This window comes from Photobacterium sagamiensis (genome assembly GCF_050337085.1).
Taxonomy (GTDB): Bacteria; Pseudomonadota; Gammaproteobacteria; order Enterobacterales; family Vibrionaceae; genus Photobacterium; species Photobacterium sagamiensis.
This window is the reverse complement of sequence record NZ_JAKJSP010000025.1, coordinates 1-57,671: the sequence shown is the minus strand read 5'-3', so window position 1 is coordinate 57,671 and position 57,671 is coordinate 1. Positions and strand designations below refer to the sequence as shown.

The window sequence follows — 57,671 nt, the reverse complement described above, 5'->3', positions numbered from 1 at the left end:
ACTACACCCTGTTGAAGCGCAGTATAGAGTTCGCCGTAAGCAAGAGGCGTTGCGTTGCCACCTAGCGCATTCACCATACTAATGGCTGATGGGCTTGGTTGGACACGGATTTTCAGACCCTTCAAATCTTCAGGCGTATTAATTGGTTTAGAGGTATAGAAGCTGCGGGCACCTGCATTGTAATAGGTCAAACCGACGAAGCCACTGTCGCGCGATGAAGCCAAGATTTCTTCACCAACTTCTCCCTCTTGTACATTGAAGTAATGCTGTTGATCACGGAAAAGATATGGCAGGTTAAACGCAGAATACGCTGACGCGAAGGCTTCAAGTTCAGCAGCATTGGTTTTTACCATGTCTAATGCACCATTTTGCATTAATTCCATGGATTCACGTTGCGAACCTAGCTGTGCATCTGGGTAAATACGAATACGTACTTCACCATTAGTTAATTCTTTAACTTCTTTGGCCATAGACGTCATCGCTTTATGAACGGCGTGATCGCGGTTGTGGTTATGGCTCAGCTTGAGGGTGGTTGCAGCAAAAGCAGATGCTGAGCTACCAATTGTCAAAGCCGCACCAATAACAGCAGTAAGCAAACGTTTACGAGTCATCATTTTATTGTCTCCATTCAATTTGATTATCTTGACTATCCAGTTTTGTAGGGTATTTCCGAATTCGAAGTAATTATTGACGCCCTTTCATCTTTGGTCAAGAAGAAAGTCCAATTGGTTGACCCGAATCACAGAAATACCCATAAGATTGGTCAACCAATCTGGATGTGATCTGGATCGCATGACATGAATGCCTCCTCTAACTATAATCGGCTAATAGCTATGCTCCGCTGCAATTAATGACGGCATTTAACCACTCACCAATTGGTTAACCAGCATGATGCAGTGATTCTCCTAATGTAAGGAAACGAACAATGAATAAAGTGGTTGGATATGTGAATAGAGGGTTGGCATTTTTTACTGTCTCACTCTCTACCTTCCTTGTCTTTTGCGTTATTTGGCAAGTGATTTCACGTTACGTAATTGGTAAACCAAGTACGGTGACAGATGAACTGGCGCGTTATTTATTTATGTGGGTTGCCCTGATCGGTGCAGCCTATACAACAGGCCAAAAACGTCATTTGGCCATTGACTTACTGACAATGAAGCTAAGCGGCAAAAAGAAATTTGTTAATGAGATCATCATTCAGCTAGCTATCGCCGCCTTTTCATTGATTGTTCTGGTCTATGGTGGAACCAGTCTTGCCCTGAAAACGCTAGCCACAGGACAAGTCACCCCCGCTCTCGGGCTTGAAATGGGTTATGTCTATTTCTGCTTACCATTGAGTGGGGCCCTTATGATTTTCTACTCTGTTGTATTCAGCCTTGAAAAAGTAAAACTGCTTTTCCCTGGTAGATTTCTAACAACCGAAAAACAGTCACTGATCAATAAATAAAGGAATTTCATCATGGAATGGCAATTAATTCTTACACTCTTTGGCAGTTTTGCTGTCCTGCTCTGCCTGGGGATCCCGGTATCATTCGCTATCGGCCTTTCCTCGCTGGCAACAATTATGATGACGCTGCCGCTGGAACCGGCGATTGCCGTTGTCGCCCAACGTATGGCCGCTGGCTTAGATAACTTTGCTCTGTTAGCCATCCCGTTTTTTATTCTTGCGGGTAATATTATGAACCAGGGCGGGATTGCAATCCGCCTGATTAACTTAGCCAAAGTACTCGGTGGTCGATTACCTGGCTCGCTGGCACACGTGAACGTGATGGCGAATATGATGTTCGGTTCCATCTCTGGTTCAGCGGTTGCTTCTGCTGCTGCCGTTGGCGGTACCATGGCGCCACTGCAAAAGAAAGACGGTTATGATGAACATTTCTCAGCGGCAGTCAATATTACATCTTGCCCTACTGGTCTGCTGATCCCGCCAAGTAATACCCTGATCGTTTTTTCTTTAGTTTCTGGCGGTACCTCGATCGCCGCTCTTTTCCTGGCCGGTTACATTCCCGGTATTATCATGGGATTGAGCCTGATGGTTGTCGCGGGCATCATAGCCAAGCGCCGTGGCTACCCTATCGCAGCAAGACCAACGTTCGCCGAAGTTTGGGACACAACAGTTAAAGCAATTCCTTCTTTGATGCTCGTCTTCATTATTATGGGAGGTATCATTGGAGGTATTTTCACTGCAACCGAAGCCTCTGCGATTGCCGTTGTCTACACATTTTTACTGGCAGTGGTTTTTTACCGTGAAGTGACAATCAGACAACTACCAAAGATCATTTTGGAATCGGCGGTTACCACATCCATTGTATTACTGCTGGTTGGCGCATCGATGGGGATGTCATGGGCGATGGCCAATGCTGATATCCCTTACATGATTGCTGATGCATTAATGGCCCTGTCAGATGACCCAATAATCATCTTGTTAGTCATTAACTTGATTCTATTAATTGTGGGCATCTTTATGGATATGACGCCTGCGGTTCTCATTTTCACCCCGATCTTTTTGCCCGTCGCATTAGACATGGGGATTGATCCTGTCCACTTTGGCATCATGATGACCTTCAACCTGGCTATCGGTATCTGTACACCGCCTGTAGGCAGTGCTCTGTTTATCGGCTGTTCAGTGGCAAACGTATCAATCGATAAGATTATCAAGCCTCTGCTTCCATTCTACGCCGCGCTTGTTCTTGCACTGCTCGCCGTTACCTTCATTCCAGAATTGAGCTTGATACTCCCTAAACTGGTATTGGGTTACGGTTACTAATCACGCCCCCCCCTTTGCCATAGAGTTTAAATCAAACTATCCCGCCAGCATTATGCTAGCGGGATAAACGGAGAACCCGATGAATAAAAATATTGCAAATTCACAAATTAGTACTGGTGTAATACGTCCTGAATTTGATCGCACCACATTGAAAACTCGTATCGTTCATCTTGGTTTTGGTGCATTTCACCGTGCCCACCAGGCACTGTTTACCAGTGAAATGTTGGAAAAAACCGATAGCGATTGGGGTATTTGCGAAATCAATCTGTTTGGTGGTGAAGATCTGATCACTCAACTTCGCGAGCAAGATCATTTATACACTGTAGCCGAAAAAGGCGCTGACGCCACAACGGTTAAAATGATTAGTTCAGTCACCGAATCTCTACATCCGGCTTTCGATGGCCAGCAAGCCATCTTAGAAAAAATGGCACAAGAGCAAGTCGCCATTGTTTCAATGACAATCACTGAAAAGGGCTACTGTGCAGACCCGAGTACCGGTCGCCTCGATAAAAATAACAGCCTGATCAAAGCCGATTTGGCCAATCCAACAGCGCCTAACTCAGCGATTGGCTATATCGTTGAGGCATTACGTTTGCGTCGTGATCGCGGCCTGCAACCATTTACGGTGATGTCTTGCGACAACGTGCAAGAAAATGGCCATGTTGCCCGCGCTGCCGTACTTGATTTCGCACACATTGTTGATACAGAGCTCGCCGGCTGGATTGAAGGCAATGTGACGTTCCCTTGTACCATGGTTGATCGCATTGTACCGGCTGCAACCCCTGAAACATTGGCAGAAATCACTACCTTGGTCGGCGTTGAAGATCCATGCGGTATTGCTTGTGAACCATTCCGTCAGTGGGTCATTGAAGATAATTTTGTAAATGGTCGCCCAGAATGGGATGTTGCTGGTGCTGAGTTTGTTGCCGATGTTGTGCCTTTTGAAGAGATGAAACTGCGCATGCTAAACGGTAGTCACTCTTTCCTCGCTTACCTTGGCTATCTTGGCGGCTATGCCCATATCTCAGACACCATGACCAATGAAAGCTACCGCAAAGCCGCTTTTGACATGATGATGAAAGCACAAGCCCCAACGCTTAACATGCCTGAAGGTACCGACTTAGAAGGCTATGCCAAACTGCTTATCGAGCGGTTCACCAACCCAAGCCTGAAACACCAGACCTGGCAAATTGCAATGGACGGCAGCCAGAAGATCCCTCAGCGTATGGGCGGTTCGCTTCGCTTCCACCTAGAGAATGGGACTGACTACAAATGGCTGGCAATGGGGATCGCAGGCTGGATGACCTACATCAGCGGTGTTGATGAAAAAGCAAAGCCTATTGACGTGCGTGATCCAATGGCCGAGCAATTTAAAACCATTTACCAACAACACGGCATCAATACATCGGTCGTTAAAGCGCTGCTCGGTATTGAAGCCATCTTCGGTACAGACCTGATCAGCAACGAAAGCCTTGTTAGTGAAATCACAAATGCCTACCAGCTGATCATCACCAAAGGTGCTCGTGCTGCGGTTGCCTCTTTGTAATCATTTTCTTCTTCCCCTCAATGAGACGCGATCTCGTTGAGGGGAGTTTATTGGAGCCTTTTATGAAAGCTTTCCTATGCGAAAATTTTCTTCTATCTAACGAAGTCGCGCGTCGCTTATTCCACGATTACGCTAAAGACATGCCAATTTACGACTATCACTGCCACCTGAATGCTCAGGAAGTCGCGGAAAATCGTCGCTTCGATAACCTTGGTCAAATGTGGCTAGAAGGCGATCACTATAAATGGCGTGGAATGCGTGCCGCCGGTATTCCGGAATCACTGATCACTGGCAAAGACACAACGGACTTCGACAAGTACATGGCATGGGCCAAAACGGTTCCTCAAACTTTAGGTAATCCCCTGTATCACTGGACTCACCTAGAGTTACGCCGTCCATTTGGTATTACCGGCAAACTCTTCAGCCCTGAAACCGCCGAAGATATCTGGCACGAATGTAATGAAATGCTAGCCAGCCCGGAATTCTCCGCTCGTGGCATCATGACAAAAATGAATGTCGTGATGGCAGGAACAACCGATGACCCCATCCACTCGCTCGAGCATCATAAAGCCATCGCTGAAGACGACAGCTTTGATGTTGAAGTTGCACCAAGCTGGCGTCCTGACCGTGCATTCAAAGTCGAGCTAGAGGGCTTCGGTGAATACATGCAGCTTCTAGGTGAAGTAGCAGATATTGAAATTAATCGTTTCGCTGATCTACTAACCGCTTTAGATCGTCGTCTTGACCATTTTGCTGCCCACGGCTGTCGTGCTGCTGACCATGGTATTGAAATCGTTCGCTATGGCAATGTGCCTTCAGAAGCGTCACTGGATTCAATGTTAGTGCGTCGTTTAAACAACGAAACGCTAACAGACCAAGAAGTTGATCAGTTCAGCACCGCTGTTCAAGTATGGTTAGGTACCCAATATGCCAAACGCGGCTGGGTAATGCAGTTACATATTGGTGCGCAGCGCAACAACAGCACCCGTATGTTTAAGTTACTTGGCCCTGATTGTGGCTTTGACTCGATTGGCGATCGTCCGTTTGCCTTTGAATTAGCATCGCTCTTAAATGCGATGGACATTACCAACGAGTTACCAAAAACCATTCTGTATTGTCTAAACCCACGTGACAACGAGATGATGGCAACCATGATCGGTAATTTCCAGGGCGGTGGTATCGCAGGAAAAGTACAGTTTGGTTCTGGTTGGTGGTTCAACGACCAGAAAGATGGCATGCAACGTCAAATGGAGCAGTTGTCTCAACTGGGTCTTTTAAGCCAGTTTGTTGGCATGTTAACCGATTCTCGTAGCTTCCTGTCTTACACCCGCCACGAATACTTCCGACGTATTCTGTGCAATATGATTGGCCTGTGGGTCGAAAATGGTGAGGTGCCTAACGACATGGCAATGCTTGGAAAACTCGTGCAGGATATCTGTTACAGCAACGCAAAAGCCTACTTCAAGTTGCCAGGAGAATTGGCATGAAACGCATCGCAATTATTGGCGAATGCATGATTGAGCTAAATGGTGCCCCTTTCGGTACCATGAAGCAAACCTATGGTGGCGATTCGCTAAATACCGCCGTTTATCTGGCCCGCGTCGCTGGTCAATCGGTTGCCATTAACTATGTTACCGCGCTGGGTACTGACGCAATCAGTGAAGGTATGCTAAGCCGTTGGCAACAAGAAGGTGTAAACACCGACCTTGTACTCCAGGATCCTGCTCGCCAGCCCGGTTTGTATTTAATTCAGCTCGATGAACACGGCGAACGTACTTTCCTGTATTGGCGTAATCAGTCTGCGGCTCGTTACATGCTGCAGCACCCAGATTTTTCAGCCGTTGACAGCTATTTACATACCGTTGATATGGTGTATTTAAGTGGTATCAGCGTCGCTATTTTGCCGTCGGCCGATCGTCAGCGTCTAGTGGTATTACTGCAGCAGTTAGCGGCAAAAGGGGTCAAAATCGCCTTTGATTCTAATTACCGCCCTGCACTTTGGCACGATGCCGATGAAGCACGCCAGTGCTACCAGCAGATTCTGGCACTGACGGATCTTGCGCTGGTTACCGATGATGACGAACAAGCATTATGGGGTGACAAATCAACGACAGAATCTGTAAAGCGCTTGCAACAAAGCGGCGTAAAACAGATGGTACTGAAAATGGGCGCGCAGGGTTGTTTGTATCATGACTTCATTTCCGCTCAGTCAGAATTAATTGCAACAACGGCTGTTGCCCATGTTATCGACACCACCTCAGCAGGCGATGCCTTTAACGCAGGTTTCCTTGCCGGTTATCTTACCGAACAATCACCACGTGACGCCGCGTTACAGGGGCACCGACTTGCAGGTACGGTGATCCAGCACAAAGGCGCGATTATCCCTGCTTCGGCTACACAATCAATGAATTTTAATATTCAGCCTACCACTGAAAAGGACGCAATACGATGAGCACCACTATCGAACAACTAGCAGCAGTAAAAGTGATCCCAGTGATCGCCATTGATCGAGCTGAAGATATTATTCCATTGGGCAAGGCCTTGGCAGAAAACGGACTGCCAGCAGCAGAGATTACGTTTCGTTCTGATGCAGCGGCAGAAGCTATTCGACTCCTTCGTGAAGCTCAGCCAGACATGCTGATTGGTGCAGGTACGGTTCTAAACCGTGAGCAAGCTATTGCGGCTAAAGAAGCTGGCGCAACGTTTGTGGTTTCTCCGGGCTTTAACCCCAATACAGTGAAGGCATGCCAAGAAATTGGTATCGATATCGTACCAGGAGTCAACAATCCTACTGCGGTTGAAGCGGCTCTTGAAATGGGATTAACCACGTTGAAATTCTTTCCAGCTGAGGCATCTGGCGGGATCAATATGCTGAAATCACTGCTTGCACCTTACACCCAAGTACAATTCATGCCGACAGGCGGTGTTAACACCAAGAATGTTAATGATTATCTGGCGCTTGATCGCGTATTCGCTTGCGGTGGCACCTGGATGGTCGACAAAAAAATGATCAATGAAGGTCGTTGGGACGAAATTGGTCGCTTAGCACGTGAGGCGGCTGACCTGGTTAAATAAGCACACGCTTAATCCAGTAAAAAAATAGTAAGGCTTCCAGAGGGAAGCCTTACTATTAATACCAAGCTAAATAATTCAAGGACGGTAAATGAAAATCGCATTCCTTCATACCCTCGCGGCAAATATTGACCTGTTTACACCTTATATAAGGCAATACTTACCTGATTCTGATGTAAGGATCACTGTAGAAGTAGACCATCATCTACATGAAGAATTGCTAAAAGAGGCAATGACCACCGGTATTACTCCTGAACTACGCAAGAATGTCACTCAAGCTATTGAAACAATTGCGAAACAAGGCGTTGATATTATCGTATGCACCTGCTCCACCATTGGTGCTCTGGCAGAAGAAACTCAGTTAAATGGTTGCTGTATCTTGCGTGTTGACCGTCCGATGGCTGAAGCAACCGTTCAGCATCAGCGCGTTTTAGTACTGGCTGCTGTGGCCAGTACACTAGAGCCAACACTGGAATTATTGGAACAAGTCAAAGGTTCACACTCCCCTCAGGTCTGCTCAGCTCTCATCCCTGATGTCTGGGCTTTTTATTTTGCCAAGGACTACGAAAACTATGCCCGTACCATTGCTCGCTATATTGGCACAATCAAAGCGAAGTATGATGTGATTATGCTTGCTCAGGCGTCCATGGCACCAGCTGTAACTTATTGCCGTTCTTCCTCGACACCAATATTAACGAGCCCTGAACTTTGCCTTCAATATCTTCAAAGTCAGGTAATAATCAATGTATGAAATACCTGAAGTCAATCTTGCACAAGGAATAGGCCTCATCGCTTACTTTGTCGGTGCCAGCGCATTCTTTCATCAGGATGGGAATAAATTCCGACTGCATTTAACCTTTTTCCAGGTCATTATTTGTATTCATTTTATATTGATGGGCGCGATTACCGCAGCCTTTGGTTGTGCTATTAGCGCCGTAAGAAGCTATACGTCAACCAGAACTGATTCTAGCAAAGTCATGTGGGGGTTTATCTGCTTATTATGGATCATGGGGGTACCTAACCTACAGCACAGCTACGAACTGCTAACATTATTTGGCGCTTCCGTTGCCACATGGGGATTATTTAAAGCTCAGGGCGTCAATATGCGCTTGCTAATTTTGTTTAATTCACTTTGCTGGTTGATCAATAACCTACTACTCGGTTCTATCGGCGGTAGCTTGATGGAGGCCACTTTTATCGTAGTCAATATTATTACCATCAGTAAGTTAATTAGAAAAGATGTGGCTATACCGCAAGGTGATTAATCAAAAAACAGTGTTCCCAACAAAAAAAGAGTTCACACCAATAATTAGATATGAACTCTACATGCGAATACTTTGCACAAATAACAACGTTTATCTCAAGCTAGGTATTATAATATTCATTTGGCTATCAGCTTATTTTTGTATGCTTTCATTTCTGGAATAAAGGTTAACTTGTCAGCTGACATTTTATTACCATCAGGCATTTTAATATGAGTTACAGCCCATATCACACAACCCTCTGCCAAATTAAACAGTACTCTCGTTTGAGTAAACAACTGACCATCATCAAAGGCAGTGCTCACTGCCATTGCTTGTCCAGACCAGCTCTCATTCACAATATGCTGCTCAAACGGTAATTCAAGTGTTAACATTTCCGGTTCAACATCTTTAATCACTTTCATGAAAATGCGCGTTCCTGAGCCGTGTTTCTCTGTCCACAATTTATGAGGGATATTATTGTCATTCCAACTTAGAAGAGAAATTTCTTGGTTCATATCATTACCTAATTAATTAGTGACTTGTCTATTTTTATTACAGCTTTTCTAACTGGTCCTGGTTGTTTTACCGCAATTAATGGTCGATGTGGTTGGCCGGGATAGAAAACAACAAAGTCATTTTCAGTCAGTGTGATATATTTTTCGTCGACAACAGATTCGCTAAACGCTACATCCTTTACAACCAAAAGATCATCTTCAATTTCACTAAAAGGATGCAGGCTATAGCCAAACATTTCTTCACCTTGAAGAACGATTTGTACATCAAGATATTGTTGATGTATTTCCGACCGTCTTTTGTCTAAACATTCTGTCTTATCGTCAACTACAAAAAAAATACATTATCCCCGTCTAAACGATAAGTACCATTATGAACATTACTTTCCAGCATATTTTTCACATGCGAAATAATTTCTATCAGCTTAGGCGACAAGCTTGAAATTAATGATAATTGGTTTAGATTCCCTGTAAACAAGATTGCTCCTAATATATTAACATTCAAAAACAATAGGTAAGATTAAATTATTACAACCTACTCTTTGATTAATATAATCATGAAAACATATATCTTATTATAGCCACATATCAAAATTGGTTGACCAAATTACAACCAAAAGTCGATCTGGATCAAACAATATTTTCACTTTAGACGGCTGATAGAGGAAGGGCCTTTCTTATCTCTAAAAACTATAATCAAGGTCTTTGTCTAACCAAAGGCTGCCCATAAATATTTTAACAGGGTTGCGTTTTATGGATGTCTCTGGTTGGCTTGAATGGAAGGTAGATCGCATTAGTTATTTATAGCCGTGAACGAACAAAAAGGGGCAGTTTCCTGCCCCTAATAATTTAAATTAGCGGTTTACAACTTTGTGTAAATTTCAGTGTAAACTAGGCCTCCACGAGTCTGCGATACTTTAATCTTGGTAACGACGCTAAGGTTATTAACTGTTTGATCAGTGTTATCCAGCAGTTCAACACTTACTTTGTCGGTTACAATACTCAAAGAGTCGATTTGGGTAATCGCTTGGTTAAGGGCATCAATATCCGTAATGCCAACATCCAAGTTAAAGGTGCGTGCTTTATAGTCTAGCCCCAGCAAATCACCTTTGATCAGACCACCGTAAACATTGATTTCAGAGAAACCAACCAATGGCACCTGGTTGACCCACTTAGTATCAGTTAACTTCAGTTCAAGCCGTTTGAGTGCTTGCGGACCGTTATTCAGTTTAATGACTTGGTTTGTCCAGACGATAGGATCGGTGTACGGAACTTTATCCGTTCCTAAGATGTCACCATTGATTTGGAAGGTATAAGAGGCATTTCCTGATGCTTGTTCAATACCTGGGTTGCGTATCGGTTCAACATGATCAACATAGAAGATAGCACCTAAGTCGACGCTGATGGTTGCATTAACGGAAGCAGGGTTGAATCCAGCCATACCCACAGGCGTTGTCGCTAAGCTTCCATCAAACATATCAGCATCTGTCGCACCAGGAGATGTAAACTGATAGAGGAGGGATGAATAGGCATCTCGGTAGGTTGAGAGGCTACTTGTCTCCTTAACGGTATAGGTACGGCTATCCCCGTTGCCCGCAATGATCACAAAGGTGTCTCCATCGACAAGTACGCTAGATGAGGAACTATTCCCCCATTGAGCGCCAAGATCAAGAGTGACCAATTTTTTCAATTCTTCGAAAGTCATGTTCTCGGGTAGGTGAGACACGGTGCCTGTGAACAGGTTGTTGGTTTTATCTTCAGTGCTGATAATCGCAACTTGATCACTGTAAATACTTGTGCCTGCATATTCTTTCACAAAGCGGTCGAAAGAGTCCGTAAACTTCTGATTATTTTTCACACCTGAAACTTCGATGTAGTTACGCTGTTCAGCCTTGAAGTTGCTATCGATATCTGTACTGACCCATTCAAAAACACCAGGAAGTGATTTATCGTTATCACTCCGTTTTTTGGTGCTAACTTGTTGCCCATTTACAAACAGGGTAACTTCATCCAGGGTCGAGTAGACCTTAACACCTCTCGAAGATCCCTCGCTGATGTTTTTGTCTACTAGCTGGATCATTGGGGCTTCAGCCCAGTTTGCCTGATAGAAATAGAACTGGTCTTTTTTGGTTACGTGATCGAATTTCACTAATCCTTTGTCATTGCGACCAATGGTGTCTCCCTCATCACGTGTTGCCACCGAGAAGTCAAACATATTCCAGACATAGGTGCCCCAGACCCAAGGGCGCTCGTTATAAGCTTTTAAATATCCTTCATGGTACTTATTGCCCCACTGTGAAGAGTGATCGGCCATTTGAGGGATTTCAGAAGCGTATTCAGGTAAAGTACTGACGCCTGCACCATATTCACTCATGCAGAATGGCAAATCAGGGTAGGCAGTTTTGATATCGTCAATAAAGGTGCCGACATCGTCAATTTTACCCACGTACCAGCCAAAATATCGGTTATGGCAAGGCATTTCGACCGTATCCCAATCTTTGTCTCCAATCTGGTCGACCAGTACGGTCGCCTGGGTGGTTTTACGATATGGAACTGTTTTGCCAAATCGTTGGCCAAACTCATCTTTGATCACATCAGAGAGAGCTTGCAGCCATTCGGTGTTTTCAGCGCTGTTGGGCATGGCAAGACCAATCTCGTTTGAGTTTCCTACCAGAGCCATTGAAGGGAAGTTAAAGTTCTGCCTGATCAGAGCCCGCATCTGCTCCTTCGCACTTTCAAGGTACTGAGCACCACTAGCACCATGCTCAGTTTCGGTCAGGTAGCTGTTTACAATCGGTAACTCTAGGTAGTTCATCAAGCCGATCTGGTTTGAGTATTCGCCAGTATCAAGTGCATGAGGGTAGTGAGAGAAACGGATTGAGGTTGCACCCATTTCGCGGACTAAGTCTAAATCGCCGTTGCGCATATCTTTGTTTGTTGACCAGCCTACAATATCCCGATCCTGGTGCATAGCGACACCATTTAACCGGTATTCATTGCCGTTTAGCATGAAGCCTTTATCCGCATCGAAGCTAAAGTAGCGTAGTCCCAATGGTTGCTCAACCTGATCCACGAGTTTATTACCATCAAACACCTGGACGAAAATGCGATAGAGGTAGGGGTCTTTTACCCCATCCCACAAGTGGATATTATCCAGGGTAAACTCGTTCTCCACTTCAGTGACATCGTTGGCAATTACTGTTGCGGATGTTAGTTGGCTATAGACAGTTTTTCCTGACGCATCTTGAATTATTGTGCGAATATTACCGTTGAAATCATCTTTAGATTTGTTACGTATTCTGATGTTTGAATAAAGTTCTGATGCATTTTCCGTGGTGTTCGTTTGCATAAAGTAAACACCCGATGAGCCGTAATCTTCCGCATCAAAACCAATTTCACCGACTTGTACCAGTTTAACATCTCGGTATATGCCACCGTAGTAGGTGTAGTCCTGTCCTGTTTCCATCGGCAGGAATGCTGTTTGATGAACCTTTGGATCATAAGGACGGTTGTCGACTTGAATTGCAATGGTATTTTCGCCATCAATGACATGATCAGTAATGTCTATACGAAAGCGCATAAAGCCGCCAGTGTGCTCTCCAGCTTTTTGACCGTTGACGTAGACGGTCGTGATCATAGCTGAACCGTCGAACTCAAGGTATTGGCGCTTACCTTGTTCTTTTTTGATAGACAGATTTTTCCGGTACGTATTCATTCCCTTGAAATGTGGTGAGTTCGGATCTGCATTAACCACGTTTCCGGCATCAACTGAATGAGGGAGGTCTACAGATTCCCACTCTGCTCCAGAGTCATCAAAGTCAGGTAATGTAGCAACAATGTCGCTATAGTTCATTTGATACGTCCAGCCTTCATTTATGTTAACAGAGGACCGTGGCGTAGAAACAAATTTAGGTAAGGATTCCTTGATATCAGGGGTCTTAGAGGTATGGGAGGAGTCATTACAGCCAGTAAGCGCTAAGGCTAATGTGATTGCGGATAGAGTGAAAATTTTTCTCATTGCTTATTCCCTTTCTGCTTTTTGAAACGTTATTGGTGCAAGTAGTATTTACCGAGCCTTTTTTTCTAATTATTATTGGTTTGCAATTGCCGCCATTGGTTGACCAATAGTGCAATGAAAGAGATTGCTGATCAATCAGTGGATTATATGACTGTGAGCTATATCTTGTTTTGATTTTTATTATTCTGGGAATGTATCTACACACCACAGAATACAGAAATTAATTATCAAGTCGGTACGTATAAATACAATGAATAGTTAGCTGGCTTTTAATTAATCATGCAGATAAATGTATCTTGGAACAATAAAAGCCAGAAAGATTATATCTTTCCGGCTTAAAATTATTCAGTTTAACTGATTATTTTAGTGTGTATATTTCTCGATAATTAAGCCCTTGAATTATACGATTTGCTATCACCTTATAACCAGGCACAATAATATTAGAATCATCAGTCACTAGTTTGTCAGCTATATCTACCACCTCTAATGTAATAGTCTGTTGTGATAAAACATTTATCTCCTTAATCAAATCTCCGACCGTAACTGATGTTGAAGAGGACATATCTATTTCACGAGCGACGTAATCAATATCGAGTGTATTGCTATAGATTACACCGCCGTAAACTTTGATTTGTGCAAGCATAGGGAAGTACATCCCTTGAGTAAGCATTTTCTTGGAATCAGTAAATTGCAATCGAACATTTTTCGCTTCACGAGCAATCGTCCAGGTCTCTGAAGACTGATCCCAATCATTTACAGTCTGAACGACTTGATGATCGACAGCAACAACGTTGGTTCCAATCTCGAAACTTTGTTCACCTGGAAAACGTTGCTGAGCAACTCCCTGGCTGACAGTTATTGAATCAACATAATAAATGTTCTGTAAATCAACTTCGACAAGCCCATTACCAGCCAAGTTAAATAACACTAACATCGTTGAATCGAGATTATCAACTAGGTTACTTTGCTTATCCATAGGACCCAAATGTCCTTTTGAACCATTGTCCGTAACCGGTCTGGCATATGAAATGGTTGGATCGATTTTTTGGGTATAACGCCGCTCTTCACCCGATTCAGAGGTAACGACGATGATATCAGCAGCTTCAATCACCAATTCATCATCGGCTCCTTTACCTTCGAGTGAAATCAAAGCACCGGCTGGAATTTGCATTATCGTTTTGAACTGCCCTAATGTCGCATTGTAAGGCATATGGGCCAAATAACCCGTTCCATCATTTTCATCAACGACTACTGATATTAATGATGAGCTCAATGTGTTTGAGGTACTTGCAATACGCTCAAACGTAAAACTATCTTTCAGTGTTTTTTCACCGGATTGCCCAACAACTTCAACAGCATGCTGGCCGTGCTCTAATTGTAGATCTTTCCATTCGAAAGCAACACGGTAATCATTATCAGCCTGACTTACTGTGCTGATTTCCTTGCCATCAATAAAGAGCGTTAAACTCTCAAGGTTTGAATAAGCTTTAATGTATGAGCGGGTAGAGGATTCTTGCTCTTTAGATGCAATGTGAACCATCGGCTCATCTGACCATGCTGCCTGGTATAGATAATAGGCATCTTTTTTTATTTCACGGTCGAGTGTCACTAGCCCTTTATCGTTGCGTCCTTTAGTATCACCTTCGTCTCGTGAAGTTGCTGTAAAATCAAACATATTCCACACATGTGTTGCCCATATATAGGGACGGGCTTCAATTTGTTTTAAGTAACTTTCATGAAAGAATTGACTGAACTGCTCGGTATGATCTGTTGCTACCGGATTATCGGTATGGAAATCGGGGCTAACACCTGCACCATATTCACTGGCGCCAATGACTCGACCTGGATGCTCAGCTTTAAAGCTATCCATAAATTCACCAAAATCAGTTGTTAGACCAGAATACCAACCGTCATATCGATTATATGCATTTAAATCTACCGCTTCGTGTAATGGCGAATCGATCGGATCGAACTTTATTGCGGCTTGCGCTGTTTTACGGTATACATCACCATCAATCTCGTGTGCATAATCCGATAATTTTTTAATTAAATTGGCAGTGTCAACAGGGTCAACCGTATTCTTAACTGTTATCTCATTTGTTATACCCCAAACACCGATAGAGGGATGGTTATACATTTGCTTGATCATAGCTGTAAGTTGTTCTTTGGCACTGTCATAGTAGCTTTGATCTAGTGAAAGAGCATTGATCATTGGTATTTCTGACCAGTTAACAAAACCGAGCTGATCTGAATATGCCTGAGAGTCTAATGCGTGAGGATAATGAGAAAAGCGTATTGTCGTTGCGCCTGTATCATAAATCATGTCTAGATTTTTTTTACGCTGTTCTTTCGTTGTCGCCCAGCCTACGTCTTGCCAGTCTTGGTGCATAGCAACACCACGTAACGGGTATTCTTCACCGTTTAAGATAAAGCCTTTATCAGGATCAAAAGCAAAGCTTCGAATACCAAGTGGTTGCTGAACCTCATCAATCACCTCACCATTTTCAACCAGTTGAACAAAAACCTTGTATAAATATGGATTCTCTCTACCTTGCCATAAAGTCGGATTATCAATGGCAAAACTATCATTGATGATTTTTTTACTCTCGGCTTCTAACGCTACATCAAGCGAACGACGAATAACGATATCATCATTATCATCTTTTATTACTAGTATTGCCTGACCATTAAATTCCGATAGTGATTTGTTAGCAAGATAAATATCTAAATCAAGTTCTGCTCGTTCTTCAGATACTTTTTTCTGGCTAAGATAAACACCAGGTCCTGCGAAATCTTCTGCATCAATTGAAACATCGCTTAACGTTAATAAATTTACATCACGATAGATACCACCCCACCAAGTAAAATCAGCACCCGCATCGAGCGGTAAGAATGTATCACGATCAAAATTATTTGTTGCCGTATCCATTGAACTGAGGCGGTTGTCTACCTGAACTGCAACCTGGTTATTTCCTTGAGTAATATAATCAGTAACATCGAAGCGAAAACGAGAAAACCCGCCGTTATGCTGACCAACATACTCTTCATTGATATATATTTTTGTAATAAGCGCACTACCTTCAAACTCTAGGTAGTAACGCTTGTCTTGTTCAATTTTTTTAATCGACAAGTCTTTTCGATAAGTAGATATCCCTGAGTAATAATCACCTCCGTTCTGACCATCTTCCACATCCCAAACATGAGGAATGGATATTTGTGCCCACTGACTATCATTGAAATCGGCCTTGATAGCATCATTTGATGCATAATCCATCTGAAAAGACCAATCTTTATTTATTGTTCGAACATCACGTGGAGCAGATGTAAAGTTAGGTAATTCTTTCTCGCTCGGACTATCCGATGATGAATTACACCCAGCTAGAACAAGTGTCACAGCTAAAGGTATTAAGGGAAAGAGCTTGCTATTCATGGTTTTCCTTCTTTTTTAGTTTCCAGAAATAAATTAGATAAATCTAATTGGTCAGCCAATGTAGATCAATAAGCCCCACCGCTCAACCAATTGTTCTTATTGGTTTAAACTCCGTCACAAAACTTGTCTCAAGAGTCTTTCCGTGCGTTGTTGACAAATCAGTGAATCCTTTTGCAATTCAGTAATCAGATCTTCTATCACAGATGTTTTAGCTGTGAGCAATGCGCAAGTCGAAGAATAAAATCACAAACTGGATGCAGTACAACAAGACATTGGAGCAACGCGGTTCAATTACATTTTGGGTTGATAGTCGACAGGCATATTTCGCGGTCGTCATCGACTTGTTCTCACGAAAGCCAATTGGCTGGGTGGCGCCATTTACTCCTGACTCAAGTTTGACGGGAAAGACTCTTGTACAGTACATTTCAAAACCCGTGATTCAGCTTTCAAGGGGGTTCGGGGATACACTAAGTAATCATAAAAAGTCTAAATATCCCCGGATGACATCATGTTGCAGTAACGAGAGCGATAGACTTTCTGTTATAATGACGTCAGGTCAACACAGTACGCCGACGGATGATGTCGGAGTCTATCGGTGTTGTGAGTGTGTATTTTAAGGTAACAACATGAATTTAAAGCAAGAACTTCAGCAGCTAAATAACAAATTAGATAAGTTCCGTCGTAAACTGGCTGGAGCGGAAGAGCGTGGTGATAAAGCTATCGCGGGACAAGCTAAGCTGGAGATAGCAAAAACGACTAAGCTGATCGCAAGTATGAAAAGTCAGCAAACCAGTCAGATGAACGACAAAGGCGTTGATGTAAAATCACTGCCCTTTAAGCGTGAACTGACCAAAGCCGAGCAGGCTGATATGGGTAAGTTGAAAAAATCAGTCAAAGGATTGGTTGTTGTACACCCGATGACAGCACTTGGTCGTCAAATGGGTATCAAGAAAGTGACAGGTTTTGCTCCTGCGGCTTTTTAATGACTCTAAGCTAAATAACACTTAATAGTTATTTAGCTTTTTTTGATAGCGGCTGAAAATAAAAGTGAACAGCGTCATCTTTTACTTACGCCGCTATTTCTAAACGTCTATGTTAGATAAAACGAATTTTAACCGCTTGTAGCTTGTTTGATGAGTCATCCATGATGAACTCAACAAGGCTGCCTGATACTGGCTGGTTATTGCTGCTAATGCTAGATACATCAAAGCTAATGTCACCGCCTAAATCGCTGGTAATCAAACCCTTTTTCTCTTTAGGGTTAAAACAACGGATAATACCGGTTTCTGAAGTCATAGTTATTTCCTTATGCCCAAACCATGCATCGAGTGCGTTAGGTTTGTGGCTATCAAATTGAGTAAATAGTTTATTTCCGGCCACAACAGTGAGTATCACTTTTTTTGTGGCAAGTATCTTTTTAGCTCATTGACCTTTATCTCTTCACAACTATGAGTGATCACCTAAACTCAATAGCTCGTCACTGCTTAATATCGTTTTTCTTTTATAACGACAGCAATGGAAAGAAATCTCTTCCATGATTTTTTGAGGTTCTTCTTTACAGCAGGCTTTGGCGAGAAGCAGGAAGTGCGAAGGGTTCTTACAAAAATCACATAATCAGGTCTGAGTTGCAGACATGTGGACATTAAACTCTATGCGCCTTCCTGTAAATACTTTTTTTTGCAGAAATACCTGCCTCCCATCACACAAATAATGAATCACACCTCTATCTGATTGATTATTAACAATATTAATAGAATTGACACTCTTGAAATTAAAGTCACTCTCGGTTTGAAGTGCTCTTTTACCCCCTACCAACGACGCAATAAAAGGGATTTAATGACCGCCTTTTTACCACTCGATAACATCGCATGAAATGCAATAACAAACCGTGAAATTACATTACATCTAGCAAAGTTTGATTTAGATCAAAGTCTGCATTTTCAAGCTGGGGTTTTATAAAGATGTCCGAGGGCATCTGATAAGCCGATACAAGATATCAGCAATACATAAACCGTCGAAACAAGGCGAATTAAGTTAGAGGTGGATGTATGGAATTATTACCTAACTGCTACACAGATCTTTGCGTAAACGGAAAGTGGTTTCACTATGATCACGGTGATACGTCAGTGTTTATGCTAAATGGCGGTAGCCCGATAACATTTGAGCTGGGTGCGCAACCAACCACTGAAGCTGAACTTGAAAATTATCTGAGCACGATTGTCTCTTCGTTATAACATAATAAGGTTACCTGTTGTGAGACTACGCTCATCCGTCTTTTCACCAACGACTGTGACCTTTACCTTCTCACTTGGCAAAGGCGTTCTGCATAATCAATCAGGACGCCTGATGCACTTCAAGACCGCAACATCTAGCTGACAGATCCCGGACTTGTTTGTGATGATTTATCTGTTGTACTGGGGCCTGTTTATCTTTCAACATAATTGTTTTAATTGCTAAGCACTAAATCAGTGCAGCCTCCTAATATCTTGCACCAAAATATATCAATTCTTTGCAGCCCATGGCGATTTAATAGAAACGCCATCTTCTACCGCACAAAAATCGTGCAACATGCAACATTACAAATTCTTATAAAACAACAGACTAAAGTCACATAGACCGCTTTGCACCATCACTGCCCCCACATTGGTTCACAATGGCATAGAAACTGCTTTAACCTTGCCAGACAGGAATAATACCAAGTTAAAATGGCGAATGATTTAACGTGATTGGTATAACGCAACAAGGATGTGGAGACGTTTGTGGAAAACATTAACAGTGCAGTAGAAACATTAATTCAGAGTTCAAACACCCTCTTTATTCTATTGGGTGCCATTATGGTACTGGCGATGCATGCCGGTTTTGCTTTTCTTGAGGTCGGTACCGTCCGGCAAAAAAACCAGGTCAATGCGCTGGTTAAGATCATTGCTGACTTTGGATTTTCGGCCATTGCCTACTTTTTCTTTGGTTACTGGGTCGCCTATGACACCACCTTTTTCGCCAGTGCCGAGCAGCTAAGTGCCAACAATGGCTATGAACTGGTTAAGTTTTTCTTTTTAATGACCTTTGCCGCAGCCATCCCCGCCATCGTATCGGGCGGTATTGCCGAACGTGCCCGCTTCTACCCTATGCTGGTTGCCTCTTTCTTTATTGTTGGCCTTGTCTATCCGTTCTTTGAGGGCGTGATATGGAATAACAACTATGGCTTTCAAGACTGGTTAACCGCCACTTTTGGCGCTCCGTTCCATGACTTCGCGGGATCAGTTGTTGTCCATGCTGTGGGGGGCTGGATCGCATTGGTCGCCGTGATCATGCTGGGATTACGTAATGGTCGTTATCGCGGTGGCCGTCTGGTTGCTTTTGCCCCGTCCAATATTCCGTTTCTGGCGCTGGGGGCATGGATCCTGACCATTGGCTGGTTTGGCTTCAACGTTATGTCGGCGCAAACGATGGATGGGATCAGCGGTCTTGTAGCGGTCAACTCCTTAATGGCCATGGTCGGCGGTATTATCACGTCACTGTTTGTCGGTAAAAACGACCCCGGCTTTATTCACAACGGTCCTTTAGCTGGCCTGGTTGCTGTCTGTGCGGGTTCCGATTTGATGCACCCAATTGGTGCGCTTATCACCGGTGCCATTGCGGGTGCGCTATTTGTCTGGCTCTTTACTTATATTCAAAACAAATTACATCTGGATGATGTACTGGGTGTCTGGCCACTACATGGTGTCTGCGGTGCCTGGGGCGGAATTGCAGCCGGTATTTTTGGTAGTTCAGCTTTTGGCGGATTAGGTGGTGTGAGTTTAGCCAGTCAGGTAGTCGGAACCATCGCAGGTATCATTGTTGCGCTGGTTGGAGCCTTCATTGTCTATGGCGTGATTAAGAAAACCGTCGGCCTGCGATTAACTGCCGAAGAAGAATATAACGGGGCTGATTTGTCTATCCACCAAATTGGCTCGACCAGCGAAGATTAATATTCGCTGACAAGCCGGATTTTTAATCAGTCTGTCTAGTTCTAAAATAAAGCCGCGCTTAACAGCGCGGCTTTTTATATAGAATGTTGGTTGCGTTACACCATGATTAACTCAACGAAGCTTCAGTCGCCGACTTGGCCATATCAACTAATTCTTCCGTATGATTAGCATAGCTTTCTGTGCTCACAACAGGTTGACTGACCGTTCCAGCCAAAATCGCTGCAGCAGACTCGCTACCAAAATCTTCTTTTAACCATTTATTGAAGCCATAGAGCATAATAAAGATCACAACCATCAGAGGCAGCGAAGTCACTATGGCGAGTGTCTGTACCGTATTTAGCGGCGCATCGATGAACATCATTGCCAGTGGTACGGCAGCCAGAATCAAACACCAGAATAAACGTAGTGCTGTTGGCGGGTTGGCATTTTCATCAAGCTGGTTAGACGCTGTCGCGGCTAGGGTAAATGATGCTGAGTCAAGCGTTGTTGCCAGGAACAAGGTTGACATAACAGCAAATATTGCGACAAACAGCCAGCTTAAAGGCAACGTATCAAGTATGGAAATAACGGTGGCAGAGCCGCCATTTTCGGTAATGGAACGGGTAACATCAATGACTTCGGTAAGGTGGACATTCATGCTGAAACTGCCCAGAACACCAAAGAAAATAAAGCAACCGGCACTGCCACCAATAACCATACTGCCGATGACCTCTTTTAGTTTACGGCCTTTTGAAACCTTGGTGACAAACAGCGCCATAAACGGTACATAGGTCATCCAGTATGCCCAGTAAAAGACTGTCCACGAGGTTGGGAATGAACCACCTTCAACCGGATCTGTCCATAAGCTCATGCGGATAAAGTTCTGCAGCATTAAGCCGTAACCATTGGTCATTTGGTTAATGATGAATGATGTCGGGCCAACGATCAGGATAAGCAAGACGAAGATTATCGCTAACTTAGTGTTCATATCACTGAGTTTAGCCATTCCTTTTTCAATCCCGACATAAGAGCTGACTGAGAATATCGCGGTAATAAACAACATGAGTCCGACATTCATGGCAAAACTGCTTTCTACACCGAATAAATAGGCAAGCCCTTCGGTAACCATAGGAACACTCAATCCCAAGGTGATACCCATCGCGCCAACGCAGCTAAAGATGAAGATCGTGTCAATCATTTTGCCCACGACAGGGTTGTAATAGCGCCCCAGGATGCTTTCACAGACGGCACTTAATTTAAGCTGCGGATTCTTCTTAACATGGAATGAGTAAGCAACAGGCAGAGAAGCAATACAGTAAAGTGACCAGGCTGAAATACCCCAGTGGAACATGTTATAACTTGTTGCCCACTCAGCAGCCATTGGTGAATAGGGTTCAACATCAAATGGCGGCGTCATATAATAATAGCCCCACTCAACAAATGCCCAATACACCGTCGCCGAACCTAAACCAGCACATACCATCATGGCCAAATAGGTAAATGTGGAATACTCTGGTGCTACGTTGCCTAATTTAATTTCACCGTATTTTCCCAGCGCTATCTTGGCAAGAAATATGACACTAAAAAATCCGAATAATAAGAAAACCTCACCAAACTGATTGGTTAATGTGCTAAAAAGTTGACTGGCAATGGCATTCCCTTGTTCCGGATAAATCGACAAGCCAACAACCACAAAAAGTATGACTGATATGCTTATTGCCATTAAGGGTTTATCTATCTTTTTTTCACTATTCATAATTGAAAATTCCTTCTTCTATATCTTTATAATTGATATTTATTGATCACGTCTTGATTGAGCTCGATACCCAGCCCCGGAGCGTCCGGAACGGGAACGTAGCCTTCTGAAAATAACAAGCGGTTGCTTACCAAATCAGTAAACAGGGGGCTGCTGCTTTGTGAGTACTCCATTAACGTACCGTGTTCGCATGCAGCAAGAAAATGAACCGATGCTGCAAGCAATATGCCGGTGCTAAACCCGTGAGGAACGAGCTGAGTACCATTTAATTGGGCAAGATCGTAAATCTTCTTCATCTCAGTAATACCACCACAACGAGTAATATCAGGCTGGATAATGTCGACCTGCGACGTCTCTAGGAAGGATTTGAATTCATAACGAGTGGTCAATGACTCGCCACCAGCAAGCTTCGGCTGAATTTGTCGGGAGAGTTTAGCGTACCCCACCATATCATCAGCCAACACAGGCTCTTCAACCCAGTTTAAGTTAAAGTCTTCTAGCCGTTTGCACATCTGAGCCGCGTGGCCGGTAGTGCGCCATTTCGATGCAAGGTCAATCTGAACCTCTATATCATCTCCTACGGCTTCACGAATATTGCGTACAATCTGGTAATCCGTATCAGGATCGTCACCAAAGACACCGCCACCAAATTTAATACTGGTAAACCCTTGCTTAACCAGGTTTTGGGCAATCTCGCGGTTTTTTTCAGGCTTCTCATCCGGAATAAAAGTACCGTACGCACGGATCTGATCCCGGTATTTACCACCCAGTAAGGTATGAACAGGCACACCGTAAAATTGGCCGGCAATATCCCACAGGGCGATATCAATCGCGCTGATAGCATGGATACCGGCGCCGCGGCGGCCCATATAATTAGATGCCCAGTACATTTTGTTCCACAAGCGTTCAATTTCTAACGGGCTTTCACCAATCAGCAACTCACGCAAACCGTAGCAATAGAGGTTGGAATGCGGGGTTTCAATGCACGCTTTTACGACGGCTGGTGAGCTGTCTGCTTCCCCAATGCCGGTGATCCCCGCATCAGTGTGGACTTTAACCAATACAGCATCTTCGCCCCATTCGCACGGCTGATCCGGCGCTGGCACTCTTAAACAAATGACTTCAATATCTGTAATACGCATGATGAACTATGAGCAGTGACCAGAGGTTCGTTGCTGCTCGCTCCCTTAATTATTGAGGTTCGATACAAATGAGTTTTTCTAACCGCTGATCTTTTTGATAGAGGGTGCAATAAGCAAAACCAATATCTTCTATCGCCGTGACTTCACCATTAACGACCATGTCTAAGGTGTTAAGAATGCGCTTAGCACTGGAGTGAATACTGTCGGTACCATTCATGATCCCGCTGACATCGACATCGATATCTTCCGTTATTTGGGATGCATTACCACTGACGCGAATAACAGGCACGATAGGGTTGTTGAATCCAGCACCTCCGGTTGTCCAGAGGATCACCTGCGCACCAAGAGAGGCAAAATGCATACCTGAGCCACCGCATAAATGCGTCGTTTCAGAAAGATACATACCAGGTTCTGTCGGTCGCTCAGTCATTTTTGCGTTAATTCTGAGTACATCCTGAATAGGCCGGGTTCCCGTTTTATGCAGTGCACCCAGCGCCTTTTCTTCAAGGGTTGTCAGTCCGCCGACACTGTTGCCAATGCTCATGGTTTCAACATTGGTACCCTCGATATGCCAGCGTTTTTCTTCTTCGCTGATCAGGCGTTCTATTTTATCGGCGACCACTGGCGTAACGGCACGGCTGCGCAGGATTTCTTCACAACCAATCAGTTCGATTAATTCGCCAGCAATACAGGTAGCCCCCGTATCGACCAGCAGATCTGCCACGCGACCTACCGTTGGGTTAGAAGCGATACCAGAGCTGGTATCAGAGCCGCCACATTTGATCCCAACAACAAGTTCACTAATTGGAACCGGTTCAGGTGTGATCTGGTTTGCACAGGAAACCAGCTCTTTGGCTAATTCCGTTCCCATCTTTATCGTGCTGCGTGTTCCCCGGGATTTAATGATCGGAAGGCTATGCACGGGTTTTCCTGAATGACGAATAGGCTTGGCCAGCACTTCCGGATCGATGCTTCCGCAGCCCATATTCAACAGCAAAGCCCCTGCGACATTCGGGTTAAGGACAGCTCCAACCATCGTGCTAACCAACTCTTCGTTGCCGCCATACATGCAGGTGTTGTAATTGGTCACAACCACAGTACCCGGGACTTTTTGGCTGATGGCACGGGCAATACCCTCTGCGCATTCGTCAATAGCCAGAATAAGGACATGGTTTCTGATCCCCGCTTGGCCATCAGGGCGACGAAAACCTAAAAAATGCTGCATCAATTATTCCTCGATCTGCATTGTTTCAATGATCTGTTGAATGATCGGCTCAGGGATATCAACTCGGGTACTGCGAACATTTTGCACATGTACCAATTCCCCCTTTGGTATTGCTTTAATGGTTATTCCAATCGGGTAGCTGGCTTTACTTACCATCTCTTGCTCTGCAATCGCAGCTACGGCAATTTTGTTGCCAAAAGTAATTGCTTGCTGGGTGACCACTTTGCCCAGAGAGCAATTCGTATCATCAATAATTTCCACTTCCTGTCCCTTGGCGACATCGGCCAGAAGCGTTGCCACGTTATCTTCAGGCGACAGTAAAATTGCCTTGATCAAAGGTCTGTCCATAAATCCTCAGTAATTGTTCATTGTCGGACAATCGGCAATTCTAATGAGTCATCGGAAGATAGATGCGACGTAAATCACATCCTTTTCCTTTCTATCGTTTTTTTGTATGATTGTCTGACAATCATCACGCTTTATTCATTATGATAATTGTTGCTCAATCCGTTAGAATTGAGCCAATGAAGGTAGTCCGTGACTTACGGATAAGTGGAAAGATAATGAAAATCGTAAAACAGAGCTTAGAAGAACAAGCGGCAGCATATCTGCGAAAGCTGATCCTTGATGGTAAATATGGGATGGGCGAAAAACTGGTAGAAAGTGCGTTAGCCAAAGATTTAGAATTGTCCCGCAGTACTGTGCGTATGGCTCTCAATACTCTGGCCCATGAAGGGTTAGTGGTACAAAAACCTTATGTGGGCTGGCAGGTTATCAACCTTAGCGTGAATGATTTATGGGAGCTGTATCATTTACGTGTCGCTCTGGAAACCCGATCTGCCTGGCTTGCCGCTGAGCACATCACTGAAGAAGGTAAGTTGCGACTACACGAGCTCATGGACTATTACCTTGAGGTTGGCCAGAGTGAAGGCGTGACTTGTCAGGAGATCAGTAAACTGGAGCTAGAGCTTCACACATTGATTATCGAACTTAGCGGCAATATGCGTTTGCACCAAATCTATCGCAATGTCGCTAACCAAATGCTGATCTACTTTAATATTGATCATGCTGACTATGAGCCAGAGGAAAGTGCACGAAGCCACCTTCCCTTGGTTGAAGCCATCTGCTCAGGCAATAGCAGTGAAGCCTCAAAACTCGCTGAAGAGAACATTACGACCTATTCGGTGATCGATCATAAATTTAAGACACAGCACTTAGATCGCTTAGACAATAGCTAGCAAAGTAACGCTTACAGAAGGTAATGGATCCCGGATATCTCGTACCTCGATTCCGGGATGACGTAAGTTTTAGCACAGCGCGCCCCCTGTCAGAAAAGTAATTGATAAATTTCGCGATTGTCATCACATCATGTCATGAGTAAATTGAATGCTGCAGCCAGTTTTGCGACGATGCGGATATACCAGCATAGGATGTAAAAATGATTTCAGTAGCCTTAGTCGACGACCACATCATGGTGCGTTCAGGTTTTGCTCAGTTACTTAACGTGGAGCAAGACATTGAAGTCAGAGGGGAGTTCAGTTGTGCCAGTGAGGCGTTTGCCGCACTTTCAAAATCAGACGTTGATGTTGCCGTCATTGATATCTCCATGCCTGATGAAAGTGGCCTGGTATTATTAGAAAAACTCCGCAAATCAAAACCGGCCTTTCGCGCCATTATCCTGAGTATTTACGATTCTGCCTCTTTTGTCAGTAAAGCCATCGAAGCCGGGGCCTGTGGTTACCTGTCAAAGCGATGTGGCCCTGGCGAACTGGTGACGGCTATTCGCACCGTCGCCAAAGGCGATCGTTATCTCTGTGCCGATGCCTTGTTTAACCTCAGTAATGCCCCTAGCCAGCCGCAAGCCCTCAATGCACTCACCAAACGTGAACAAGAGGTCTTCAACTACTTAATCCAGGGTAAAGATGTCAAAGAAGTTGGTGTCGAGCTTTCCATTAGTCATAAAACCATTCATGTTCATCGCGCCAATATTCTCAGTAAGCTGGAGCTATCCAATAACGTCGATCTGATCCGCTTCGCCATTCAACATAAGTTACTGGCAGAATCATGAATACCGCTCCCATCAGGCCAGTGAACAGAGCATCCATTACTAATGGATAAAGCGAACCCTTTTGCCGGCAACTATTTCTCGTATGCCTTTAGTATTGTCATCTACAGCATCAGCTGGTTCTGCCTGTGGAGCATCAGCAGCTACCTGTCGCCCGACTTATTGCTAGCCGGGTTATTTCTGCCGACCGGACTTAAGCTCGCGGTATTTGTACTGACAGCACGCCGTTACTGGAAATTGTTTGTCATCAGTGAATTGATCATCTCGGGTTGGCTGATCTACCTGATTGGGGATCAACAACAAGACATCTTACTTTTATTGTGCCCTTTTCTAAGCTATCTGCTTGCCATTCCCTTTGCGGATATCTGGCAACAGCTGAAAACCTATTGGCAAAAATTACTGGCGCTGGTGTCATTGGTATTGGTGCATGGGATCCTGCTGGGAGGCATGATATTACTGTTGATCAAGCCGCTAGATCTCCCTCTTAACTACGCATTTTCCAGTGCTATTGCCGCGATTACTGGCGGGGTATTGCTGACACCCTTCTTGTATCTACTTTATGACTACCTCCACCATAAAGTCTGGGTGCCGCTGAGCCCGGCATTGATACACCAGGAAGTCACGCTTCGCCCTTCGGCATTACTGTGGGCCATCACTTTTTTCAGTATCGGACTGGTTGCCGAGCTGACTTTGCTTGATCAAATGGAACCTTTAGGTTTGTTGATCATACTGCTACCGAACATTTTCATGGCCTATAAATATGGCTGGCAAGGGGGCGTATTAGCCACCGTAATGAACAGTATTTTGCTGACCACCGCCCGTCAGATCTCCGGTTCATTCGCAACCGATCAAGAACTGATGATCTTCATGACCACGCAAGCTCTAGTCGGGCTAGGGCTGGGGATCGCTATCAGCCGTCAATATTTACTGGCACAGAAGTTACAGCAAGCGAATCAGGATCTCGCCGATGAGCTCACTAACAAACAGAATCTCGCCCGGCAGCTGGTTCAGGTTGAAGAAGATATTCGTAAATCTGTCGCTCGTGAATTACACGATGAAATTGGCCAGAATATTACCGCGATTCAGATCCAGGCCATGCTGGCCGATCGCACCACCCAGGAAGAAAATACCAAAACCATTGCCGATACCATCAATACGTTATCAATGCGAATACACAGCGCAACCAAACAGCTATTAACCCAATTACGACCACATATTCTTGATGAGCTCGGGTTAGAAAATGCGCTACAGCAGCTTGCACATGAAATGAAGTTTGCAGAGCGTCAGATCGATTTTAAGATCAACATTGGCATTACCGCCGATAAACTCGATGACATCACCGCCGTCACCCTATATCGCATCGTGCAAGAGCTACTGAACAATGCCACTAAACACTCACAGGCAACCGAAGTGCAGCTAAGTCTGATGCCCGGTACAAGCTTCAGCCTTGAATTACGTGACAATGGTTGCGGCTTGCCTGCAAATTGGCGCACCAAAGGGCAAGGCTTGAAAGGCATTGAAGAACGAGTCAGTGCGCTGGGTGGTCATCTTTCAATAGAGAGCAATGAAAACGCCCATATCCGAGCTGGAAACGAACTCAATTCAAACAAAGGCACGCGTATTATTGTTACCTTGCCCACAAAAATAACCCCCAGTTAGCCAAACTAGGAATTTTTCCTAGTCATTTAAAAACCTGTCTCATTCTTTCTGCCAATTCTTTCCGTACTATCTATTCAGCAACAGGGAGATTACGCCGAATGATGGGTTTTCTAGTATCAGAACAACCTGTAACAGCGATTACCGATAAACAGCAAATAGATGCCACTTATAAACACTGGCGACTGCATTTGATGTTTTCGATGTATATCGGCTATGGCGTTTTTTATTTCACCCGTAAAAGTCTTAACTTTGCCATGCCAGCTATGTTGGCCGATCTTGGCTTAGAGCATTCAGACATCGGGTTTCTCGGCACCCTGTTCTATATCACCTATGGCATATCCAAGTTTGTCTCAGGCATGGTCAGCGACCAGTCCAACCCGAGTTACTTTATGGGATTAGGCTTGATAACCACAGGGATCATCAACATTGCTTTTGGCTTAAGTTCATCGCTCACAATGTTCGCCATATTGTGGACGTTAAATGCTTTTTTTCAGGGTTGGGGCTGGCCACCCTGTGCAAAGTTGCTCACCACATGGTATTCCCGTTCTGAACGTGGATTCTGGTGGTCAATTTGGAATACCTGCCACAACTTAGGTGGCGCTTTAGTTCCGCTGATCATCGGTTTTGCCACCATTACATGGGGCTGGCGATACGGCTTTATTATCCCCGGTACCGTTGGCATTTTCGTCGGTTTGATCTTGTGCTTTCGCATGCGAGACAAACCTTCCACCATGGGATTACCGACGGTCGGACAATGGCGTAACGATGAATTAGAGCTGATGCAGGAACAGGAAGGATATGGGCTTTCGTTCCGTCAAATATTAAAAACGTATGTCATCGGCAATAAATACATCTGGCTGCTTTGCAGTTCGTATTTGTTGGTGTATGTGGTGCGAATTGCCATTAACGACTGGGGCAACCTTTATTTAACCGAACGCCATGGCTTTAATCTGTTCTCGGCCAATGCCGCGGTATCCATGTTTGAAGTGGGTGGTTTTCTCGGATCATTATTTGGCGGCTGGGGCTCTGACCGATTTTTTCACGGTAATCGCGCCCCGATGAACCTGATTTTTGCGCTGGGCATTTTTATTTCCGTCGCGGCATTATGGCTCACCCCGATGGATAATATTGCGGTGTTATCAGGCTGTTTTTTCTCTATCGGTTTCTTTGTGTTCGGGCCTCAAATGATGATTGGCATGGCTGCAGCCGAATGCTCGCACAAAGATGTCGCCGGGACCGCCACCGGGTTTGTTGGTCTGTTTGGTTATTTTGGCGCAGCACTGGCGAGTTACCCGATGTCATTGATTATTGAACAATATAGCTGGGAAGGCTTCTTCAGCGTTATTACCTTCGCCGCGGCCTCGATTGGCCTGCTGATCTTGCCTTTTGTTAAAGCACAACAGCGTTCTGTGTCTGTTGCATAAGAACAGCTGTCACTGAATGAATATAACTCGATTTACCGCAGGGTTGCGGTAATAGCTCAATGTCACCTACCATCGATCTCGGCATTGAGTTCATAATAAAAAGCAGAGGAAATAACAATGAAAGCTAGAACTCAACGCAGCCTGTTAGCTGCCTGTATACTCGGCTCGGCATTTGCTGCTCCACAAGTAATGGCAGAAGGTCGCCTGGTTGTTTATTGCAGTGCCACTAACGCTATGTGTGAAGCTGAAACCAAAGCCTTTTCTGAAAAATACGATGTGAAAACCTCATTTGTTCGCAACGGTTCGGGCAGTACATTTGCGAAAATCGAAGCTGAAAAGAAAAATCCTCGTGCTGATGTCTGGTATGGCGGTACATTAGATCCCCAATCGCAGGCGGGGGAAATGGATTTGCTTCAGGCATATCAATCACCGCAGCTTAAAAACATCATGGAAAACTTCAAAGATCCAGCCAAGCGTAAAGGCAACTACTCTTCTGCGGTCTATATGGGAATTTTAGGCTTTGGGGTAAATACCAAGCGTTTAGAAGAAAAAGGCTTAGAAATCCCACGTTGCTGGAGTGATTTAACCAAGCCAGAATACAAAGAAGAAATTCAAATCGCCGATCCACAAAGTTCCGGTACGGCTTATACCGCACTTGCTACTTTCATCCAGCTTTGGGATGAAGATAAGGCATTTAATTACTTCAAAGATCTCGATAAAAATATTTCTCAATACACCAAATCAGGTGTGACGCCTTCCCGTAACTCTGCCCGAGGCGAAATTGCTATCGGTATCGGCTTCTTACACGATTATTCTCTGGAGCAATCAAAAGGTGCACCATTGGAACTGATCTCACCTTGTGAAGGTACGGGCTACGAAATTGGTGGTGTCAGCATCATTAAAGGCGCGCGCAATATTGACAACGCCAAGCTGTTTGTTGACTGGGCACTGTCGAAAGAAGGCCAGCAGCTAGCATGGCAAAAAGGTCAGTCTTTCCAGATCTTGACCAATACTCTGGCCGAGCAATCTCCAAACGCGCTCGATCCAACCAAACTGTCTCTGATCAACTACGACATGGAAACCTATGGTTCATCTGACGAGCGTAAGCGTCTGATCAACAAGTGGGTCAACGTGGTTAAGATGGGCGAATAATACCTCTGTAATCATTGAGCAGTGCCTGGCGCTGCTCAATATTTCCAACGCTAGTAATACTAAATAGAACAAGAATTTTCTTGGGGCATCCTGCACCCTGAAATTAGTAGACACATTAATATATAACTCGATTTTGGTAATTAACAATGAATGACTTAGCAGCTGAATCAGTCTCAAGACAGCTCCAAAGTTCAGAGCAACGAGATCCTATTTTTTATTGGATCATCGCGTTGCTCGGAGCCTTTGTGTTATTGCCCTCTTTCTCCCTCGATTACGGTGTTTTCGAGTCGACGTCTCAAGAATTTAAAGACGCGATGGGCTGGGGTAGCATGAACATTTCGTGGCTATGGTTTGCCATGCCTCTGGTGTTATTAATCAGACCTTTTCAGGCACAAGACAAATACGCCAGACAGCGCCATCACTTTGATATCAGCTATGCCGGTTTTTGCATGTTGTTTACCTTGCTCTCATCCTGGTATACCGAGCAAGGCTTAGGCTACGCCAGCATTATCTTATTCATTGCCCTTGGCTGTGTGATGACCTTAGCACTGGCTCGCCTTGAATACTTAGGTGGCGACATCTTTGTTATTGGCGCGCTGGTCAGTATTGTCTCACTGATCACCATCTTCATTATTTACCCGAGCATCGCCATTTTCGTCCCGATGTTCCAGGATGATATGGGTAATTTTGTGATGTGGCAGTTTGTCGATATTCTGACGAAATCTCATATCATTCAGATCATCCTCAACTCCATCACACTGGGTACATCTGTGGGTATTACCGCGACCTTCTTTGGTTTGGTCTTCGCGATTTACACCACCCGAATTGCTAAACGCTCTGCGTTTATTGCCCGGATTTTCTCCATTCTACCTATTGTTACGCCACCATTTGTGGTCGGTTTGGGGGTCACCTTAATGCTAGGCCGCTCGGGTTATATCACCGAGCTGATGGTTGACTGGTTTGGTTTACAACACACCAACTGGTTATACGGTTTCACCGGGATCTGGATGGCACAGGTACTGGCATTCTCGCCAATGTCTTTTATGATCCTTGATGGTGCAATGAAATCACTGCATCCGTCACTGGAAGAAGCGTCATACACCTTACGTGCTAACCGTTACCAGACCTTCTTCAAGATCGTGATGCCACTGCTTAAACCTGCACTGGCAAACTCATTTCTGATCATCTTTGTTCAGTCACTGGCTGACTTCAGTAACCCGCTGGTTCTTGGTGGCAGCTTTGACGTACTGGCAACCCAAATCTATTTCTACATCGCCGGCGCGCAACTCGATTATGCTTCAGCAAGTACTTTAGGTGCGGTGCTGCTATTGTTCTCGCTGGCTATTTTCGTCATCCAGTATGTCTGGATTGGTAAGCGTTCTTACGTCACGATTTCAGGCAAATCATACCGGGGTGATGTACAACCGTTGCCGCCATCACTCAAACATGGTGTCTCGGGGGTATTATATTTATGGATGGCATTCAACATCTTGCTTTACGGAAGCATCGTCTTCGGTAGCTTTACCGTAAACTGGGGGGTCGATTACAGCCTGACGCTGGATAACTACATCAACCTGTTCGGTATGGGCATGAATGAAGGCGCATGGCCGTCGCTGCTCACCACCATGACCTATGCAGGTGTCGCAGCCCCTCTTACAGCGTTCTTCGGCTTATTGATTGCCTACATCGTTGTCAGACAGCAATTCCATGGCAAGAAAGTGATCGAATTTGCCACCATGCTTTGTTTTGCCGTACCGGGAACCGTTGCCGGTGTGTCTTACATTCTTGCGTTCAACGATGCGCCAGTTTACCTGACAGGTACTGCTGCTATCGTCGTTATTTCGATGGTAATGCGTAACGTGCCCGTCGGTATTCGTGCCGGTGTCGCGGGCTTAGGCCAGTTAGATAAGTCGCTTGATGAAGCCTCGTTAAGCCTGAGGGCTAACTCCTTTAAAACCATTACTCATATTCTGATCCCATTGCTGCGCCCGGCAATACTGTCAACGCTGATCTACAGTTTTGTCCGCGCAATGACCACGGTAAGTGCCATCATCTTCCTGGTTACACCTGAAACCCGAGTAGCAACATCGTACATCTTAAACCGCGTTGAAGATGGCGAATACGGTATTGCTATCGCCTATGGTTCCGTACTGATCTTCGTCATGCTGGCCATTATTTTGATCTTTGATTTCCTTGTGGGCGAAGCCCGTGTATCCCGTTCAAAAGCCAACAACCAAGACTAACGATTGGAGATAATTCTTATGGCAAACGACAACTTTGTAGTTCTGAAAAATGTCTGCAAGCGCTTTGGTGACAATACAGTTATTGGCGACCTTGATCTGGAGATCAAAAGAGGCAGCTTGGTAACTCTGCTAGGGCCATCTGGCTGCGGGAAAACAACCGTGCTGCGTTTAGTGGCAGGGCTGGAAAAGCCTTCCAGCGGTCAAATTTTCATTGATGGTGAGGATGTTACCAATACATCAATTCAACAGCGTGACATTTGTATGGTATTCCAATCTTATGCACTGTTCCCCCATCTGTCGCTGCATGACAATGTGGGCTATGGCCTGAAAATGCTAAAATTATCTGCTGCAGAAATTAAACAGCGGGTCAACGATGCATTAAAACTGGTTGATATGGAAGGCATGGGCAATCGCTTTGTCGATCAAATTTCAGGAGGGCAGCAGCAACGCGTGGCACTGGCGCGTGCACTGGTACTTAAACCTAAAGTACTGCTGTTTGATGAGCCACTGAGTAACCTTGATGCCAACTTACGCCGCAGTATGCGTGAAACCATTCGCGAACTACAGCAACGCTTTAATATCACGTCGCTCTACGTCACCCATGATCAGACCGAAGCGTTTGCGGTCTCTGATACCGTTATTGTAATGAATGATGGTGAGATCATGCAGCAGGGCTCACCGGGTGATCTCTACCAGTCGCCAGCATCCATGTTCATGGCTAACTTTATGGGGGATGCCAATATCTTCTCAGGCAGTTTTGACGGTGAGCAGCTGAATATTAATGGCTATCGTATTCCGGCAGATCCAGAAGTGATCCGTGGACATATCGTTGGCGATTGTCAGATCGGTGTTCGTCCGGAAGCTATTTTACTGGCACACGAAGGCGAGCCTTGTCAGCAATGTATCGTCAACAACGTCGTGTACATGGGCTCGATGTATGAAGTGGCGGTAATGTGGCATGATCAGGAATTATTGCTGCAACTGAACTCTTCGCAGTTTGATGCCAACCTGTCAGACCATGCCTACCTGACAATTAACCCGACCGGTCTTTTCCTGCTGCCTGCCGATGCCCGCTAATTTCTAATATCTGACTATCCAACGATCCTTAACTACGCCCCTGCTATTGCAGGGGCGATGCGTAATACCAATTGGTATTACTCTGGCCAGCTTAATTAGAGAGTCAATGATTGAGCTATGGATCTAAAAGCTGCGATGGCGTAATCCATACTTTCATAACCGTTGTCCATAAAATTGATGTCGGCACTGTTTTTTACAATAACCACATCGGCTTTGCGATTAATGTAGATATATTGGCCATAAATACCTATCGCTAAAAACTCTTCATCGGCATTTTCAGGTATCCACCACTGGTAACCATAACCCAAATGCGTATTGGCACTTTCTCTTTTACCTGGCATTAAATGAGGCGCATCCGGGGTTATGCTGTCTTCAATCCACTGAGCGGGAATGATTTGTTCCCCGTTTAATCGGCCAAAATCACGATAGAGCTTACCCATACGAACATAATCACGGCTTATTAAATTCAGCCCCCCCAGCACCATCGGCTCACCGGTGCTGTCGGTAATATAAATAGCATCGCGCTCGGGATTTAATTTTGACCAGAGTTTTGCATCAAAATAATCGACAATCCCCTCTCCCGTTGCCGCGCGCAGCACCATACCAATAACATGGGTATCAATACTCACGTAATGCATAAACGTACCCTGTTCACGGTGACTGGCAAGCGATGAGGCAAAATCGTCAAAGCTTCCGCCTAAAGCCATGATCCGACCCAAACGGTTTATATCACTATGAAAGTCGCTGTAGTCTTCATTAAAATAAATACCGCTGGACATCTGCAGTACATTTTTAATGGTCACGCCTTCGTAACCCGATCCCATTAAACTCGGCACATAGTCGGTAACCGGCACATTTAAATCGACAATCAAACCGTCTTCTACTGCCACACCAAAAATAGCGCTTAGAAACGACTTAGCCATGGACCAGGAGATCCGTTGATCGAATTCATCAGTGCCTTGATAATATCCCTCAAAAGTAATGTCATTGCCTTTCAATACCACCAAAGCCGTCGTGCTGGAGTCCTTCAGCCAGCGTTGGATATCAACCTGGCCACCTTGATAGGAAAACTGCTTAGGGAGTGGCAAAGGCTGTTGGCCCAGTTCATCCACAGCGCCAGAACGTTTAATGGTTTTGGTCGGCGCAAGCTGCTTCATGTTTGAAAAGTTGCTAACGATCACATCTGAATCAAACAATCGAACCGTATGGTAAAGCTGCAGTAGCTCATTTCGATAGAAAACAGCACCGCTTAGGGTCAAAATCACCAATAATGATAAATAGCGCACAGTTTTTTTTGTATTCATTATACCCAAGTGACCTCAAGATGCAGGATTCAGAGTGAGCTCAGCGAGTTCAATTCAAGGAAAATGAGCACAGGAATGGTTGTCCCTTTCAAGCTCATTTGACGCAGAAGTGGGCTCGCTGACTCACTCCCAAAGGGCGAGTTTTATTGGCTCCTATGCTGCGTTGCTGATTATTGACGTAGAACAACTATGTCTTCAAATCAGCGCCTTACCTAGAAGCCAATAAATTCTCGCTGAAACGAGCATCTTGAGGTTACTTGGGTATATCATTTTGAACACTGATATAGACCTCTCATCAATAGTGCCAGCCAAGATGACTTTAACCGTATCATTCACCGTTAGTATACGATGCATGAATGAGTTTGCTTACACTGACGTCTGCTTTTATCGACCAATACCAGCAAGACTAAATAGCAAAATTGGGAGAGTGATTGATTTTACATACTCACGCATTGCCCTTGTAGCCGGATCTGATATCTTTCCCGGTGAATCAGCTGCTTATATACCCAACGGTGCTCGCAAAATTTGGTGTGGTCTGGTCGTTTTAATTTAAGAGGGACAACAGTGTTGTTCCTTAATGGTTAATTAGGAATTAATTACATGGTACGTACAGAAAAGTCGCTATTAAATACTGAAATAGAAAGCAGCCTGGTATCCGGCTGTCATGCGGGAAGTCGTATCTCAGATATGGACGATTGTTCTTCAGATATAAGCGGCCATGATAATCAAATTGATTGCGTTCTTGTTTCATCTCATCATTATCCCGAGAACTTCGCCAATGAGCTACAAGCAAATCTAAACTATTTCAAAGATGGCGTAGGTGTTTCGGCGCAAAGTAAAATACCGTTTGATAATATTTTGCTCAGTAATGGTGAAATAACCCCTGCGTCATACGCCAATTCTACCGCAATTGGCTTATATCTAAATATATTGGTTGAGATGCAACGTGCTGGTGATAATAAAGCCGCGACTCGATTGGGTGAGGTGATTACCCGTTTAGAGCAAGCACCCAAATGGAACGGGTTATTCTACTGGCTATATGATTTAGATAATAGTGGGTTGGCTGCTCCCGATGATGGGGTAATTTCGGCTGTAGACAATGGCAACCTTGCTTTATCACTGGCGACTATTGTGGGTGCATTCCATGATGACGCAGATGTAACCTTAGCTAAATTGGCGCAACGGTCAGCAATGTTACTGGATAATAAGAAACATGGTTGGAGCCGACTTTATGATCCAAGCAAAGGTCTACTTCGTGCTGGCTGGGATCCGGCTAAGGGGGCGTTTATTCCTTATCATATTGATCGAAAGGCCAATGAAAGCCGTTTAGCCACTATTTGGGCAGTGTTGGCAACCGCAGATATGGGATCGCAAGCCGTGCCTGTTACTGCATTTACCGACATGGAGCTAATAACCGCTGAATATAACAAGAATGGTCATTACTTAGAACCAATGCTGACCTGGGATGGTTCCTATTTTCAAGCGTTATTACCGGCATTATGGCTCGATGAAGCATCTTTAATGCCTGACTATCAGATAGTAAGAGATTTTTCTGCAGCACATCAGGACTTTGCTGATAAACACAATATTCCATTTGCATCGGCTTCAACGACAATCAATAACGGCTACGCGCCTTATGGGCTAAAAGCCGTTTCTGAAAGCTACCTTCGATTTAATAATGACATCCATTCGGCAACGACAGGCACTCCGCATGCATTGGCGCTCTACGCCTTGTTGGATAAAAAGGACGCTATCGACAGGCTGTTAGCTATCAAGCAGCAGTATCCGGCAATTGAAAGCCATGCAGGATGGTTTGATGCGATTGATGATGCCGGGAATATTAGCAACAAGATTATCGGTCTTGATCAGGGGATGTTTGTGGCAGCATTTTTATCACAAGCAATCCGTGCTGATGTGAAGGCTTATCTTGACCAGCGAGGGAGCACCCAGCAACTGGAAGAGCTTTACCAGAGCTTCTTATCAGATGCTATCGTTGGCCAGTCATAATTTTCCGATATATTAGAGTGTACCGGTTTAACGGTATATAGAATTTACACTGTAAAAAAAGGGCTGCCTGTCAGGCAGCCTGATCCACACTATCGCGTTATTTTCTTAAGGCATTCAATTTTGCCTGAGCTATACCAAAGATCGAATCACTGGCATATGCACCTTCTTCATTCCACGTTCCTGCCAATTTTGTAGTAAGGATCTCAATGGCTTCCGTCACATGGCCGATCGCCCAGATATGAAATTCACCTTTCTCAACCGCTTCAATCACATCTTTGCGTAGCATCAGATTGTGTACGTTAGACTCAGGAATAATCACCCCTTGCGTCGGCTGGCGCCCTTTAATCGTACAAACGTCAAAGAAGCCTTCTATTTTCTCGTTCACCCCACCGATAGGCTGGGCATCCCCGAACTGATTCATCGAGCCAGTAATGGCAATATCCTGACGTAACGGTTGCTGAGAAAATGCTGAAACAATGGCGCACAATTCCGCCATTGATGCACTGTCACCATCAACACCACCATACGATTGCTCAAATGTAAGATGCGTGGTCAGTGGTATTTTGGCTGTTTTACCAAAAATCGATGCCAGATAGGCCGATAAGATCATCACCCCTTTCGAGTGGATACTGCCACCAAGCTTTACTTTTCTCTCAATATCAAACACATCACCTTCACCAAACGCCGTGGTGGCGGTAATGCGATTTGGCGCGCCAAATTGATAATCAGAGGTTGCAATCACCGATAGGGCGTTGATCTGGCCGACGGCATCACCTTGGGTATCAATCAGGGTCGTACCGTTCATAAAACTCTGCATCACGTGATCTTTTAACCGACTGACGCGCTTTTCCTGGTTCATTAATGCCTGCTCAACATGGCTACTGCGGATCACCGTGGCATTCATCGACCGGGCGCAGTAGTTTGTCTCGCGTAATAAATTAGCAATGTCTGCAGAGTGCAGCGACAGTTTGTTCTGATCTTCAACCTGGCGCGAGCTATATTCAATAACCCGAGCGATTGCCCGGCGATCACAATGAAGCATTTTATTATCATGGATAATGCTGGAAATGAACCGTGCATAATGCTCTTCCGATTTATCGGTACGGGGCATTTCATCTTCGAAGTCGGCGGTCACCCGGAACAGCTCACTGAATTCAGGATCATAATGCTGGAGTAACTGATAAGTCTGATAATCACCAAACAAGATGATTTTGGCATCCAATGGGATCGGCTCAGGATCTAATGAAATCGTTCCAGACAGGGTGACTTCCCGCTCCAGTGAACTTAAGTTCAGCTTGCGTGAACGCAGCGCACGTTTCAGACCATCCCACACATAAGGTCGCTCCAGTACTTTCACTGCATCCATCATCAGTACGCCGCCATTTGCGCGATGCAAACTCCCTGGGCGGATTAATGAAAAGTCAGTGAACACCGTGCCTTTGTAGGTCGCATTTTCGACATAACCAAAAATGGCATGGTAGTTCGGGCTCTCTTCCACCACTATCGGGAACTTATGCTCATCCTGGCTCACTAACACATTCACCTGATAGCGACGTGGCATCTTCTTATCAAGCGCCGCATAAGCCAGTGCGACCTGCTCTTCGCTTTCTTCCAGAAAAATATCGAGATTTTCCAAAATATCTTTCTTCATCGCAGATAAATACGCTTTCACCTCAGGCAGGGAGCGATACTGCTCTTTCAGCGTTTTAATGAAATGGATCACCACGTCCAGTGCCACTTCTTCATTCAGCTTCTGGAGCTTATCTGAAAACTCCTCTTCCCACTCAGTCAGCTGACGTATTATACCGCGCAGCTTTACTTCCAGTTCTGCGATGATCGCTTCAAACTGGCTTTGCTCTTTTGCCGACAACGCATCAAACGTTTCTTCACTATGCGGCTCTTCACCATTTAAAGCGACGAGCTGATAATCACCCTGGGTGGTTAACGACAGGCTGATATTTTTCTCTTTTGCTTCCTTGGTCAGGTTAACCAGTGCGGTTTCCTGCTTCTGCGCTAATTGGTTTTTCAACGTTTCAGAGCGGGAAAAGTACATCTCGTTGTCAAAAGCCAGCGGCAAGGCTTTCACCAATCGCATCATCAGCTTTTCAACGTCTTTTTTAAACTGGTTACCGGTTCCTGCTGGCAACTTGAGCACTTTCGGGCTACGGGTTTCCTCAAAGTTAACCACATAACACCAATCATAGAGCGTATGGCTATTGTCATTGAGTTCATGACGATGCAGGTAACGCAGCATCATCGTACGCTTACCCAGACCATTACGACCTATGGCGTAAATGTTATAGCCTTTCTCTTTAATGGACATTGCAAACTCAACGGCTTGCTGCGCTCGCTCCTGTCCCACAATTTCATCCAACGGCGTCAGGTGCTTAGTCGATTTACACTCATCTGGACTAAGATCATTCAATTCAGACGCACGATACAGCTTGTCACTGCTCAGAGGTTTAATTGGCATACATGTCCCTCTTATATGACAGTTAGATAACTCTAGTTTAGTCACTAAATTATTATATTTTAGTGACTTAACTATCGTTTAAGAGCTTGAAATTATGCAGCCATGGGTCTATATACCCAAGTTACCTCAAGATGCAGGATTCAGAGTGATGCCAGCCAGTTCAATTCAAGGAAAATGTGCGAAGGAATGACTGGTCCTTTCGAGTACATTTTACACAGATGTGAGCTGGCTGGATCACTCCCGAAGGGCGAGTTTTCCAGGCACTAATGTTGCGTTGCTGATTTTTGATGTAGAGCGCTATATCTGCAAATCAGCGCCTGACCTTAGCGCCTGGAAATTCTCGCTGAAACGAGCATCTTGAGGTTACTTGGGTATAGCCAGTTTAATAAGCAATAAAATCTGGTTTATCCGATAAAAAACCCGAAATCAACAGTGCTGATCCCGGATTCATGTAATAGCAATGGTTCAGTATCAGCGGGGGGCGACACGAAAAGCAATATCGGTTATTTCTGCTTTAATGGGAGCGGTTTGCTGTTCTGGTTAGCTGACAAATATGGAGAGTAGATTAATAGTTTTTAGCCACATTATGACGGCACAACTCGCGAAATTCTTTTGGTGTCAATTCGGTGTGACGGCGAAAGAACTTGGTCATATTGGTTGCTTCGTTAAACCCTAATATTGACGCAATATTCGCAATTGAATACTGGCTATAAGCTAGCAGCCGTTTTGCTTCCAGAATCACCCGGTCATCGATCAGCTCTTTTCCCGTCCTTCCGGTATTATCCTTAACAATTTGATTGATTTTCTTGGTTGTTTTTCCCATCATCCGGGCATAATCCGCCACGGTGCGGGTACCGTGATAATGGGTTTCTATGAGTTCTCTTAACTGGGTAAAATCAAGAGCATCAGACGACCTGTTTTGATCTGCTAAAAACGACTGATGATACCGAACCAGTGTTTTTAGCATCAGTGTCCGTATCGTGCTGCGGATAATTTCTGCGCTAAGACTATCTTTCTGGTTCAAGTACTCTTGCGACAACTGCTCAAAATAAAAGCCATACTCTTCATCTGTATTGTAAATACAATTAACATTTTCGAGGGCCGTTTTTATTTTACATTCGTAAGGATCATCACTGCCGTAATACAACATCTCATCTTTAAACGAGACCACATACCCTTCAATATCGGGATTATAATCAAAGTGATGAACTTGGTACTGAGAAAGAAACATGATGGTACCGGGTTTGTAACGGTACAATTTATGATCGATATGATGCTCGCCCTCTCCTTTGACGATATAAATAATGGCATTAAAACTAACACGGTGTGGCTTAGCGAACACATTCGGTTCAAACTCGTCAAACAATTGCGCGATAGTGCATATAGTGAATTCCAACTCTACCTGCAGTCGTTCTAATTCCACGCCGAGAATATCTTGTTGATCCATTAGCACTCCCTTGAAGCCGTTGACCATTTCCGGACTAGCCTGATGCTATTACCTAAACACAATGAAGATGATTGATTGCAACGGTCAAAGTCCGTCATCCCAGAAACCGCCAAACACTGAACTTACAGGCTTTCTCAAATCTCATCTGGCGGTTATCAGGGATCCATCATGCACGGAAGGTTCAGTGGACAATGGATCCCCGATAATCGCTACTGTAAATTCAATCGATAATGAAAAGATCAGCATTAAGCGCTTTAATTGATGAGTTAAGGTACTAGTTATACCAATTCCATTAATTATCTATTCCACTTGTTCATTATACTTCTCTGCCCATATGAGATAATCCACCGCTTGCTGGCTCTCCTGCTCACCTGTCGCCATATCCGACTCCTGAGAGATCACGTACAGCGGTTGGGCTCCCAACTGCGCATTATTCATCGTAACAAGCCGTGTTCCAATATGCGTCAGAATTAGCACAGATGCCAGGGTATAGAACACCCCCATTATCTTTTTTCTCATGATACGTTACTCCGATCTGCCGCCTCTTCACGCCATATCACCGCGCCAGATTTTGTTGCCATCCCCGCAGCTTTAGCCGTGCGCTGATTAGCCGGAGACTTTGGCCGTCGTCTCAACGCCTGTTTAGCCCAGTTCTTATTGAATTTCAAAAAATCGGTCATTGCATTCATCGGACACAGCGATTTGCACCATGGTCGACGCACCATCAGAGACGTGATCAGCACCAACACTGTCAACACAAACAGGTACAGAGGCCCGATCATGCCAAACATAATGCCGAAAGGCTCATAAGAGAACGACGCAGGGTTGCGAAAATAGACCCCAAAACACAACGTCGCAAGCAAGAAAAATCTCGGGAACCAGACAAAAAAGGCATGCTTGAATGTCACCGCTTTGGCATTGCCAATCTTCGCCAGGCACTCTTGGGTTGCGCCAAACGGGCACAGACTTTGGCAATAGACATTTTTATTAAATACCAGAATATAGCCAGCACTTAATACCAGCAAAATCAATGCAGTATAGTTACCCAGCCCTGACATCCAGGATCCTGAAACTAGAATCCCCATCGTAGAAGAGGAAAATAAGGTGGCAGAATAGAATCCAAACAATGCCATAGATGTCAGCAAGATAGCCCAGTTAAACGCAGACTTTTTCGGGTGGCGGGTTTTACTCACCCACACAGCAGCACCGAACATCAGCACCGCAATGAGATCCAGCCAGCGAAAATGTGATAGTTCGCTGGTTTGCTCGCTTAAGGTAAAGCCAAACTGCTGGTTACGGACAGGATCGGCGGCAGCATTAACAGCTTGTACCAGCGCGTTTGAAGATAAGGTCGCCCCGCTAATGCCATCAACATCGACGGTGGTTTTAATATTCTGCCCCACCATGTTATCGATGACCTTACCCTGTACCACCTTTTCCAGGTAGGAAGAAGTGTCTTTCGAAGACAGGACTGCGATGCGATTGATCTCACCTTGTGGTGATACCGACAGCGCCACCTCCATCTCACCGCCATAGCCTATGCCTGTACCGATGCCGATCCACTCAACCGGATCCGACTCCGGCGAAGCAGTGCCCTGATACAGGGTGGAGCTGACTGCCTGCAACGTATCACCGTCGACCAGCAGGTTATTAAGAAAGTCGTTTTGGTTGTCAGCAATACGTAATCCGCCCAGATACCAGGCCAGGATCAGCAACAGGACTGACGCCACGCTGGCGAGTTTATCGACCAGCTTATTTGACTGCTTGCGTTGTTTCTTTTTCATATGACCTCACAAAGCCTCGAAGAACCTAGGTCCTTCAAGGCTTTAATGTCAGTTATACCAAGTCCTTTAATTATCTAATCATTCAGATTATTAATGGATTTGGTATTAGTCGGGTGTGACTATGCCAACTGCTGTGACTTAGGTTTTAGCATTAGTAGTACTTTCAGTATTCCCGCGCCACCGATCACCAGCAGCGTGCCGACGAAACCAAGGAAGTACCAGCCGGCATACCCTTCGTTTTCGCCTAATAAGGTGAATGCCCCGGCAATGGTCAAGAGCATGCTAAACCACCAGCCCCCCACCACCGTCCACTTCCACCAGTTCATGCCCAGTTGATACTCTTTCGCCCACTGGTTTGCACCAGCAAATACCAAGACCTGGATCGCGCCTAATAGCATCCAAAATAACGGATCTAATACAGTTGATTGCGGAAACATTAAATACCCTCCCAGTTGCCGTCATATTCCCAGGTTTTCTCTACTTTCAGATAGTCTTCACTGCGCATCCATTCTGGTGGCTGGTGATAACTTGCGAAGTTTCCTCCTGTCCATTCCGGATGGAATGATTCAGCTTCTGGGTAATAGAAGAAATTGTGCTGCATTCCCAGCAGTGCGGTACGAGTTAACCCGGTCGGATCGCGCGGATCGGTCTCTTTAACCAATGCGTGGATCCAGTTGTTCTTACGAGTAAACGGACAAACAGCAATACATACGCGACAACCAAGGCCAGCAGGCGTCGGCCCCTGGTTCCAGAATCGCCAGCAGCCATCCTGATTAAATTCATATTTCTTGAATCCGCGTACCACAGCATCCGGTTTGTCAGCCTTACTGATAGAACCGCTCGGACAGGCTTCTGCACAAATTTTGCAACTTTCACAGAAGTGCTTCATATTCAGATCAACGGGTTTATCCAGCTCCAGATCCAGGTTGGTGATCACTGCAGCCAAACGGATATTTGGTCCGACTTCCGGTGTCATCAGCACACCATTACGTGCAGCCTCACCAAGACCGGCCTGAATACCTACCGGCGGCAGAATGACTTCATAGCTGGCACCCGGGAACTGAGGACGGGCAGAATAACCCAGCTCACCCAGGAAAGCGGCCATCAGACCACTCGCCTGCTTAACGCGGTAATAGGCATCGTAAGAGGTAGAGTAGCCAACGGCGGCATACATAGGATCCCAGTTCATCGGCACCCCAAACACAATGATGTTCTTCCAGTGTTTCGGGATTTCTTCGCCCCATTCCGGTACACCACGCATCATATTTTTAATAACAAAAGTGGGATCGAGCTTAGTGATACCGACAAGGCTCATGCCAAATTTAAACGCCATCTGCTTGATCAGCTTCGAAGCATGCGCTGGCGATTGGAACTCCATAGGGTCGCGCTGCACCCACTTGAAATCATCCTGATCAGGATGCTCTTTGGGTTCAGGTGGAAAATCTGAATGCAGGCCTTTGTTGAATGCACCAGCATAAGCCCATGACAACGCAAACCGGTCACGGTACTTTTCATAGTTTGCATCGTGCTGCACTTTTGCGCTGAACGACAATAACATCTCTTTCCAGCGTTCAGGGTATTTGGCGTAATAGGCGCGTACCCGAGGATCCGGGATATCGCCCCAGTCTGCTGACGGTACCCAGCCATCTTTCTTGATCGAACCGACCATACTGAATACCCGGTTGAACAGAAACTCGCTCCACTCCGGACGTTCAACAGTACCGACCACGTTAAATGTCGGTGGCACATCGACCCGGAATGGTTCGCGGTTAAAGTACATGTCCTTACCGGCTTCGGTTCTGCCCCACCCGACATTGGCATCCGGGTCACGACCGAGCGCAAAGCCCGCACCAGCAGCAGCACCGACAGTCACCGTTGCCGCTGCAGCTCCCCCCATTTTGAGGAAATTACGCCGTGAAGGGTTGGATGCCTCTTCTGCTGCGTGTTTTTTACCTACCATTAGTTACCTCTGAATATATTAAAATCTATATGTGTTATACCAATAGGGATAATTGTCCGAATTGGTACTATCCTGCTGCCGTCACCAGGATGGCCTGCTGCTTGCGAATGTCCTCGATTAGGCGACGATGAATGACCTTGTAATGGGCTGATACCTTGGATAGCTCTGCCATCACCCGCTCGGCCTGCTCCCATTGCTGAGTGTGATAAGAGGCAAGAAACATCTGCTCAAGGTTCCAGCCATCAAACGGATCCAGCTCTAACAGCACCTTTAGATCGGCCAGCAGGGGTTGCCATTGATTGTCCGCCGCCAGTGCCTGAGCACGGATCGCCAGCACATCCAAATCTTCCTGTTTCACCTCAAGGTAATGTGATAGCTCAGAGATCGCCTGTTGGTGTTTACCGCTCTGGTGGGCCCAGATACCCCCCAGGCGACATAGCTCAATGTTCTCGATCTGGTGTTCGCGGGCACGTTGCAACCAGTCACCGGCATTTTCCAACTGCCCTAACGCCAGGTAACTACTGACTGCGGTGATATAACTGGAGATAACCGTCTGATCGATTCGATGAGCCTGCTCGCAACATTCCGCCGCTTGCTCAAACGCTTCATCTTGATAATAACAACCGGCCAGGTTCTGATAGCCACCGACAAAGTCAGGTGCCTTCTCGATACATTCTTTAAAATATCCGGTTGCTTTTTCCATATCGCCGCTGCAAATCTGGATATATCCCAGATGAAACAGCCCCATGTGATTATCCGGGTTAATGGCGATCGCGGCTGTAAATGCCTGTTCCGCTTGCTGGTTCTCACCAAGTTGCTGCAATGCAATTCCGCGCTTGATCTCAAAACTATCTTTTTCTAACACCTGCTGGTGATTCATCACCACACTCAGTGCCAACTGGAAAAGTTTGGCCGATATCAACAGATCAAACGCACAGCACAACTCTGTTTCGGTGAAAGATTGTTCCCGCATGACATCGCTGAGTACCGCTGTAAACGCTTCGTGCTCAATCCAGTCGATATAACGGGGATCGTTACTGTGATTAACGTTACTGAACTGATTTTTTAAAAAGGTGAATTTGCTCTTGAGCAAATCAGTTAGTTGCGCATCGGGTGCGAATGTATGGGTTTGCTGCTGAAGAAAACCCAGCAAATTTAACCACTTGTCACTAATCATAAATCCGCCATTTCTTTATCGAGGTATAACAACAGAACCAATTCAGCTGTCATGATAGCCATCACACGAGTGGTCTAAAGGTGGTACTACGCCGAAAAATGGTAGAAATGCGCCGTTAGACGGAGGAATTGATTTTGATCAAATTAGAAGAATCAATTAAATGTTAATAAATTATTAACAATGATAACTACATGTTTAATTACATGCTTAATTACATGTTTAATTAGGAAATATTACCTGGATAACGCCACCAAACAGATTGTCAGGGCCAATTAAAAATAAAACATACATGGAAGTTTTATTATTTGAGAAACGTTGATGTTCTGTTTTAGCCCTCGATCCCATCTGCGATCTCCCCCTATAGACATTCGTAAAAAGTACATTTATTCTTGCCCCCCTCAAAACATGCGATGACATTGTAAATAGTTGTTATTTATCCGGGCGAACTCATGCAAACAGAGATAATCAACACCAACTTTCTTAATCTATTCAATGATGGCGAATTTGTTGTTTCAACATTAAATGAGTTTTTTGATAAAAAGCAAAAATATGATGCAAATCCTTATATTCCCCACCGACTGACTTTTTTTGCCATCGTTTTTTTTATCGATGGAAAAGGATGTCATCATATTGATTTCACCAACTTCCGCTACCAGGAAATGTCACTATTTTTTATTTGTAAAGGACAATTACATGCCTTTGAGGAAAGGGATGATGCTAACGGTTACATCCTCTATTTCACAGACGACTTTGTAAACCGGAACCTGGAGGCATTCAGTGATAAACTGTACTACCAGATGTTCAACTGCGGGTTCAACTCACCGCAACTATGTATTTCCGATGACGACGACCAGCGTAAAGATATCATTGCGCTGTTCGAGATAATGTACCGTGAATATCAAAGATCAGAAGATGCACTGAAAGAAGAGATTATCCGTTGTTTATTGAAAACCATACTTCATTGTGGCGAGCGCATGAAAGCCAAAGATGATGCCTTTCTTGCAAACCACAAAAGCCACGCACTTTTTATTCGTTTACAATACTTAGTTGAAGAAAATATCTTCGAATCAAGAAATTCTCAATTCTATTGTGAAAAATTGAATGTAGGGTATAGAAAGCTGAATGCTATTTGCAAAGAATTCACTGGCATGACAATGAGGAAATTTATTGATGACAGGCTAGTGCTGGAGATCAAGCGGTTATTAATTAACTGTGATTACAGTATCAAAGAGATTTGTTATAAGACAGGTTTTGATGAACCCACCAACATGACCAAATTTTTTAGATGCAATACCGGAATACTACCCAAGGAGTTTAGAGCCACCTTACAATTAGAGCCCGTTAACACACCCACACACAACCAAATTAAACACTAAATATCAATAACTTAGATGTAACCATTCTTTATGGCTTAATTTCAGATTGCCTCGAATCCTCTCATGCAAAAATCAAGTGAGTGGGCGTTCACTTAATCAAAATATCAAGAAGCTAAAACGTTTAACTCATTGAGGCCGTAACAGCGGTTAAGTGACAAAATCTACCATTATTAGTCACGATTCTACCTTTAATGTATGCGGGTGTTGAATGTATTATCTCATAAAGATTTACAGCATTGATTGTAAAATCATTCAATAGGTGGACCTGTTAAAAGGATTATTTTTTATTCTTGGCATGTAAATTTAGTAGTTACTTATTTATTTTAACTCAACAGTGATACACCCTGTAACGTGAGTATAAATGTCGTTTTACTCATATTTTAACAAAAGAGCCACATCGTATTCATTATGATCAAAGCAGGGGTTGACAGAAAGAACGACTCGTAAGCACCAGAAACTTTTCATTGTTTTGTAATGCATAAAGATGTGATGATAGAAGAGATCCACCTCATAAAACATCACTTTTATATCTATTTAATCATTCTCTGAATGATTATTACCTCAAAACAATATGAGTAATTTTCAATAGAACAATAAAAGATAACTATCATGATTAATGGAATTTCACTGTCGTACACCTTGATGCGTTTATTTAAGCCCTTTAAGAAACCAATTCAATGATCTTTCGGTTCTACCGAGAGGAAGATAACTATTTTCAATCATGAGCAGTAGACACCAAATACACAAAAAAATATCTGAGTTGAATTTTATAAATTAAATTCTTAAGCATATATTGAATAGCGGAAGACAATTATTATGAAAAAAATAAAAACATTAACCTCTTGCATAGCACTGCTAACAACGGTGGTTTCAACAAATACATTAGCTGATGACAGTAAATCAGAATCTTTTAAAAATCCTTTTTTTGGTGTTATTGATACACGTATCACTTCTTTTGAACATGAAGATCTTAATGCAGAGGTCATCCGCGCATCCATCGGTGCGAAAGGCAAATACGATTTTGAACCTTTCACCGCAATTTATAAATTGGATGTTGATTTTGCTCCGGCATCCAACTCACAACTCAGCGAATCTGTAGGTCCGGATAGTCCTTTCGACAGCGACGATAACTTCTGGGTTCGTTCTGCAGTCGTACTCATTTCAGGTAAATACGGTACTGGCGTTATTGGACGTGGCCCTAGTGGTAACTATCTTGATGTATACAAGGTACTCGATCTGTTCAAAACAAATAACTGGGAGCCATCCTCACAAAACCAAAACATGTTATTTGACCAAAGTGGCTACGGTTTTAATGTATTGTCTTACGCGACACCTAAGTTCGCAAAGGGTACTTTACAGGCTAAAATCACTAACATCTCACTCTCAGATCTAAACGATAAAGATTCTGATGCATTAGGGTATCGCTTGTTGTTCACCCAAGGTGACTTCTATGCAGCAATAAGCCGTGTAGATATTGATTATTTTGAAAATAAAGATTACCACCGTAACACGCTTGCCACTAGCTATAAGATTAACAACTTCTATATCGCGGGTCTGTATGAGCTTGTTGAGAACAACCCGAAAATTGGCGATCAAGACAACTGGGGTGTTGCGTTAAACTATAAAGCATTCGACACTAAGTTTTCCGTCGGCTACACAGAGAGAGATGCTGAAATCGATGCGGCAGACGACAATCTGGCCGTCGCTGGTGTCAGATACCAAGGCTTCGAAAATTTAGAGTTCTGGGCTGAAGCCGGTTTTACCGATTCAGATGGAAACGACAACTTCAGTGGCGGGATTACTCTACAGTTTTAGTTGTATATACCCAAGTAACCTCAAGATACTCGTTTCAGCGAGAATTTCCAGGCGCTAAGGTCAGGCGCTGATTTGCAGATATAGTCGCTCTACATCAAAAATCAGCAACACAACATTAGTGCCTGGAAAACTCGCCCTTCGGGAGTGATCCAGCCAGCCCACTTCTGTGTCAAATGCACTCGAAAGGACCAGTCATTCCTTCGCACATTTTCCTTGAATTGAACTGGCTGGTATCACTCTGAATCTGCATCTTGAGGTAACTTGGGTATAAAAGCACCTGAATGGACTTACGATAACATCACTCAACCCCGGCTTAGTTTACTTTTGTCGGGGTTGCCCATTATAAAATCACAAACTCTGCATGATTCATCCCCCGGCTCATCATTTATCCAGAATACCGAACTGAAGTGCGCTAGCATACGCTTGATTCTTTTTGAAGAAGTAGAAATCCTCATTTGGAGTTACACTGGAATAAGAGGCAACCTCAACGGATGATTAACATCTAATGGCTAGCGGTGTGATCAAACAGATCCCTAATATCCTGACGACATTGCGCCTGTTTCTGGCGATGCCTATCTGTTTGCTGATCCTGGATGAAAACTACCCTGCAGTCTTGTGGATAGCCTTTATTGCCGGGCTCAGTGATGGTGTCGACGGATGGATGGCGCGTAAGATGAATGCCGTGAGTCGTTACGGGGCTATCGCCGATCCGCTCTCCGATAAGGCGTTGCTGATTAGTACTTATGTCGCTTTTTCCGTAGTGGGATTGCTGCCATGGTGGGTAGTCGTAATAATCGTAACGAGGGATGTAATTATTATCACTGGGGCGATCGCCTATCACTGGCAGTTCGGACGTTATGAAGTGGCACCGAGTATTTGGGGCAAGATCAGCACCGGTGTGCAGATTATTTTTTCCCTGATGCTGTTAACCCATCAGGTGTATCCGGTATTTCCTGAGATCAGTTTCAAAATCGGGTTATGGTTAGTGATTTTCATGACCATTGTCAGCGGCGTTCATTATATCTATACCTGGGGCATAAAGGCGCTGGCCATAGAAAAAAGTAAAAACTAACCCGTTACTTAACAAAGCAATGCATGCAATGCACATTTGATTGCAGCGTTATATTGATATATTGATAGAGGAAATCGATTATGACCGTATTGATCGTACTGTTTGGTGCCCTGATTCTCTTCGCCGGAATAGTCATTGTAATCAATCCGGAAGTTATATTCGGTTTTCTGCGCAACCACTTAGACAAGCTGATACTGCATATTCTGGCTGTTGTCGTTAGGCTTGTTCTTGGTGTTTTACTGATACATCAATCCAGCGTATCGAAATTTCCGTTTGTTATTGAGATCATTGGTTGGCTCTCTATTGCTGCCGCTATTATCTTTGCTGTAATAGGGCGTTGTCATTTCAAACGGTTAATGTCGTGGGCTTTATCATTAGTCAAGCCGATTGGTCGTATCGGCGGTGTGATAGCCGGGGCATTTGGCGCATTTCTTATTTACGCTTTTGTTTAGTAATTTATTTGGGTTTGGTGGATTCGGACTAAAAATCATATAGCAAAGTGAATTATAACCAATCACCATGTTGTTCAAATATCACTCACGAAAGGTCAAAGCGCCCTAATGACTAGGGACATATAAATTGGGATATTTGTCAGATAAATCAGCTTTTAGGGTCTCAATAAATGCCTTTGCAGCGGGAGATAAGCTGCAATTTTTACGATATACCAACATAATTTTTCGTTGCATCTCGACACCGGATATATCAAAAGAGACTAACTTGCCATCAGCGACTTCCTCTTCAACAAGAAAGTCAGACACTATCGCGATACCCGCATTTAACATTACGGACTTTTTTACCGCTTCCATGCTTCCCAAAACGATAGTGGTATTAAAATCAATTTTTGCATCACTCGCACGCTCTAAATTTTGTACAATCGAACTCTTGCTATTGGATACCAACAAGTTGTTTTTTTGCAAATCCTTCAGACTGATTTTACCTTTCTCTTTCCACTTCGCTATACCACTGTGGTTTGGCGATACAATCACCGTTAGTTGATCATTCAAAATCGGTTCAAAACACAATTTTTTATCATCAACGACACTCGGTTGAGAGACCAACCCCAGCTCCGCCTCCCCTTCAAAAGAGATCTCTTGCAGTACATCCTTCGCATACTTAATTCGAGATTCAATTAACACCCCCGGATATTGAAGATGAAAATCCGCTAACACTTGCGGCAACAGATAGATGCCAGGAGTATTCGAGCTGCAAAGTAATAAACTCCCCGTAGAAAGACCATTGATGGCCTCCAACTCAATTTTTGATTGATGGATCGCCGCAAGAGCAGATTGACAATAAGGTAAAATTCTTCTGCCCGGCTCCGTGAGTTCGATGCTACGTCCTACTCTATCGAACAATTGAGTCTTGAAGTGATTTTCCAGATTTTTTAAACGTTGAGACATGGTCGCCTGGGTACAAAAGCAGGCATCCGCCGCTTGAGTAAAACTTCTTAATTTTGCAATAGTGACAAATGCTTCTAAATTTTCAATCTTCATTCTCTACTCCCTGAACCCAGAAAAAAGCAGCAACATTACTTTGTCACTGCCTTTAAAGGAAAAGCAATTATTCTTTAATCAAGTACTGTGTTTTCCATCATTTGTATCGCTATATCTTGGTCTAGGCGCCTAATTTGGGTACGACACCAAGATAATCCATCTGAGTGAAAAAGAACTCCCGCCCTGTCAAATTATTCAGTGAGCCATGATTAAGGTATTTTTCGCCAAAGCCATGCAATTCCGTTTTACGTACATCCGTACCAGCAAAGAAAGTAGGGACGGGATCACCGGAATGGTCGCGACGAATACATGGCGTTGAATGATCGCTGGTATAGCCAATGTAACAATTGTCGAGATCAATATGTTCCAAAATAAAGCCAACCATCTGATCAAACTTTTCCGCCATTTCCACTTTCACATGTGGTAAATCATCATGACCGGCAAGATCAGGGGATTTCACATGCAAGACCACCCAATCGTAACCTTGATTTAGTTTTTCAACGGCCACTTTAGCCTTACCCAAAAAATCCGTATCAAAACCTGCGGTAAAGCTTGGCTGATGAAACGTATCCAAACCTGACATTCTGGCAATGCCGAGAACCGTTCGGTCACCGGCAATACAAGCTCCGGTAATACCGTACTTTTCCGTCACTTTAGGCGCTTGGATCTCTTTCCCTATTCCACGTAACAAAATCATATTTGCTGGTGCTTGTTTGTTTTTTCTCCGAGTATGGTTAACAGGATGCAGGCTTAAAATTGAGTAAAATTTCTCACTCAATTCATTAATTAACTGCGCAGTCATTTGAGCATCAAGTGAATCATCCAATGGTGTTGAATGAACAACTTTGCAGCCCTCTTTCGCCGTACCAGGATCAGACGTAGTAACCTTTTCAGATAAGCCATCACCACGTAAGACCACTGCCACTCGGTGCGCGCTAAGCGCCCTGGCAATCACTTGAGTACCGTTGGAGAGCCTTATTCCATCGACCGCTTCTGCAAGATCATGTGTTCCTACATTAATCCGCTCAGCGCGGCGATCCAATACGATAAATTCATCATCAACGGTGGCAAAATTACCACGAAATGCGATATCTCCCGGCAGCATGTCAATTTCAGCACCGTAAGCTTCTATAGGGCCTCGGCCGGTATAGACTTCATATGGATCATAACCAAAGATGGCTAAATGCCCGACATCCGTTCCTACAGGAACCCCAGCTTGGACTGGATGAACATTACCAAACAGCCCTTGGGACGCTAAATAGGCCATATGGGGAGTATGGGCGTACTCTAATGGTGTTTTGCCATCGAGTTGCGGATTCGGTAAATCCCCCATTCCATCTGCGATAAGCAGCAACGCTTGTTTTTTCATCATTACTCCTTAGTTCGCAGTGGCTTTTTCTGTCGCAGGTTTTGCATCTAAATTCATGAGAACATCACGGCGTTTCCAAAGTAGCGCTCCCGATAGAAATACCACCAAAGACCACAATGTCCACTTGATCATTGGAGACGGTGAATAGGTACGGATCTTAAATGTAACGTCATCACCAGGGGACACTTTCTTACGCTTTACTTCTACGACTTTCCAATCGCCATCTCGTTTAATTTCAAAGGTTTTTTTCTTTTTCGACCACTCCGGTGCAACCACACCATACAACTCGGTTTTCTCCGGCACGCTAAGCTGGCCTGAATATTTCGCGATCGTCACCGGTGAGGTGTTAACGAACTCATAAGAGATCCGTTTTACACCGCCGGGCTGGCTGTATTTGATTTTGGCTTTCTTCGTTTTATACACGTCTTCAACGAATAATGTCTGTTGCAGTGTGACCTCACTATTCGGAGCAGAAAACTGATAAGCCAATACGTCTCGACCATGAATACTGGTCACTTCTGGCCCTTGCACTAACATTCCACTCAATGCTGAATAAGTACTTACAGAACTGTCTTTGTAGCTTGGTAAATAGAGGAGACCTTGCTCATTGGTTACACCAGAGACCGTAATACTAATTTTTCCGTCTCGCTCCACAGGCTGAATGATTTCGCTGTAATTATGGATCTCACCTAACTCACTGGCTTGAATACTCATAGCCGCCAGAATGAGAGAGCCTGTCGATAGATATTTCATTGTCTTTTTCATACTCTTTCCCTCCCAATTAAGCGGTAATGCCAAGATATGCAAACCATGTAAATGACGCGCCGAATAAGATGCACCATTTCGCCATCAGAGTCAGAATACCGTAGAGCAATTGGTCATTTACTGAGAAGTAACCCGTACTGTAGTAGACCAGGTTCGCTTTACTGTGCGGTGGCAGAGTAATGGTATCGGCAATGGTAAAGGCCGCAGGAAGAGCAAGCATCAGAGGTGATACACCCGCCGTTTCAGCCAAACCAATCAGAGTCGGAATAAGAATAATGGTTCGTACCGTTTTACTGGTAAACACAAAATGACTAAAGCTGGATATTGCAATCACCACCCCATAGAGCATGGTGAAGCTCATGTGCTGTACTCCAAGGCTTGAAAACAATCCACTCAATGCCCAAGTCGCGACGCCAGTTTCACTCAGTGATACCCCACAAGCGTAGGCCCCGGCAGCAAATATCATCAAGTTCCATGGAATTTTGGCTTCTTTCCAAGTCAGGATCCCGATATAAGGCATGAAGAACATCGAAGCAGCAATGATTGCGACCATCACTAAGCTAAATTGGAAACCAAAAATGTCCAGGTGCCACTTATCGGTCGCCCACAACGTGATAGTTAATAAGAAAATACCCGCGGCTTTTTTCTCATCTAACGACACTTTACCGAGATCATTGTATTGTTTTTGAATTTGCTTAATTTCATCACCACCCGCTTTAGCATCAGTTTTGGGTCTAAATAACATCAAACCAATGAAAAATGAGGCAACCAAAGTCAGTACTGCAATTGGCGCAGACGCAATAAACCATTCACCCCAAGAGACTTCAGAGCCCGTAAATTCTTTGAGTAAGCCAATCGCTAAAATTTGCGGCGCTGTTGCGGTGACAATCGCACTGGTAGAGATGTTGTTGGCTTGCAAACCTTGAATAGCAAGCAATTTGCCTAGGTTCTTATTCCCTTTTTCAACGTTATAAGCTTTAGCAATCAGTAACACAATTGGCAGCAACATCGCGGCACGCGCAGTCGTCGAAGGAATGATAAAGGCGATGGTAAAGTTAGCGGCCATTAACGACATCAGAATCGACTGCCAAGTTTTACCGAAGCGAGTGATGATGGCTAATGCAATGCGCTTGGCTAATCCACTTTTTTCCATACCGGAGGTAATAATAAACGCTGAAACCATCAGCCAAATTACACCGTAGCCTAACGTACCGAGCGCCTCTTTTTCTGCCCAGCCGCCAAGCACCGATAACAGCGCAATGGCGAGCATTGATGTTGCATAGTTGGGTAGGGCCTCACTGATCCAAAGGATCAAAGCAAAGAAGAATATCCCAAGCGACATCTTTCCTTCAAAAGTGATCCCATCCGGTGTCGGTATTGAATAGAACAACATAAGTACCACCATGGCCAAGGGCAGGCCGAGGTAATACATGATTTTTTCTGTTTTGCTTTTGCTACTGAGATCTCTTGCGATGGCTATCATCTCTCAGTCTCCTTATTATTTGCTTCGCATTGATTATTCCAGGCATACCGCCCAGCTATTATGGCGTTTCAATCTTCCAAACGCTTGCCCAAAATAGTACTGATGAGACTATCATCGGTTAAATCGAAAGCTGTAATGCAAAGCATTGGGAAAACCGATGTGGAGAAATTAGCAATACAAATTTACCTCATAAGGCATTGTTTTTAATCGTTAACTTAAAAACATAACCACAACGAAAATAAGGCTTATATGACTATTCAGAAGATATAAAAGTGTGAAGTGAAACAGTTTGAGTAAAACAAATCTGAATTTACAGTCAAAATTCCTGACTATTGGCTAAGACTACCAATAAGTAATTCATTCAGAATTAAAGGGGAGTATCTTGGACAAGGAGGGTTCCGCTTGATTAACGAGTAAAAGATCGTCAGATGCGAGTCCTATACGGCTATGCGCTGGTATCTGAGAGCCCTTAACAGAAGCGGACTTCATACTTGATCTGACAGTAAAAGCTAGGTTGATGTGGAAGAGTAATATAGTGTCATACTAAAACTACTTTTCCGATCCCCTCTACTGACTCATTTTGGGACATTTTCACGTTAGAGTGTTTATTTAATTCGGCAAAGCTCGCAATAGTCTAGGTATCGCAATCCAATGTGGCGAAAATTGGCTAAAACACCAGATAAATGCCAACTTTAGCCCCTAATCATTCGAATTGTTTCGCTTAGACGGTTTAATCTGGAAAACCAGTTGGAAGAGCTTATTTTAGGGTGGACACTCAACTCGAAGGTCCTAGTCTTTCATTTAGTAAAAACACACCCAGATCTTTGTCCGTATGGAGTATATGGTTGATCAACCAAGACTGCAGAAAATCAATCAAATCTTTTGCTAATATAATCTCGCCGGACTTCAGGTTTTCCCTGATAGCAAGAACCTTGGATGAAAAAGAGCGGTGTTCCTCATGATGTCTATTGGCGCTGTCATAATCCTTGCTTGCATAGCCATAGCGTTGCATCATCTCTTCTTCTGTTTCAAAGTGATAAAGCGCGTAACTGAGTAAATCCATGGTTATTTGTTCCAACAAATCGACGCTTGTATCCACAGATAGTTTTTCTGAAGCATCATTGATCGCATTAACAAGAATTAGATGCTGCTCGTCAATTTCTGTAATCCCAGTCTCAAACTCTTCGTTCCACTCTAGTTTGACAATAAGTTGTTTAGACACTTGATCCTCCCGTGCTTGGTTGTCTAATCATTCTTTCCCCATGCGAAAAACTTCGAAAATGATGTAATTGTAAAATAAGATAGGAATTTGCCCTTCCAAAGGGCAGTTAGCATAAACTAACTGCCCTTTGGAATCCCATAATTACACACCGTTTTCAGCACTTAACAATATGAATTGAGTGCTAAAATTTCCGTCGTCTGGGGGAGTTTTATCCTTTAACGTTAATGACGTTATGCCCATATTCAACAATCCCTTTGAATATTGTTGAGCTATGTAAAATTCTTGTTCTTTATAAATATAGAGACGTTTAGAAACCAATTTTTGCACCTTTCGGAATGACGACAATACCTTCATCTGAAACGTGATATTTCTTTCTGTCTTCTTCAAGGTTCTCACCAATCACGGTACCCGATGCAATCTGAACGTCCTTATCAAGGATTGCACGACGAATTGAGCAGTTTTCACCGATCTTCACATCCCCCAGGATAACTGATTCACTGACTGTGCTGCAGTGCCCGATATTACAGCTGAAACCGAGTACGGAGTTGTAGACCTTCGCACCCCGAATATAGCTACCATTAGAAATTAGGCTGTTATTAACATCCACTTTGCAACAGTCACAATCAAGGAAGGTCGCAGGGGGCA

Annotated in this window: 46 protein-coding genes and 2 pseudogenes (1 of these 48 running past the window's edge); 24 read left to right on the top strand and 24 right to left on the bottom strand. The window is 44.3% G+C overall.

The window, feature by feature from the left end; all coding sequences use genetic code 11:
- Positions 1-614, bottom strand: the 5' portion of a protein-coding gene (locus L4D76_RS12955) for a TRAP transporter substrate-binding protein (RefSeq protein WP_428441315.1). 370 nt of this gene lie to the left of the window's left edge; 614 of the gene's 984 nt are visible here — the first part of the coding sequence; the start codon lies at positions 612-614; its stop codon lies off the left edge, out of view.
- Positions 615-925: 311 nt separating this feature from the next.
- On the opposite strand from L4D76_RS12955, the gene L4D76_RS12950 reads away from it, so the two are divergent.
- The 8 genes from L4D76_RS12950 (at position 926) to L4D76_RS12915 (ending at position 8,650) form a co-directional block, all read left to right on the top strand.
- Positions 926-1,447, top strand: coding sequence for a TRAP transporter small permease (locus L4D76_RS12950; protein WP_428441314.1), 522 nt, complete (start codon positions 926-928; stop codon positions 1,445-1,447).
- Between the two features lie 12 nt (positions 1,448-1,459).
- Positions 1,460-2,767, top strand: a complete 1,308-nt coding sequence (locus tag L4D76_RS12945) for a TRAP transporter large permease (protein WP_428441313.1) — start codon at positions 1,460-1,462, stop codon at positions 2,765-2,767.
- 79 nt (positions 2,768-2,846) lie between these two features.
- Positions 2,847-4,313: a fructuronate reductase gene (locus L4D76_RS12940; protein WP_428441312.1), complete on the top strand. Its 1,467-nt coding sequence runs from the start codon at positions 2,847-2,849 to the stop codon at positions 4,311-4,313.
- Between the two features lie 62 nt (positions 4,314-4,375).
- Entirely contained in the window at positions 4,376-5,800 is a 1,425-nt protein-coding gene (gene uxaC, locus L4D76_RS12935; RefSeq protein ID WP_428441311.1) for a glucuronate isomerase, read from the top strand.
- The gene (locus L4D76_RS12930; RefSeq protein WP_428441310.1) at positions 5,797-6,765 is read left to right on the top strand and encodes a sugar kinase; all 969 of its coding nucleotides are present in this window, start codon (positions 5,797-5,799) and stop codon (positions 6,763-6,765) included. The genes uxaC and L4D76_RS12930 overlap by 4 nt, the downstream gene beginning before the upstream one ends.
- Entirely contained in the window at positions 6,762-7,388 is a 627-nt protein-coding gene (locus L4D76_RS12925; protein ID WP_428441309.1) for a bifunctional 4-hydroxy-2-oxoglutarate aldolase/2-dehydro-3-deoxy-phosphogluconate aldolase, read from the top strand. Before L4D76_RS12930 ends, L4D76_RS12925 begins: the two co-directional genes overlap by 4 nt.
- A gap of 88 nt (positions 7,389-7,476) precedes the next feature.
- The gene (locus L4D76_RS12920; protein ID WP_428441308.1) at positions 7,477-8,136 is read left to right on the top strand and encodes a hypothetical protein; all 660 of its coding nucleotides are present in this window, start codon (positions 7,477-7,479) and stop codon (positions 8,134-8,136) included.
- Positions 8,129-8,650: a YgjV family protein gene (locus tag L4D76_RS12915; protein ID WP_428441307.1), complete on the top strand. Its 522-nt coding sequence runs from the start codon at positions 8,129-8,131 to the stop codon at positions 8,648-8,650. Before L4D76_RS12920 ends, L4D76_RS12915 begins: the two co-directional genes overlap by 8 nt.
- A 116-nt stretch (positions 8,651-8,766) precedes the next feature.
- Here the strand turns inward: L4D76_RS12915 and L4D76_RS12910 are convergent, their stop codons facing one another.
- The 4 genes and pseudogenes from L4D76_RS12910 to L4D76_RS12895 form a co-directional block, all read right to left on the bottom strand.
- On the bottom strand, positions 8,767-9,144 hold the full coding sequence (locus L4D76_RS12910; RefSeq protein ID WP_428441306.1) for a hypothetical protein: 378 nt from the start codon (positions 9,142-9,144) through the stop codon (positions 8,767-8,769).
- A gap of 8 nt (positions 9,145-9,152) precedes the next feature.
- Positions 9,153-9,619: pseudogene (locus tag L4D76_RS12905) on the bottom strand (NanQ anomerase/TabA/YiaL family protein).
- Between the two features lie 384 nt (positions 9,620-10,003).
- Complete coding sequence (locus L4D76_RS12900) at positions 10,004-13,159, bottom strand: glycoside hydrolase family 2 protein (RefSeq protein ID WP_428441305.1); 3,156 nt, start codon at positions 13,157-13,159, stop codon at positions 10,004-10,006.
- A gap of 358 nt (positions 13,160-13,517) precedes the next feature.
- On the bottom strand, positions 13,518-16,589 hold the full coding sequence (locus L4D76_RS12895) for a glycoside hydrolase family 2 protein (protein ID WP_428441304.1): 3,072 nt from the start codon (positions 16,587-16,589) through the stop codon (positions 13,518-13,520).
- Between the two features lie 284 nt (positions 16,590-16,873).
- Between L4D76_RS12895 and L4D76_RS12890 the strand changes: the two are divergent.
- Positions 16,874-17,002: pseudogene (locus tag L4D76_RS12890) on the top strand (IS3 family transposase); the annotation flags it as partial.
- A 213-nt stretch (positions 17,003-17,215) separates the two neighbouring features.
- Positions 17,216-17,572 carry a YibL family ribosome-associated protein gene (locus tag L4D76_RS12885; RefSeq protein WP_428441303.1) on the top strand — a complete coding sequence of 119 codons (357 nt, stop codon included), beginning with the start codon at positions 17,216-17,218 and terminating at the stop codon, positions 17,570-17,572.
- Positions 17,573-17,684: 112 nt separating this feature from the next.
- On the opposite strand, the gene L4D76_RS12880 is transcribed toward L4D76_RS12885, so the two are convergent.
- Entirely contained in the window at positions 17,685-17,885 is a 201-nt protein-coding gene (locus L4D76_RS12880; protein ID WP_428441302.1) for a cold shock domain-containing protein, read from the bottom strand.
- Between the two features lie 752 nt (positions 17,886-18,637).
- Here L4D76_RS12880 and L4D76_RS12875 point away from each other — a divergent pair.
- Together L4D76_RS12875 and L4D76_RS12870 are read left to right on the top strand one after the other, a co-directional pair.
- Positions 18,638-18,823, top strand: a complete 186-nt coding sequence (locus L4D76_RS12875; protein ID WP_107285232.1) for a hypothetical protein — start codon at positions 18,638-18,640, stop codon at positions 18,821-18,823.
- 525 nt (positions 18,824-19,348) lie between these two features.
- On the top strand, positions 19,349-20,557 hold the full coding sequence (locus L4D76_RS12870; protein ID WP_428441301.1) for an ammonium transporter: 1,209 nt from the start codon (positions 19,349-19,351) through the stop codon (positions 20,555-20,557).
- A gap of 106 nt (positions 20,558-20,663) precedes the next feature.
- Here the strand turns inward: L4D76_RS12870 and L4D76_RS12865 are convergent, their stop codons facing one another.
- The 4 genes from L4D76_RS12865 to L4D76_RS12850 are packed head-to-tail and all read right to left on the bottom strand — an operon-like array spanning position 20,664 to position 25,007.
- Positions 20,664-22,292, bottom strand: a complete 1,629-nt coding sequence (locus L4D76_RS12865) for a BCCT family transporter (RefSeq protein WP_428441300.1) — start codon at positions 22,290-22,292, stop codon at positions 20,664-20,666.
- 26 nt (positions 22,293-22,318) lie between these two features.
- On the bottom strand, positions 22,319-23,434 hold the full coding sequence (locus tag L4D76_RS12860) for a mandelate racemase/muconate lactonizing enzyme family protein (RefSeq protein ID WP_428441299.1): 1,116 nt from the start codon (positions 23,432-23,434) through the stop codon (positions 22,319-22,321).
- Positions 23,435-23,483: 49 nt separating this feature from the next.
- The gene (locus L4D76_RS12855; protein WP_428441298.1) at positions 23,484-24,659 is read right to left on the bottom strand and encodes a UxaA family hydrolase; all 1,176 of its coding nucleotides are present in this window, start codon (positions 24,657-24,659) and stop codon (positions 23,484-23,486) included.
- Between the two features lie 3 nt (positions 24,660-24,662).
- Positions 24,663-25,007, bottom strand: a complete 345-nt coding sequence (locus L4D76_RS12850; RefSeq protein ID WP_428441297.1) for a UxaA family hydrolase — start codon at positions 25,005-25,007, stop codon at positions 24,663-24,665.
- A gap of 215 nt (positions 25,008-25,222) precedes the next feature.
- Here L4D76_RS12850 and L4D76_RS12845 point away from each other — a divergent pair, with 215 nt between their 5' ends.
- The 7 genes from L4D76_RS12845 (at position 25,223) to fbpC (ending at position 34,279) form a co-directional block, all read left to right on the top strand.
- Positions 25,223-25,897, top strand: coding sequence for a GntR family transcriptional regulator (locus tag L4D76_RS12845; protein ID WP_428441296.1), 675 nt, complete (start codon positions 25,223-25,225; stop codon positions 25,895-25,897).
- Positions 25,898-26,097: 200 nt separating this feature from the next.
- On the top strand, positions 26,098-26,727 hold the full coding sequence (locus L4D76_RS12840; RefSeq protein ID WP_428441295.1) for a response regulator: 630 nt from the start codon (positions 26,098-26,100) through the stop codon (positions 26,725-26,727).
- A 42-nt stretch (positions 26,728-26,769) separates the two neighbouring features.
- The gene (locus tag L4D76_RS12835) at positions 26,770-28,383 is read left to right on the top strand and encodes an MASE1 domain-containing sensor histidine kinase (protein ID WP_428441294.1); all 1,614 of its coding nucleotides are present in this window, start codon (positions 26,770-26,772) and stop codon (positions 28,381-28,383) included.
- A gap of 98 nt (positions 28,384-28,481) precedes the next feature.
- Positions 28,482-29,807, top strand: a complete 1,326-nt coding sequence (locus tag L4D76_RS12830) for an MFS transporter (RefSeq protein ID WP_428441293.1) — start codon at positions 28,482-28,484, stop codon at positions 29,805-29,807.
- Positions 29,808-29,924: 117 nt separating this feature from the next.
- Positions 29,925-30,959 carry an ABC transporter substrate-binding protein gene (locus tag L4D76_RS12825; protein WP_428441292.1) on the top strand — a complete coding sequence of 345 codons (1,035 nt, stop codon included), beginning with the start codon at positions 29,925-29,927 and terminating at the stop codon, positions 30,957-30,959.
- A 146-nt stretch (positions 30,960-31,105) separates the two neighbouring features.
- Positions 31,106-33,202, top strand: a complete 2,097-nt coding sequence (locus tag L4D76_RS12820) for an ABC transporter permease (protein WP_428441291.1) — start codon at positions 31,106-31,108, stop codon at positions 33,200-33,202.
- Between the two features lie 18 nt (positions 33,203-33,220).
- On the top strand, positions 33,221-34,279 hold the full coding sequence (fbpC, locus tag L4D76_RS12815; RefSeq protein ID WP_428441290.1) for a ferric ABC transporter ATP-binding protein: 1,059 nt from the start codon (positions 33,221-33,223) through the stop codon (positions 34,277-34,279).
- Between the two features lie 95 nt (positions 34,280-34,374).
- On the opposite strand, the gene L4D76_RS12810 is transcribed toward fbpC, so the two are convergent.
- Positions 34,375-35,583, bottom strand: coding sequence for a serine hydrolase domain-containing protein (locus tag L4D76_RS12810; protein ID WP_428441289.1), 1,209 nt, complete (start codon positions 35,581-35,583; stop codon positions 34,375-34,377).
- A gap of 600 nt (positions 35,584-36,183) precedes the next feature.
- Here L4D76_RS12810 and L4D76_RS12805 point away from each other — a divergent pair.
- Positions 36,184-37,590 carry a hypothetical protein gene (locus tag L4D76_RS12805; protein ID WP_428441288.1) on the top strand — a complete coding sequence of 469 codons (1,407 nt, stop codon included), beginning with the start codon at positions 36,184-36,186 and terminating at the stop codon, positions 37,588-37,590.
- 97 nt (positions 37,591-37,687) lie between these two features.
- Here the strand turns inward: L4D76_RS12805 and L4D76_RS12800 are convergent, their stop codons facing one another.
- The 7 genes from L4D76_RS12800 to L4D76_RS12770 all read right to left on the bottom strand — a co-directional run bounded on the left by L4D76_RS12800 (position 37,688) and on the right by L4D76_RS12770 (position 46,431).
- Positions 37,688-40,063 (bottom strand): Lon protease family protein, encoded by a 2,376-nt coding sequence (locus tag L4D76_RS12800; RefSeq protein ID WP_428441287.1) that lies wholly within the window; start codon positions 40,061-40,063, stop codon positions 37,688-37,690.
- A gap of 565 nt (positions 40,064-40,628) precedes the next feature.
- A complete protein-coding gene (locus L4D76_RS12795; protein WP_428441286.1) occupies positions 40,629-41,510 on the bottom strand; it encodes a helix-turn-helix domain-containing protein in 882 nt (293 codons plus the stop codon).
- Between the two features lie 300 nt (positions 41,511-41,810).
- Positions 41,811-42,029 (bottom strand): hypothetical protein, encoded by a 219-nt coding sequence (locus L4D76_RS12790; RefSeq protein WP_428441285.1) that lies wholly within the window; start codon positions 42,027-42,029, stop codon positions 41,811-41,813.
- Positions 42,026-43,294: an FMN-binding protein gene (locus L4D76_RS12785; RefSeq protein WP_428441284.1), complete on the bottom strand. Its 1,269-nt coding sequence runs from the start codon at positions 43,292-43,294 to the stop codon at positions 42,026-42,028. Before L4D76_RS12785 ends, L4D76_RS12790 begins: the two co-directional genes overlap by 4 nt.
- A gap of 119 nt (positions 43,295-43,413) precedes the next feature.
- Positions 43,414-43,731, bottom strand: coding sequence for a hypothetical protein (locus tag L4D76_RS12780; RefSeq protein ID WP_428441283.1), 318 nt, complete (start codon positions 43,729-43,731; stop codon positions 43,414-43,416).
- The gene (locus L4D76_RS12775; RefSeq protein ID WP_428441282.1) at positions 43,731-45,254 is read right to left on the bottom strand and encodes a 4Fe-4S dicluster domain-containing protein; all 1,524 of its coding nucleotides are present in this window, start codon (positions 45,252-45,254) and stop codon (positions 43,731-43,733) included. Before L4D76_RS12775 ends, L4D76_RS12780 begins: the two co-directional genes overlap by 1 nt.
- Before the next feature lie 67 nt (positions 45,255-45,321).
- Positions 45,322-46,431: a tetratricopeptide repeat protein gene (locus L4D76_RS12770; protein ID WP_428441281.1), complete on the bottom strand. Its 1,110-nt coding sequence runs from the start codon at positions 46,429-46,431 to the stop codon at positions 45,322-45,324.
- Positions 46,432-46,880: 449 nt separating this feature from the next.
- On the opposite strand from L4D76_RS12770, the gene L4D76_RS12765 reads away from it, so the two are divergent.
- The 4 genes from L4D76_RS12765 (at position 46,881) to L4D76_RS12750 (ending at position 51,146) form a co-directional block, all read left to right on the top strand.
- Positions 46,881-47,807, top strand: coding sequence for an AraC family transcriptional regulator (locus L4D76_RS12765; RefSeq protein WP_428441280.1), 927 nt, complete (start codon positions 46,881-46,883; stop codon positions 47,805-47,807).
- A gap of 816 nt (positions 47,808-48,623) precedes the next feature.
- A complete protein-coding gene (locus L4D76_RS12760) occupies positions 48,624-49,622 on the top strand; it encodes a porin (protein ID WP_428441279.1) in 999 nt (332 codons plus the stop codon).
- Between the two features lie 505 nt (positions 49,623-50,127).
- Positions 50,128-50,694, top strand: coding sequence for a CDP-alcohol phosphatidyltransferase family protein (locus tag L4D76_RS12755; RefSeq protein WP_428441278.1), 567 nt, complete (start codon positions 50,128-50,130; stop codon positions 50,692-50,694).
- Between the two features lie 80 nt (positions 50,695-50,774).
- Positions 50,775-51,146, top strand: coding sequence for a hypothetical protein (locus L4D76_RS12750; RefSeq protein WP_428441277.1), 372 nt, complete (start codon positions 50,775-50,777; stop codon positions 51,144-51,146).
- A 105-nt stretch (positions 51,147-51,251) separates the two neighbouring features.
- Here the strand turns inward: L4D76_RS12750 and L4D76_RS12745 are convergent, their stop codons facing one another.
- The 6 genes from L4D76_RS12745 to L4D76_RS12720 all read right to left on the bottom strand — a co-directional run.
- Positions 51,252-52,187: a LysR substrate-binding domain-containing protein gene (locus L4D76_RS12745; RefSeq protein ID WP_428441276.1), complete on the bottom strand. Its 936-nt coding sequence runs from the start codon at positions 52,185-52,187 to the stop codon at positions 51,252-51,254.
- A 121-nt stretch (positions 52,188-52,308) separates the two neighbouring features.
- The gene (gene apgM / locus L4D76_RS12740) at positions 52,309-53,556 is read right to left on the bottom strand and encodes a 2,3-bisphosphoglycerate-independent phosphoglycerate mutase (RefSeq protein WP_428441275.1); all 1,248 of its coding nucleotides are present in this window, start codon (positions 53,554-53,556) and stop codon (positions 52,309-52,311) included.
- Between the two features lie 9 nt (positions 53,557-53,565).
- Positions 53,566-54,321, bottom strand: a complete 756-nt coding sequence (locus L4D76_RS12735) for a hypothetical protein (protein WP_428441274.1) — start codon at positions 54,319-54,321, stop codon at positions 53,566-53,568.
- A 16-nt stretch (positions 54,322-54,337) separates the two neighbouring features.
- Positions 54,338-55,804: an SLC13 family permease gene (locus L4D76_RS12730; RefSeq protein WP_428441273.1), complete on the bottom strand. Its 1,467-nt coding sequence runs from the start codon at positions 55,802-55,804 to the stop codon at positions 54,338-54,340.
- A 775-nt stretch (positions 55,805-56,579) separates the two neighbouring features.
- On the bottom strand, positions 56,580-57,026 hold the full coding sequence (locus L4D76_RS12725) for a bacteriohemerythrin (RefSeq protein WP_428441272.1): 447 nt from the start codon (positions 57,024-57,026) through the stop codon (positions 56,580-56,582).
- Between the two features lie 307 nt (positions 57,027-57,333).
- A partial coding sequence (locus L4D76_RS12720) for a GlgC family sugar phosphate nucleotidyltransferase (RefSeq protein WP_489686028.1) occupies positions 57,334-57,671 on the bottom strand: 338 nt, incomplete at its 5' end.

Excerpts from the sequence above, each read along its gene's own strand:
- L4D76_RS12950 (WP_428441314.1), top strand. The coding sequence starts at position 926 with ATGAATAAAGTGGTTGGATATGTGAATAGAGGGTTGGCATTTTTTACT.
- L4D76_RS12945 (WP_428441313.1), top strand. The coding sequence starts at position 1,460 with ATGGAATGGCAATTAATTCTTACACTCTTTGGCAGTTTTGCTGTCCTG.
- L4D76_RS12940 (WP_428441312.1), top strand. The coding sequence starts at position 2,847 with ATGAATAAAAATATTGCAAATTCACAAATTAGTACTGGTGTAATACGT.
- uxaC (WP_428441311.1), top strand. The coding sequence starts at position 4,376 with ATGAAAGCTTTCCTATGCGAAAATTTTCTTCTATCTAACGAAGTCGCG.
- L4D76_RS12930 (WP_428441310.1), top strand. The coding sequence starts at position 5,797 with ATGAAACGCATCGCAATTATTGGCGAATGCATGATTGAGCTAAATGGT.
- L4D76_RS12925 (WP_428441309.1), top strand. The coding sequence starts at position 6,762 with ATGAGCACCACTATCGAACAACTAGCAGCAGTAAAAGTGATCCCAGTG.
- L4D76_RS12920 (WP_428441308.1), top strand. The coding sequence starts at position 7,477 with ATGAAAATCGCATTCCTTCATACCCTCGCGGCAAATATTGACCTGTTT.
- L4D76_RS12915 (WP_428441307.1), top strand. The coding sequence starts at position 8,129 with ATGTATGAAATACCTGAAGTCAATCTTGCACAAGGAATAGGCCTCATC.
- L4D76_RS12910 (WP_428441306.1), bottom strand. The coding sequence starts at position 9,144 with ATGAACCAAGAAATTTCTCTTCTAAGTTGGAATGACAATAATATCCCT.
- L4D76_RS12900 (WP_428441305.1), bottom strand. The coding sequence starts at position 13,159 with ATGAGAAAAATTTTCACTCTATCCGCAATCACATTAGCCTTAGCGCTT.
- L4D76_RS12895 (WP_428441304.1), bottom strand. The coding sequence starts at position 16,589 with ATGAATAGCAAGCTCTTTCCCTTAATACCTTTAGCTGTGACACTTGTT.
- L4D76_RS12885 (WP_428441303.1), top strand. The coding sequence starts at position 17,216 with ATGAATTTAAAGCAAGAACTTCAGCAGCTAAATAACAAATTAGATAAG.
- L4D76_RS12880 (WP_428441302.1), bottom strand. The coding sequence starts at position 17,885 with ATGACTTCAGAAACCGGTATTATCCGTTGTTTTAACCCTAAAGAGAAA.
- L4D76_RS12875 (WP_107285232.1), top strand. The coding sequence starts at position 18,638 with ATGGAATTATTACCTAACTGCTACACAGATCTTTGCGTAAACGGAAAG.
- L4D76_RS12865 (WP_428441300.1), bottom strand. The coding sequence starts at position 22,292 with ATGAATAGTGAAAAAAAGATAGATAAACCCTTAATGGCAATAAGCATA.
- L4D76_RS12860 (WP_428441299.1), bottom strand. The coding sequence starts at position 23,434 with ATGCGTATTACAGATATTGAAGTCATTTGTTTAAGAGTGCCAGCGCCG.
- L4D76_RS12855 (WP_428441298.1), bottom strand. The coding sequence starts at position 24,659 with ATGCAGCATTTTTTAGGTTTTCGTCGCCCTGATGGCCAAGCGGGGATC.
- L4D76_RS12850 (WP_428441297.1), bottom strand. The coding sequence starts at position 25,007 with ATGGACAGACCTTTGATCAAGGCAATTTTACTGTCGCCTGAAGATAAC.
- L4D76_RS12845 (WP_428441296.1), top strand. The coding sequence starts at position 25,223 with ATGAAAATCGTAAAACAGAGCTTAGAAGAACAAGCGGCAGCATATCTG.
- L4D76_RS12840 (WP_428441295.1), top strand. The coding sequence starts at position 26,098 with ATGATTTCAGTAGCCTTAGTCGACGACCACATCATGGTGCGTTCAGGT.
- L4D76_RS12835 (WP_428441294.1), top strand. The coding sequence starts at position 26,770 with ATGGATAAAGCGAACCCTTTTGCCGGCAACTATTTCTCGTATGCCTTT.
- L4D76_RS12830 (WP_428441293.1), top strand. The coding sequence starts at position 28,482 with ATGATGGGTTTTCTAGTATCAGAACAACCTGTAACAGCGATTACCGAT.
- L4D76_RS12825 (WP_428441292.1), top strand. The coding sequence starts at position 29,925 with ATGAAAGCTAGAACTCAACGCAGCCTGTTAGCTGCCTGTATACTCGGC.
- L4D76_RS12820 (WP_428441291.1), top strand. The coding sequence starts at position 31,106 with ATGAATGACTTAGCAGCTGAATCAGTCTCAAGACAGCTCCAAAGTTCA.
- fbpC (WP_428441290.1), top strand. The coding sequence starts at position 33,221 with ATGGCAAACGACAACTTTGTAGTTCTGAAAAATGTCTGCAAGCGCTTT.
- L4D76_RS12810 (WP_428441289.1), bottom strand. The coding sequence starts at position 35,583 with ATGAATACAAAAAAAACTGTGCGCTATTTATCATTATTGGTGATTTTG.
- L4D76_RS12805 (WP_428441288.1), top strand. The coding sequence starts at position 36,184 with ATGGTACGTACAGAAAAGTCGCTATTAAATACTGAAATAGAAAGCAGC.
- L4D76_RS12800 (WP_428441287.1), bottom strand. The coding sequence starts at position 40,063 with ATGCCAATTAAACCTCTGAGCAGTGACAAGCTGTATCGTGCGTCTGAA.
- L4D76_RS12795 (WP_428441286.1), bottom strand. The coding sequence starts at position 41,510 with ATGGATCAACAAGATATTCTCGGCGTGGAATTAGAACGACTGCAGGTA.
- L4D76_RS12790 (WP_428441285.1), bottom strand. The coding sequence starts at position 42,029 with ATGAGAAAAAAGATAATGGGGGTGTTCTATACCCTGGCATCTGTGCTA.
- L4D76_RS12785 (WP_428441284.1), bottom strand. The coding sequence starts at position 43,294 with ATGAAAAAGAAACAACGCAAGCAGTCAAATAAGCTGGTCGATAAACTC.
- L4D76_RS12780 (WP_428441283.1), bottom strand. The coding sequence starts at position 43,731 with ATGTTTCCGCAATCAACTGTATTAGATCCGTTATTTTGGATGCTATTA.
- L4D76_RS12775 (WP_428441282.1), bottom strand. The coding sequence starts at position 45,254 with ATGGTAGGTAAAAAACACGCAGCAGAAGAGGCATCCAACCCTTCACGG.
- L4D76_RS12770 (WP_428441281.1), bottom strand. The coding sequence starts at position 46,431 with ATGATTAGTGACAAGTGGTTAAATTTGCTGGGTTTTCTTCAGCAGCAA.
- L4D76_RS12765 (WP_428441280.1), top strand. The coding sequence starts at position 46,881 with ATGCAAACAGAGATAATCAACACCAACTTTCTTAATCTATTCAATGAT.
- L4D76_RS12760 (WP_428441279.1), top strand. The coding sequence starts at position 48,624 with ATGAAAAAAATAAAAACATTAACCTCTTGCATAGCACTGCTAACAACG.
- L4D76_RS12755 (WP_428441278.1), top strand. The coding sequence starts at position 50,128 with ATGGCTAGCGGTGTGATCAAACAGATCCCTAATATCCTGACGACATTG.
- L4D76_RS12750 (WP_428441277.1), top strand. The coding sequence starts at position 50,775 with ATGACCGTATTGATCGTACTGTTTGGTGCCCTGATTCTCTTCGCCGGA.
- L4D76_RS12745 (WP_428441276.1), bottom strand. The coding sequence starts at position 52,187 with ATGAAGATTGAAAATTTAGAAGCATTTGTCACTATTGCAAAATTAAGA.
- apgM (WP_428441275.1), bottom strand. The coding sequence starts at position 53,556 with ATGAAAAAACAAGCGTTGCTGCTTATCGCAGATGGAATGGGGGATTTA.
- L4D76_RS12735 (WP_428441274.1), bottom strand. The coding sequence starts at position 54,321 with ATGAAAAAGACAATGAAATATCTATCGACAGGCTCTCTCATTCTGGCG.
- L4D76_RS12730 (WP_428441273.1), bottom strand. The coding sequence starts at position 55,804 with ATGATAGCCATCGCAAGAGATCTCAGTAGCAAAAGCAAAACAGAAAAA.